This window comes from Pseudomonas sp. NPDC047961 (genome assembly GCF_050272435.1).
Taxonomy (GTDB): domain Bacteria; phylum Pseudomonadota; class Gammaproteobacteria; order Pseudomonadales; family Pseudomonadaceae; genus Stutzerimonas.
This window is the reverse complement of the sequence record NZ_JBNNMD010000001.1, coordinates 1,185,203-1,241,239: the sequence shown is the minus strand read 5'-3', so window position 1 is coordinate 1,241,239 and position 56,037 is coordinate 1,185,203. Positions and strand designations below refer to the sequence as shown.

The 56,037-nt window shown below is 60.5% G+C and carries 52 protein-coding genes and 1 pseudogene (2 of these 53 only partly in view); 29 read left to right on the top strand and 24 right to left on the bottom strand.

The genetic code is table 11. From position 1 onward, the window contains the following. Positions 1–449 carry the 5' portion of a thermostable hemolysin gene (locus ACQKIK_RS05920; protein ID WP_499135084.1) on the bottom strand. 241 nt of this gene lie to the left of the window's left edge, so 449 of the gene's 690 nt are visible here — the first part of the coding sequence; the start codon lies at positions 447–449; its stop codon lies beyond the left edge, outside the window. 137 nt (positions 450–586) lie between these two features. Next, positions 587–982 (bottom strand): YkvA family protein, encoded by a 396-nt coding sequence (locus tag ACQKIK_RS05915; RefSeq protein ID WP_064481415.1) that lies wholly within the window; start codon positions 980–982, stop codon positions 587–589. A 57-nt stretch (positions 983–1,039) separates the two neighbouring features. Here ACQKIK_RS05915 and ACQKIK_RS05910 point away from each other — a divergent pair, with 57 nt between their 5' ends. Then, entirely contained in the window at positions 1,040–1,993 is a 954-nt protein-coding gene (locus tag ACQKIK_RS05910) for an SdiA-regulated domain-containing protein (protein WP_499135081.1), read from the top strand. Between the two features lie 217 nt (positions 1,994–2,210). After that, a complete protein-coding gene (locus ACQKIK_RS05905; RefSeq protein ID WP_499135207.1) occupies positions 2,211–2,549 on the top strand; it encodes a hypothetical protein in 339 nt (112 codons plus the stop codon). Positions 2,550–2,616: 67 nt separating this feature from the next. Here ACQKIK_RS05905 and ACQKIK_RS05900 read toward each other — a convergent pair whose 3' ends face one another. Both ACQKIK_RS05900 and ACQKIK_RS05895 read right to left on the bottom strand, forming a co-directional pair. Further along, the gene (locus ACQKIK_RS05900) at positions 2,617–3,357 is read right to left on the bottom strand and encodes a phosphatase PAP2 family protein (protein ID WP_499135079.1); all 741 of its coding nucleotides are present in this window, start codon (positions 3,355–3,357) and stop codon (positions 2,617–2,619) included. A 37-nt stretch (positions 3,358–3,394) separates the two neighbouring features. Beyond that, complete coding sequence (locus ACQKIK_RS05895) at positions 3,395–5,353, bottom strand: LTA synthase family protein (protein WP_499135077.1); 1,959 nt, start codon at positions 5,351–5,353, stop codon at positions 3,395–3,397. 108 nt (positions 5,354–5,461) lie between these two features. On the opposite strand from ACQKIK_RS05895, the gene ACQKIK_RS05890 reads away from it, so the two are divergent. The 6 genes from ACQKIK_RS05890 to ACQKIK_RS05865 all read left to right on the top strand — a co-directional run bounded on the left by ACQKIK_RS05890 (position 5,462) and on the right by ACQKIK_RS05865 (position 11,485). After that, a complete protein-coding gene (locus ACQKIK_RS05890; RefSeq protein ID WP_127838405.1) occupies positions 5,462–6,145 on the top strand; it encodes a response regulator transcription factor in 684 nt (227 codons plus the stop codon). Then, positions 6,135–7,409 carry a sensor histidine kinase gene (locus ACQKIK_RS05885; protein WP_499135075.1) on the top strand — a complete coding sequence of 425 codons (1,275 nt, stop codon included), beginning with the start codon at positions 6,135–6,137 and terminating at the stop codon, positions 7,407–7,409. Before ACQKIK_RS05890 ends, ACQKIK_RS05885 begins: the two co-directional genes overlap by 11 nt. Positions 7,410–7,490: 81 nt before the next feature. Then, entirely contained in the window at positions 7,491–8,168 is a 678-nt protein-coding gene (locus tag ACQKIK_RS05880; protein WP_499135072.1) for a class I SAM-dependent methyltransferase, read from the top strand. A 2-nt stretch (positions 8,169–8,170) separates the two neighbouring features. Next, complete coding sequence (locus ACQKIK_RS05875) at positions 8,171–8,890, top strand: lipopolysaccharide kinase InaA family protein (RefSeq protein WP_499135070.1); 720 nt, start codon at positions 8,171–8,173, stop codon at positions 8,888–8,890. After that, positions 8,880–9,308: a diacylglycerol kinase gene (locus ACQKIK_RS05870; RefSeq protein WP_499135068.1), complete on the top strand. Its 429-nt coding sequence runs from the start codon at positions 8,880–8,882 to the stop codon at positions 9,306–9,308. The genes ACQKIK_RS05875 and ACQKIK_RS05870 overlap by 11 nt, the downstream gene beginning before the upstream one ends. Positions 9,309–9,319: 11 nt before the next feature. After that, positions 9,320–11,485 (top strand): LTA synthase family protein, encoded by a 2,166-nt coding sequence (locus ACQKIK_RS05865; RefSeq protein WP_499135067.1) that lies wholly within the window; start codon positions 9,320–9,322, stop codon positions 11,483–11,485. 62 nt (positions 11,486–11,547) lie between these two features. Here the strand turns inward: ACQKIK_RS05865 and ACQKIK_RS05860 are convergent, their stop codons facing one another. Genes ACQKIK_RS05860 through ACQKIK_RS05850 form a run of 3 tightly spaced genes read right to left on the bottom strand, consistent with a single transcriptional unit; the run spans position 11,548 to position 12,975 of the window. Beyond that, positions 11,548–12,012, bottom strand: a complete 465-nt coding sequence (locus ACQKIK_RS05860; RefSeq protein ID WP_499135065.1) for a periplasmic heavy metal sensor — start codon at positions 12,010–12,012, stop codon at positions 11,548–11,550. Positions 12,013–12,039: 27 nt separating this feature from the next. Further along, the gene (locus tag ACQKIK_RS05855) at positions 12,040–12,561 is read right to left on the bottom strand and encodes a hypothetical protein (RefSeq protein ID WP_499135064.1); all 522 of its coding nucleotides are present in this window, start codon (positions 12,559–12,561) and stop codon (positions 12,040–12,042) included. Positions 12,562–12,570: 9 nt separating this feature from the next. Further along, positions 12,571–12,975 carry a DUF1924 domain-containing protein gene (locus ACQKIK_RS05850; RefSeq protein WP_101152598.1) on the bottom strand — a complete coding sequence of 135 codons (405 nt, stop codon included), beginning with the start codon at positions 12,973–12,975 and terminating at the stop codon, positions 12,571–12,573. Between the two features lie 140 nt (positions 12,976–13,115). Here ACQKIK_RS05850 and ACQKIK_RS05845 point away from each other — a divergent pair, with 140 nt between their 5' ends. Continuing rightward, a complete protein-coding gene (locus ACQKIK_RS05845; protein ID WP_499135062.1) occupies positions 13,116–14,681 on the top strand; it encodes a 2Fe-2S iron-sulfur cluster-binding protein in 1,566 nt (521 codons plus the stop codon). Between the two features lie 164 nt (positions 14,682–14,845). On the opposite strand, the gene ACQKIK_RS05840 is transcribed toward ACQKIK_RS05845, so the two are convergent. The 3 genes from ACQKIK_RS05840 to ACQKIK_RS05830 form a co-directional block, all read right to left on the bottom strand. Then, on the bottom strand, positions 14,846–16,240 hold the full coding sequence (locus ACQKIK_RS05840; protein ID WP_499135060.1) for an MBL fold metallo-hydrolase: 1,395 nt from the start codon (positions 16,238–16,240) through the stop codon (positions 14,846–14,848). A gap of 69 nt (positions 16,241–16,309) precedes the next feature. Further along, positions 16,310–17,398 (bottom strand): tRNA (uridine(54)-C5)-methyltransferase TrmA, encoded by a 1,089-nt coding sequence (gene trmA / locus ACQKIK_RS05835; protein WP_499135058.1) that lies wholly within the window; start codon positions 17,396–17,398, stop codon positions 16,310–16,312. Positions 17,399–17,777: 379 nt separating this feature from the next. Further along, complete coding sequence (locus tag ACQKIK_RS05830) at positions 17,778–19,073, bottom strand: NCS2 family permease (protein ID WP_499135057.1); 1,296 nt, start codon at positions 19,071–19,073, stop codon at positions 17,778–17,780. 357 nt (positions 19,074–19,430) lie between these two features. Here ACQKIK_RS05830 and ACQKIK_RS05825 point away from each other — a divergent pair, with 357 nt between their 5' ends. The 4 genes from ACQKIK_RS05825 (at position 19,431) to ACQKIK_RS05810 (ending at position 23,950) form a co-directional block, all read left to right on the top strand. Next, positions 19,431–20,033, top strand: coding sequence for a nucleotidyltransferase family protein (locus tag ACQKIK_RS05825; RefSeq protein WP_499135056.1), 603 nt, complete (start codon positions 19,431–19,433; stop codon positions 20,031–20,033). Positions 20,034–20,232: 199 nt separating this feature from the next. Beyond that, positions 20,233–20,766, top strand: coding sequence for a (2Fe-2S)-binding protein (locus ACQKIK_RS05820; protein ID WP_046163912.1), 534 nt, complete (start codon positions 20,233–20,235; stop codon positions 20,764–20,766). Next, a complete protein-coding gene (locus tag ACQKIK_RS05815) occupies positions 20,763–21,749 on the top strand; it encodes an FAD binding domain-containing protein (RefSeq protein ID WP_499135054.1) in 987 nt (328 codons plus the stop codon). Before ACQKIK_RS05820 ends, ACQKIK_RS05815 begins: the two co-directional genes overlap by 4 nt. Next, positions 21,746–23,950: a xanthine dehydrogenase family protein molybdopterin-binding subunit gene (locus ACQKIK_RS05810; protein WP_499135053.1), complete on the top strand. Its 2,205-nt coding sequence runs from the start codon at positions 21,746–21,748 to the stop codon at positions 23,948–23,950. The genes ACQKIK_RS05815 and ACQKIK_RS05810 overlap by 4 nt, the downstream gene beginning before the upstream one ends. A gap of 109 nt (positions 23,951–24,059) precedes the next feature. On the opposite strand, the gene ACQKIK_RS05805 is transcribed toward ACQKIK_RS05810, so the two are convergent. The 4 genes from ACQKIK_RS05805 to ACQKIK_RS05790 form a co-directional block, all read right to left on the bottom strand. Then, positions 24,060–25,286, bottom strand: coding sequence for an MFS transporter (locus tag ACQKIK_RS05805; RefSeq protein WP_499135052.1), 1,227 nt, complete (start codon positions 25,284–25,286; stop codon positions 24,060–24,062). A 253-nt stretch (positions 25,287–25,539) separates the two neighbouring features. Further along, positions 25,540–25,944: a carboxymuconolactone decarboxylase family protein gene (locus ACQKIK_RS05800; protein ID WP_499135050.1), complete on the bottom strand. Its 405-nt coding sequence runs from the start codon at positions 25,942–25,944 to the stop codon at positions 25,540–25,542. Between the two features lie 56 nt (positions 25,945–26,000). Then, on the bottom strand, positions 26,001–26,378 hold the full coding sequence (locus tag ACQKIK_RS05795; protein ID WP_081262880.1) for a MerR family transcriptional regulator: 378 nt from the start codon (positions 26,376–26,378) through the stop codon (positions 26,001–26,003). Then, positions 26,375–27,502 (bottom strand): methyltransferase, encoded by a 1,128-nt coding sequence (locus ACQKIK_RS05790; RefSeq protein ID WP_045430394.1) that lies wholly within the window; start codon positions 27,500–27,502, stop codon positions 26,375–26,377. The genes ACQKIK_RS05795 and ACQKIK_RS05790 overlap by 4 nt, the downstream gene beginning before the upstream one ends. 223 nt (positions 27,503–27,725) lie before the next feature. Here ACQKIK_RS05790 and ACQKIK_RS05785 point away from each other — a divergent pair, with 223 nt between their 5' ends. Beyond that, positions 27,726–28,502 (top strand): ferredoxin--NADP reductase, encoded by a 777-nt coding sequence (locus ACQKIK_RS05785; protein WP_499135049.1) that lies wholly within the window; start codon positions 27,726–27,728, stop codon positions 28,500–28,502. Positions 28,503–28,620: 118 nt separating this feature from the next. Here ACQKIK_RS05785 and siaD read toward each other — a convergent pair whose 3' ends face one another. The 5 genes from siaD to ettA all read right to left on the bottom strand — a co-directional run bounded on the left by siaD (position 28,621) and on the right by ettA (position 34,226). Next, positions 28,621–29,406 (bottom strand): biofilm regulation diguanylate cyclase SiaD, encoded by a 786-nt coding sequence (gene siaD, locus ACQKIK_RS05780; RefSeq protein ID WP_499135047.1) that lies wholly within the window; start codon positions 29,404–29,406, stop codon positions 28,621–28,623. 9 nt (positions 29,407–29,415) lie between these two features. Beyond that, positions 29,416–29,793: a biofilm regulation phosphoprotein SiaC gene (gene siaC / locus ACQKIK_RS05775; protein ID WP_499135046.1), complete on the bottom strand. Its 378-nt coding sequence runs from the start codon at positions 29,791–29,793 to the stop codon at positions 29,416–29,418. A 20-nt stretch (positions 29,794–29,813) separates the two neighbouring features. Continuing rightward, positions 29,814–30,359 (bottom strand): biofilm regulation protein kinase SiaB, encoded by a 546-nt coding sequence (gene siaB, locus ACQKIK_RS05770; RefSeq protein ID WP_064481463.1) that lies wholly within the window; start codon positions 30,357–30,359, stop codon positions 29,814–29,816. A 28-nt stretch (positions 30,360–30,387) separates the two neighbouring features. After that, a complete protein-coding gene (siaA, locus tag ACQKIK_RS05765) occupies positions 30,388–32,379 on the bottom strand; it encodes a biofilm regulation protein phosphatase SiaA (RefSeq protein ID WP_499135206.1) in 1,992 nt (663 codons plus the stop codon). Positions 32,380–32,531: 152 nt separating this feature from the next. Further along, complete coding sequence (gene ettA, locus ACQKIK_RS05760) at positions 32,532–34,226, bottom strand: energy-dependent translational throttle protein EttA (RefSeq protein ID WP_499135045.1); 1,695 nt, start codon at positions 34,224–34,226, stop codon at positions 32,532–32,534. Between the two features lie 148 nt (positions 34,227–34,374). On the opposite strand from ettA, the gene ACQKIK_RS05755 reads away from it, so the two are divergent. The 5 genes from ACQKIK_RS05755 to ACQKIK_RS05735 all read left to right on the top strand — a co-directional run bounded on the left by ACQKIK_RS05755 (position 34,375) and on the right by ACQKIK_RS05735 (position 40,565). Further along, complete coding sequence (locus ACQKIK_RS05755) at positions 34,375–35,637, top strand: tyrosine-type recombinase/integrase (protein ID WP_499135044.1); 1,263 nt, start codon at positions 34,375–34,377, stop codon at positions 35,635–35,637. Beyond that, positions 35,634–37,223 carry a site-specific integrase gene (locus ACQKIK_RS05750; protein WP_499135042.1) on the top strand — a complete coding sequence of 530 codons (1,590 nt, stop codon included), beginning with the start codon at positions 35,634–35,636 and terminating at the stop codon, positions 37,221–37,223. The genes ACQKIK_RS05755 and ACQKIK_RS05750 overlap by 4 nt, the downstream gene beginning before the upstream one ends. Next, positions 37,220–39,427, top strand: coding sequence for a hypothetical protein (locus tag ACQKIK_RS05745; RefSeq protein WP_499135040.1), 2,208 nt, complete (start codon positions 37,220–37,222; stop codon positions 39,425–39,427). Before ACQKIK_RS05750 ends, ACQKIK_RS05745 begins: the two co-directional genes overlap by 4 nt. Before the next feature lie 2 nt (positions 39,428–39,429). Beyond that, positions 39,430–39,828, top strand: a complete 399-nt coding sequence (locus tag ACQKIK_RS05740) for a hypothetical protein (protein ID WP_499135038.1) — start codon at positions 39,430–39,432, stop codon at positions 39,826–39,828. A gap of 266 nt (positions 39,829–40,094) precedes the next feature. After that, the gene (locus ACQKIK_RS05735; protein ID WP_499135036.1) at positions 40,095–40,565 is read left to right on the top strand and encodes an Xre family toxin-antitoxin system antitoxin; all 471 of its coding nucleotides are present in this window, start codon (positions 40,095–40,097) and stop codon (positions 40,563–40,565) included. A 12-nt stretch (positions 40,566–40,577) separates the two neighbouring features. On the opposite strand, the gene ACQKIK_RS05730 is transcribed toward ACQKIK_RS05735, so the two are convergent. Next, complete coding sequence (locus ACQKIK_RS05730; RefSeq protein WP_499135034.1) at positions 40,578–41,531, bottom strand: endonuclease; 954 nt, start codon at positions 41,529–41,531, stop codon at positions 40,578–40,580. Positions 41,532–41,635: 104 nt separating this feature from the next. Continuing rightward, entirely contained in the window at positions 41,636–42,343 is a 708-nt protein-coding gene (locus ACQKIK_RS05725; RefSeq protein WP_499135033.1) for an SOS response-associated peptidase family protein, read from the bottom strand. An 89-nt stretch (positions 42,344–42,432) separates the two neighbouring features. On the opposite strand from ACQKIK_RS05725, the gene ACQKIK_RS05720 reads away from it, so the two are divergent. Together ACQKIK_RS05720 and umuC are read left to right on the top strand one after the other, a co-directional pair. Beyond that, positions 42,433–42,858, top strand: a complete 426-nt coding sequence (locus tag ACQKIK_RS05720; RefSeq protein ID WP_045633873.1) for a LexA family protein — start codon at positions 42,433–42,435, stop codon at positions 42,856–42,858. Further along, entirely contained in the window at positions 42,846–44,102 is a 1,257-nt protein-coding gene (umuC, locus tag ACQKIK_RS05715; protein ID WP_499135031.1) for a translesion error-prone DNA polymerase V subunit UmuC, read from the top strand. Before ACQKIK_RS05720 ends, umuC begins: the two co-directional genes overlap by 13 nt. A 351-nt stretch (positions 44,103–44,453) precedes the next feature. Here umuC and ACQKIK_RS05710 read toward each other — a convergent pair whose 3' ends face one another. Continuing rightward, positions 44,454–45,530: an SMEK domain-containing protein gene (locus tag ACQKIK_RS05710; protein WP_499135030.1), complete on the bottom strand. Its 1,077-nt coding sequence runs from the start codon at positions 45,528–45,530 to the stop codon at positions 44,454–44,456. A 482-nt stretch (positions 45,531–46,012) separates the two neighbouring features. On the opposite strand from ACQKIK_RS05710, the gene ACQKIK_RS05705 reads away from it, so the two are divergent. Further along, on the top strand, positions 46,013–47,443 hold the full coding sequence (locus ACQKIK_RS05705; RefSeq protein WP_499135028.1) for an IS1182 family transposase: 1,431 nt from the start codon (positions 46,013–46,015) through the stop codon (positions 47,441–47,443). Between the two features lie 698 nt (positions 47,444–48,141). Here ACQKIK_RS05705 and ACQKIK_RS05700 read toward each other — a convergent pair. Continuing rightward, on the bottom strand, positions 48,142–49,281 hold the full coding sequence (locus tag ACQKIK_RS05700) for a glutathione-independent formaldehyde dehydrogenase (protein WP_003291480.1): 1,140 nt from the start codon (positions 49,279–49,281) through the stop codon (positions 48,142–48,144). Positions 49,282–50,056: 775 nt separating this feature from the next. On the opposite strand from ACQKIK_RS05700, the gene ACQKIK_RS05695 reads away from it, so the two are divergent. Together ACQKIK_RS05695 and ACQKIK_RS05690 are read left to right on the top strand one after the other, a co-directional pair. Further along, positions 50,057–50,614, top strand: a complete 558-nt coding sequence (locus tag ACQKIK_RS05695) for a type 1 glutamine amidotransferase domain-containing protein (protein ID WP_044315387.1) — start codon at positions 50,057–50,059, stop codon at positions 50,612–50,614. A gap of 178 nt (positions 50,615–50,792) precedes the next feature. Next, positions 50,793–51,840, top strand: a pseudogene (locus ACQKIK_RS05690) (transposase). A 191-nt stretch (positions 51,841–52,031) separates the two neighbouring features. Here the strand turns inward: ACQKIK_RS05690 and ACQKIK_RS05685 are convergent. After that, positions 52,032–52,946 carry a LysR family transcriptional regulator gene (locus ACQKIK_RS05685; RefSeq protein ID WP_003291547.1) on the bottom strand — a complete coding sequence of 305 codons (915 nt, stop codon included), beginning with the start codon at positions 52,944–52,946 and terminating at the stop codon, positions 52,032–52,034. A gap of 144 nt (positions 52,947–53,090) precedes the next feature. Between ACQKIK_RS05685 and ACQKIK_RS05680 the strand changes: the two genes are divergently transcribed. The 5 genes from ACQKIK_RS05680 to ACQKIK_RS05660 all read left to right on the top strand — a co-directional run. After that, positions 53,091–53,834, top strand: coding sequence for an SDR family oxidoreductase (locus ACQKIK_RS05680; RefSeq protein ID WP_046618274.1), 744 nt, complete (start codon positions 53,091–53,093; stop codon positions 53,832–53,834). A gap of 120 nt (positions 53,835–53,954) precedes the next feature. Further along, a complete protein-coding gene (locus ACQKIK_RS05675; RefSeq protein ID WP_231098875.1) occupies positions 53,955–54,119 on the top strand; it encodes a metal-sensing transcriptional repressor in 165 nt (54 codons plus the stop codon). 59 nt (positions 54,120–54,178) lie between these two features. Further along, complete coding sequence (locus tag ACQKIK_RS05670) at positions 54,179–55,288, top strand: S-(hydroxymethyl)glutathione dehydrogenase/class III alcohol dehydrogenase (RefSeq protein ID WP_003291553.1); 1,110 nt, start codon at positions 54,179–54,181, stop codon at positions 55,286–55,288. A 193-nt stretch (positions 55,289–55,481) separates the two neighbouring features. Continuing rightward, entirely contained in the window at positions 55,482–55,664 is a 183-nt protein-coding gene (locus ACQKIK_RS05665; RefSeq protein WP_256059073.1) for a hypothetical protein, read from the top strand. Between the two features lie 12 nt (positions 55,665–55,676). Beyond that, a protein-coding gene (locus ACQKIK_RS05660; protein WP_499135024.1) for a DUF3422 family protein crosses the window boundary here: on the top strand, positions 55,677–56,037 show its 5' portion. It continues 779 nt past the right edge of the window; 361 of the gene's 1,140 nt are visible here — the first part of the coding sequence; its start codon is at positions 55,677–55,679; its stop codon lies beyond the right edge, outside the window.

The following is a 56,037-nucleotide window of genomic DNA, read 5'->3' as shown; positions in this document are numbered from 1 at the left end:
GGCGTGCCGGTGAACACCACCCAGCGAAAGCCCTGGGCGACCAGCAGATCGGTCAGCGCGACGATCAGCAGGCGCGCCGAGGCATTGCCGAAGGCGGCGAGGTTGCCGACCTCGACGATCTCCTCGCGCGGCACCGTACGCCCATGGCGCTGGCTCACGGCCTGCTCGATGGGCTCGTCCAGATAGCGTTCGAGAAACAGCGGCCGGCGCCGGGCGCTGCGCAGGCCGACCGCGCCATGCACCTCGCCATTGTCGCCATGCAGGCCGAGCAGGCAGGGCATGAAATGACGCACCTGCGCTTGATAGTGCTCGGCGAAACGCTGGCGGATGAAGTCTTCCAGCGCTGTGCGCCGCTCGCCTGCATCTGCCTGCGCCAGTTGCAGGGTCAGCGCCGGCTCACGGCCGATACACGCCAGTACGTCAGTTTGATCAACCCAGGGCAGTTCCATCGGGGAACCTCGGTTAGAAGCCTGGGGCGATTGTTGGGCGGCAAACTTAAGGCAGCCTTAAGTCAGTTGCCGTGGTGCAACGATCCGTGCTGACGACGATTTTTTCACATGTGCCTGGCTATGCTCGGCTGCGTCGATCACGCCGTGCTCAGCCAGTAGGCCAGGGCGCTGGCGGTCAACACCCAGATGAGCACGACTGCGGCAGCGCCCGCCCGGCTGATCGAGCGTGGCGTGTTTTCCCACGCAAGCGCCTGGGCGCGGCATTCGCTGAGAATGGCTGGAGGCATCAGGCGTATGGCCAGCCAGATGCCCAGGGGCAACAGCAGCAGATCGTCGAGGTAGCCGAGCACTGGAATGAAGTCCGGAATCAGGTCGATCGGGCTCAGTGCGTAGGCGACCACACAGACCAGTAACGCCCGCAACCACCAGGGCGTATCCGGGTGGCAAGCACAGCACCAGAGCGTCATGACGTCACGTTTGAGCTGGCGTGCCCAGCGCTGCAGGCGCGACGTGAGGCGAGACAGGCTGAACATTCGATTGCTCCTTTGTGCAGAACAGGCGGCAGCGCTAGCGATGAGGAAAGAACCGAGATGACGCAAGCAAGCTCTTACACCAGACAACGCCTTGGGGCGATGGTCCGCCGTCGCTACCGCTGGGTCGGCCTGACGGCTCTGTTGTTCGCATTCGTTGCGACGGCGATAGCGCTTCACTGGAACGAGCGCTGGTACTTCAACCTGACCCGGCAGATGAACGTCACTCAATATGATCTGGCGAACCGCTGGTTACCTGGCTATGCGGTATCCATCGACGGCAAGCCGGTAGAGGGAATCAGCCGGAACCTCTCGGCGGTCAGCTATGACGCGGATCTGGATTGCCTGCTGGCGGTGGTGAACGGCGGCCCAACCGAGCTGGTGGCGCTGAGCAAGAGCGGCGAGCTGCTCGAGCGCTATCCGCTGCAGGGTTTCGGCGACATCGAAGGCGTGACCTACATGGGGCATGGTCGCGTGGCCGTGTCCGATGAGCGAGCGCAACAGATCAGCATCTTCCGCTTGCCGACGCAGCCACGACCCGTTGATGCGTCCGAGGCGCAGTTCTTCTCGCTCGGGATCAACCTAAACGGCAACAAGGGCTTCGAAGGGCTGACGTACGATGCGGCGGGCGACCGGCTGTTTATTGTCAAGGAACGCGACCCTCGGCAGCTGTACGAGGTGGGTGGAGTCGCTGCCAGCCTCGAGGGGCCGCTGCAGCTGACCATCCGCGACCGCAGCGACTGGATTGCGGATCAGGTGTTCGCCACCGATCTGTCGGACATTCACTTCGATGCCGTTACCGGCCACCTGATCCTGCTCAGCGACGAGTCGCGCTTGCTCATGGAGCTCAGCGATAGCGGGCGCATGCTCAGCTATCGCAGCCTCAATCGGTGGTTCGGTGGTCTGCGGCATTCTGCGCCGCATCCCGAGGGCGTCACCCTTGACAGCGACGGCACGCTGTTCGTCGTCAGCGAGCCCAATCTGTTCTACAGCTTCCGCCGTACAGGGGGCTAACGCCGGTCAGCGCCTTCACACTTTGTTCACGCCCGTTTGACGAAACCCTGACAGCAAGCCGATCAGACTTCGAAGCGTGCCGTGGTGGCCCTTGGCGCTTGCCGCGGGCTTCATTTCCTAATGCCCGAGTGATCTCATGTCTTCTCGCCATTTGCGTCCACACCGCGCCAGTAAAGGGCGTAACAGTTCTTCACCTCATCGTCGGGCACTGCTAACCATGATGCTCGCCGGACTCTCCCTGACCGGTTGCCAGAGTTCATCGGAGCTGCTGGTCGCCGACGAATACCCGCCCGAATATGCCGATGGCTTCCGTGCCGGGTGCGGCAGCGGCCGCCAGGCTGCCGGCGCGCTGGCTCAGTTTCGCAAGGACGTCCCGCGCTACATGGGCCAGCCGTTGTACGCCGAGGGTTGGAATGACGGCTATCGCCAATGCCAGGCGATGCAAATTGATACCGGTGGGCTGACCGCCTGGCGCAGCAATGCGCTGGAACGTGATCGCGACCGGGCATGGCGCCACCATGTGGATCAGGCCAAGGCAGAAGCTTTTCACCGCTGAGCGCATTCGTGGTCCATGGGAGGCGCATGAAACCAAGCCGGTGCGCCTCAAGGCCAGACGCGGGTAGCTAGCCCGCGAGTTCGGTCGCGAGCAGCGGCTGCTCGACCGGTGTCGCTCGATACAGCACCAGCCGGTAACAGGCCAGGCAGATCGTCCAGTCGAACAGCAACGTCCATAGGTTGTGCGAGAAGAAATGCGCGCCCTGCATCACCCGACCGACCGACAGCACTGTCCCCAAGCCGAGTGCCACCGCGAGGGCGAGCCGAGCGGTACGCGGTCGTTGGTCACGAAGCACGAAGAACAACGCCAACAATGAAAAGCCCGCTGAGGCGTGGCCGCCGGGCCAGCAGCGCCCCGGCTTGAGCGTCGGCGCGCGCTCGCTTAGCAGCGGTGTAAAGGTTTCAGCACCACCGAATTCCACCAGGCTCCACGGGCAATGCACGCCAGTGAGCGCCTTGAGCGGCGTGACGATGCTGGTCGATAACCCCAGCGCAAGCACCAGATAGCCCAGCGAGCGGCGCCACTGAGCCAGCCGCGTCGGCAGCAGACTCAGCACGAAACCAGCGATGGCAAGCACGCCGAGCGCGATGACCCCTTGCTTGATCCGGTCATGCAGGACGTCTTCGAGCAGCCAGCTGTGGCGCCCGACGAAACCGACGCCGGGCTGATAGAACAGGTGTGACAGGGCAAAATCGAGATTGCTCGGCTCGCCCACCAGCAGCGCGACCATCAACAATGTTGGCACGCCGAAGCCGAGGGCGAAGTTGAACGGGCGGCTAGCGGCAGGCGTGTTCGGCGCGACGGACATCTTTACTCCAGAGGCGCCGCGAGCGGCGCCGGTAGGTTCAGCGCTGGCTGAGTTGGGTAGCGGTGGGTTGCGGGCGTTTCCAGCCGAGCAGGGCGTGGCCGTAGTCGTAACTGGCGCCCTGGTAGTAGGCGATGTCGCGGCGCACCAGCGGGTCGTCCGAATTGGCAGAAAGCTCGCGGCTCGCTTGCAGCGCATCGTCATGCCGGCGCATGCCACGCCGTGGGCTGAGAATCGCCAGGTCCTTGCCGTCGAACAGGCCGAGGTGCTGATAGTTGCCGATCAGTGCGCGTGCAGGCTGGCCGTCGTCGCGCAGCAGGTTGCGGCCGAAGAAGGTCGAGACATAGTCCAGATTGAGCAGGCCGAGCAGGGTCGGCGCGATATCGATCTGACTGGCGACCCGGTCCACCTCGCGCGGCTCGATCAGGCTTGGGGCATAGATGAACAGCGGGATGTGATAGTTGGCCACCGGCAGGTCCTGCGAGCCCGCGCTGCCGGCGGTGTGGTCGGCGACGATGACGAACAGGGTATTGGCGAACCAGGGCTTGCTCCGGGCGTTGCGCAGGAACTCGCCGATGGTCGCGTCGGTGTATTTGACAGCGCCTTCACGGCCCTCGCCGGACGGGATGTCGATGCGTCCGTCCGGGTAGGTGTAGGGGCGGTGGTTGGAGGTGGTCATCATCTGCAGGAGAAACGGCTTGCCGACAGCGTAGTCGGCGTCCGCCTCGCGAAGCGCCAGCTGATAGAGGTCTTCGTCAGCCATGCCCCAGGCGTTCTTGAAGTGAATGTCGGCTTCGTCCGCGCTGCTCTGGTCGACCACGCGGTAGCCGTTGCCGCTGAAGAATGCACCCATGTTGTCGAAGTAACCGCGCCCTCCATAGAGGAACACGCTGTCATAGCCCTGCGCGCGAAGCTGCTGACCGAGGCTGGCGAAGCCGCTTTCACGGCCGATGCGCTTGACGATGGAGCGGCCAGGGGTTGGCGGTACGGAGAGGGTAATGGCTTCCAGGCCGCGATCGGTGCGCGTGCCGGTCGCGTAGAAGTTATTGAGGTACAGACTCTGCTGGCGCAGCTGGTCGAGATTGGGCGTCAGGCCGCGGGTGTCGCCAACGCTGCCGAGGTATTTGGCACTGAGGCTTTCGACGGTGATCAGCACGACGTTGAGTTTGCGCGGCTGGCCGGGATTGTCGATGACGCGGCGGATATCCAGCGGGTCCTGGCCGATGAAGCGGGCATTGGGTTCGCCGACTTCGGCGCGCAGGCTGTCGGCGACGGCAACCTGGGGCAGGGTCGGGTAGAACTGCCGGTAGTCCAGCTCGTTGTTGCGAAAGGCGGCGAAGAACTGGAACGGGCCATTGCTCGCCAGTTCGCGCCGATAGACGTTGCCGCCGATCCCCCGCGGGAAGTCCTGGCCGATGATCAGCGCGCTCGCTGTCGCAGTGACCAGCAGTCCGGCGAGTGTCACAGCACGGGCCCTGAACGGCAGGCTTGGTGCTTCCAGTGCGCGCCGAATCTTTCGCTTCAGCACCGCCGTAGCGGAGAGTGTGACCAGCGCCATCAGGCCCAGCAGCGCATAAACCGGGTACGACTCAAGGATGTTGTGCAGCACTTCGTCCGAATAGACCAGATAGTCGACGGCAATGAAATTGAACCGCACGCCGAATTCGTCCCAGAACAGCCACTCGGCCAGCGCCGTGAACAGCATGGCGTAGAGACTTAGGGCCAGCAGCAGGGTGAGCCCGCGCTGGTGCCAGCGGCTCGCCCAGATCCGCTTTGGGCACATGAGCAGGTAGCACGCCAGCGGCAGCGCGGCGAAGCTCAGGAACGCCAGGTCATAGATCAACCCCAGCCCGTAGATCTGCAGCAGGCCATCCAGCCCGCTGGCAGCTTCCTGCCAGTGAGCGAACAGCAGCGCGCTGCGGGTGATCAGAAAAACGCCCAGCCAGAGGCCGGCCAGCAGCGACAGATAACGAAGTTGAGCATGGCGCAGGAATGTCATCGTATGATCCACGGGCAAGATTGAACGCGCCGAAGTCTGCGCACCCGCCTGTGAGCCCTTCGTAAAGAAGGCGTGAAAATTCCGTCATTTGCCTGCTAGCGAACCGATATGCGCATTCTGGTCATCGAAGACAACCGCGACATCCTGGCCAACGTCCTGGACTACCTGGAGCTCAAGGGCTACGTGGTCGATTGCGCTCAGGACGGTCTAAGCGGCCTGCACCTGGCCGCCACCGAGCATTACGACCTGATCGTGCTGGACATTATGCTGCCTGGCATCGATGGGCTGCAGGTCTGCAAGCGGCTGCGTGACGATGCCGGGCGGGATACCCCGATCATCATGCTCACGGCTCGTGATGCGCTCAATGATCGGCTGCAAGGGCTGGGTGCCGGCGCCGACGATTACCTGATCAAGCCGTTCGCGCTGTCGGAGCTGGTCGCCCGCATCGAGGCGATCCTGCGGCGCAGCCAGGGCTCGCGCAAACACAAACTGCAGGTCGGTGACCTGCACTATGACCTCGATACCCTGCAGGCAACCCGCGCCGGGCAGCCGCTGCGATTGAATCCCATCGGCCACAAACTGCTGGCGATCCTCATGCAGAAGAGCCCGGCGGTGGTGCGGCGCGAGCAGCTGGAGGAAGCGCTCTGGGGCAACGATGTTCCCGACAGCGACAGCTTGCGCAGCCATATTCACCAGCTACGCCAGGTGCTCGACAAGCCGTTCGCGGCACCACTGCTGCACACCGTGCATGGCGTCGGTTTCCGACTCGCGGAGCCTGACCATGCTTGCTAAGCAGCCCTTCGCGCGACGCATCGTCATCGCCTTCACGTTGATGACGCTGGTGGTCAGCGGGACTTTTTCGCTCGGAATCGTCGCGGTCGTGCATTTCATCGAGGAGCACCTAGTGACCCAGGAGCTGGGGCACGAATTAGATAGTGTGCTCAATGACGTCGTGGTTCACGGGGACGCGCCACGGCTCGACGCGGTCACCCGATTCTTCGCCTCGAACCTGCCTGGCTACGCCATTCCCGAGGCGTTCACGGGGCTCGCCGATGGGTTCACCGAGCTGGTCCGTAACGAGGATGCCTACTACGTCTATCAACGCGAAATCGACGGAGCCAAGTATTTGCTGGTTGAGGAACAGCATGAATTCGAGGCTCGCGAGAACGCATTGTTCATGGTGGTGCTAGCCGGATTCGTGCTGAGCATCCTTGGTGCCTGGGGGCTTGGCTGGCTGATGGCCAGAAAAGTCATGGCCCCGCTGTCACGCCTGGCGCAGCAGGTTCGTCATCGCGATCAGCTGCATCCGCTGGCGCCACCACTGGCGTTGCAATATCCGGACGACGAGGTCGGCCATGTGGCGGCGGCGTTTGACAGTACCCTCGGCCAACTGCGCCAGAGCCTGGAGCGCGAGCGGCTGTTCACCAGCGATGTCAGCCATGAGCTGCGCACCCCACTGATGGTCATCCTCGGCGCTTGCGAACTGCTCGACCAGACCGAACTACCGGAAAAGTCACGTACCCAGGCCCAGCGCATCGAGCGCGCCGCGCAGGAAATGCACGAGCTGGTGCAGACGTTCCTGATGCTGGCGCGGACCCGGCCGGAGCAGACCGCCTTTGCCGGCACCGCCAGCCTGAGCAGCGTGGCGCAGGAGCAGACCGAGCGCTGGACGCCGCTATTTCTTGAAAAGGGGCTGACGTTCAATGTGGTCAGCGAAGGCGAGGACAGCGGCGAATACAACCTCACACTGCTTGGCTCGGTGATGTCCAATCTGCTGCGCAACGCCCTGCATTACACCGACAGCGGCTCGGTGCGGCTGATTCTCGAGAACGCCGGCTTTCGTGTCGAGGACACAGGCATGGGCATTCCGCTGGAGCAGCAGGAACGCATGTTTCAGCCCTTCGTGCGCGGCTCCGACAGCCGGGGGGAGGGCCTGGGGCTAGGGCTGTCGCTGGTCAAGCGCATCTGCACACATCAGGGGTGGTCAGTGGGTGTAGCCCCTTGCGAGCCCAAGGGCAGCTGCTTCCAGGTGCGTCTGAAAAGCGATGGCGTTTGACGTTTTTTTCACATCCCGTTGACGGGCCCTTGATGTCTGTCTGGTTAGTTTGGCGTTCCGTTTCCAACCGGAATGCCCGCCATGACCACATCGAGCCCCATCGAACTGGAGTTCTCGCGCAAGTACGACCGCCAGCACGCCTACGAATACCTGCATAAGCATCAGGATGGCCTGGCCCGACGGCTGTCGCACTGGCGTGACGAGCAGATGGCGCGCCGCGCACTGAAGATCTCCGGCGAGCCCGATCTGGTGCTCGACCTGCCGTGCGGCGCCGGGCGCTTTTGGCCGTTGCTGGCCGAGCATCCGAGCCGGATGATCTTCGCCGCGGACAACTCCGCCGACATGCTGGCGATCGCCGAGTCGGCGCACCCGTTGGAAGTGCTCAAGCGGGTGGAGACCTTTCAGACGTCGGCGTTTGCCATCGACATGGGCGACAACGCAGTGGACAACATCTTCTGCATGCGCCTTCTGCACCACATCGCCGACCCGGCGCACCGGCTGGCGATGCTGCGTGAGTTCCACCGCGTCACCCGTGACACGCTGATCGTCTCGCTGTGGGTCGATGGCAACTACAAAGCCTGGAAGCGCAAGCGCCTGGAGCGCCGCCGTCCGGCGAAGGACAACCAGAACCGCTTCGTCGTCGCGCGCTCGCTGATCGAGGCGGAATTCGCCGAGGCCGGTTTCGACATTCTCGACCGTAATGACTTCCTCCCCGGCTACGCCATGTGGCGGGTCTACGTGCTGCGCAAGCGGGGTTGAACATGAGCCGACCAATCGTATTGCCGGCCCGCGAAGCGCGTACCAGCACCTTCCAGCGCTGGTGGAGCACGCAGGGCGAATGGGTCGAGGAACCCAACCAGCGCCGTGCCGGCGAAAGCGGCGTGCAACGGATACGCCTGCGCGATCCGCAGCAGCCGCTGCTGTACTGCAAACGGCAGATTGGCCACCTGTATCGCTCGCCGCTGCATCCTTTCGGCCGGCCCACGGTGCTGCGCGAACTGCAGGCGCTGCAAGCATTCGGCCGACTCGGCGTGCAGGTGCCGGAACTGGTCTACTGCGGGACCCGGCAGCAAGCCGGCCAGTGGCAGGCGCTGCTGGTGACGGCGGAGCTGGAGGGGTTTGTCAGCCTGGAGGACTGGTATCAACAGGGCCTGAGCGAGCGCTTCGGTCCGGCGGTACAGGAACGCATGCTGGCAGCGGTCGGGATCACCCTGGCGCGCATTCATCAGGCACGCTGGCAGCATGGCTGCTGCTATCCCAAGCACATCTTCATCAGGGTTCAGGGTGAAGGTGACGCGACCCGGGTCGAGGTCGCACTGCTCGATCTGGAAAAGAGCCGTCGCCGGTTACGTCGCAGTGCCGCTGCACGGCATGACCTGCGCCAGCTCAAGCGTCATCGCCAGACCATGCCGGAGCAGGACTGGCAACGATTGCTGGCCGCCCACCGCACCTTCAGCGAGTTGCGCTGCGATGTCATCTGAGCCGACCTGCGCGGCTACCGATGCCGTGGCCAGCGTTGACGTGCCGGCCGACGGTGCGGCGCTGAAGGGGCGCAGCGGACTGGCGCGCATCTGGTACGCGTCCGGCTATTCGGCTGCAGGTCTCAAGGCCGCTTATAGAGGCGAAGCGGCGTTTCGCCAGTTGGTGCTGCTGAACCTGCTGCTGATTCCGCTGGCCTTCCTGCTCGACGTCAGCCGCGTCGAGCGCGCCGTGCTGATTGCCGTGGTGTTTCTCGGCCTGATCGTCGAACTGCTCAACTCGGCCATCGAGGCGACGGTCGACCGCATCTCTTTCGAACTGCATCCGCTCGCCAAACAGGCCAAGGACATGGGAAGCGCCGCGCAATTGCTGGCGCTGTGCCTGATCGGTCTGGTTTGGTCGGTGATTCTGATCCCCTGAAGGACGTATCCATGCTTTCCTCTTTGCGACGCCCTGCTCGAGAGCACCCGGTGTCCGGCTTCAATGGCCTGGCCGCGCACCTGCGCTTCACGTTCGCCAGTGCGCTGGCCCTGCTGGCGATGTTTGCGCTGCTGCGGCTGGGCTTGCTGCTGTTCAACCGCGAACTGCTCGGCAGCACGCCGCTGGCCAGTATCGTCGAGGCATTCGGCAACGGCCTGCGCTTCGACCTGCGGGTGGCGGTGTACGTCCTGCTGCCGCTGCTGCTCGGCGTGCTGAGCATACGAGTGATGGCCGCCCGCGGCCTGCTGCGGCTGTGGTTGAGTGTGTGTGCCAGCCTGACGATCCTGCTCGGACTGATCGAGCTGAACTTCTATCGCGAGTTCCATCAGCGCCTCAACAGTCTGGTGTTCCAGTACCTGCAGGAAGATCCGGCCACCGTGCTGAGCATGCTCTGGCATGGCTTCCCGGTGCTGCAGCTGCTGGCGGCCTGGGGCGCTGCGAGCGTGGCAATGTACGCCCTGTTCGGCTGGCTGGAGCGGCTGACCCGTGGTGCGCCGGTCGCTCGGCCAGGCGCTGCAAGTCGCAATGGCGCCGCCTGGTATGCCCGCGCCGCCGTGTTCACGCTGCTGGTGCTGGTCTGCGTGGTGGCCGCGCGCGGCACGCTGCGCCAGGGACCGCCGCTGCGCTGGGGCGATGCCTTCACTACCGAATCGATGTTCGCCAATCACCTCGGCCTGAACGCGACACTGTCGCTGTATGACGCGGCGAAAAACCGCTTTTCCAGCCACCGCGACAACAGCTGGAAGGCGACGCTGCCGGCCGAGCAGGCGCAGGCGATCACCCGTGAACTGCTGCTGACCGGTAACGACCAGCTGGTGGATGCCGAGCTGGCGCCGGTACGCCGTGATTTCCGGCCGCCGGCGGATGGGCAGCTGCCGGTGCGCAACGTGGTGGTCATCCTGATGGAGAGCTTCGCCGGGCGTTTTGTCGGCGCGCTGGGCAGTCAGGAAGGCATCACGCCGAACTTCGACCGCCTGGCCGGCGAGGGGCTGCTGTTCGAGCGCTTCTTCGCCAACGGCACCCACACCCACCAGGGCATGTTCGCCAGCATGGCCTGCTTCCCCAACTTGCCGGGCTTCGAGTACCTGATGCAGACGCCGGAAGGCGGCAACCGCTTCTCCGGGTTGCCACAGTTGCTCAGCGCACGGGCGTTCAACGACCTCTACGTCTACAACGGCGACTTTGCCTGGGACAACCAGTCCGGATTTTTCAGCAATCAGGGCATGACCCGCTTCATCGGCCGCGGCGACTACGTCGACCCGGTGGTGGCCGATCCGACCTGGGGCGTTTCCGATCAGGACATGTTCACCCGCGCTGCCGAGGAGCTAGCGCAGCTTGACCGCAGCAAACCGTTCTATGCGCTGTTGCAGACACTGTCCAATCATACGCCCTATGCGCTGCCGGAGCAGTTGCCGATTGCCGCCGTCGAGGGGCATGGCGCGCTGGATCAGCACCTGACCGCGATGCGCTATTCGGATTGGGCGCTCGGCCAGTTCTTCGACAAGGTGCGTGACCAGCCCTGGTTCGAGCAGACGCTGTTCGTGGTGGTTGGCGATCACGGCTTCGGGGTGCCGGAGGAGGTGACCGAGATGGACCTGTTCCGCTTCAACGTACCGCTGCTGCTGATCGCGCCGGGTATCAGCGAGCGCTTCGGCCGCCGCCGTGATGTAGTGGGTACCCAGGTCGACGTGGTGCCGACGATCATGGGCCGCCTCGGCGGTGAGGTTCGACACCAGTGCTGGGGTCGCGATCTGCTCAGCCTGGCGGCGGATGATCCGGGCTTCGGCATCATCAAACCGTCGGGCAGCGACCAGACGGTGGCGATGATTCGCGGTGACCGCGTGCTGGTACAGCCCAAGGAGCAAGCGGCGCGCCTGTATCGCTATCGCCTGGGGGCCAACCCGCAGGGCGACCGCCTCGCGCCGGATGCCGAGGCAGCGCAGTTGCAGCGCCAGCTCGAAGCCTACCTGCAGACCGCGACTGCCAGCCTGCTGGCCAACCGCAGCGGTGATCGCGAGCGTGAGGCTGCGCCGGGCGGCGTGCCGCTGGCCAGTGCGGTCATACCCGCAGAGCCGTCCAAGACGCCGAGCCAGGTGCGTAAGGCGCGCGAAGGCTGAGATTCAGCGCGTCGGTGGCGAACGCCGCGGCCGAGAGTTCGCGGCGTTCGGCTGTATGACGGCTACTGATCGTGCAGCGAGGCCAATTCGGCCGACGCGTTCTGGCGGGCGAGGAAACTCACCAGTTTCTGTCGCTGACGGGCGTCGAGCAGCTCGCGTTCGTTCAGCAGCTGCTCGATCTGCAGCTGTTGGCGAGCGTCGCGCAGTTCACCGAGCTTTGCCTGCTCGCTGGCGATCTGCGCGGGGTCGACCCGCTCGCCGAGCAGCGCCTGTAGCAACTTGCTGCGCTGGGCATCGAGGTCACTGTCGAGGGCACGCAGCCGGGCCAGATAGGGCGCCTGGCCGTCGTGCCAGCGCCCGAGTTGGTTGGCGCTCAGCTCCAGCTGGCGCGACAGTTCGGTTGGTGCGCCGGACGGCATGGGCAGCCCGTCGGTTTGCAGTTTCTGCCAGGCGAGCGCGCCCAGCACGCCACAGTTGACCAGTAGCGACAGCGCCAGGGCTCCGCGCAGAGTGGAAGTCGTCATCATGGATTACCTCAGTGGGGAAACAGCCGCTTAGCGCGGAATCTTTACGCGGTCGTCATCGAAGTCACCGCGTTCGGCGTCGCGGTGGCAGGCCACGCAGTTGGCGCGACCGCCGACCGACTCGCGGGCAAACTTGGCCTCGCTGACCTCGTCGTGCTTGCGCTCGAACCAGCGCGTCTGGCTGATGCGCGGCGGCTCGCCGACGGTCGGCGAGGGCTCGACCGGCAAGCGGTTGGCCGCCGAGGCGCGCAGCAGGAAGTCGAGGATCTCGCGCTCCTGTTCGGGGTCGAGCGTGGCATTGCTGCCGTAGTGCTCATCGAGGGTTTGCATCTGCCGGCGCCAGGCCTCGGCCGGCAGCAGGCCCGGTGCGTAGAGCATGTGGCAGGCGGCGCATTCCTCCTTCCAAACCAGTGGTGCGTCGCTCGGAACCGACAGACGCTTGGGGCGCTTGTAGCCCTGGCGGTCGTGGTCGTCGTTGTCAGCGAAGCTGAGGCTGGCCAACGCCAGGGCAGAGGTCAGCCCGGCGACGGCGACGATGGATGCGATCTTCATGGCGCACTCCTATTGGATGCTGTCGATCCAGCTGATGAAGTCGCCTTTTTCCTGCGCCGTGCATTCGCGGGCGAAGACGTCGTCGCAGTTGCGGCGGAACCACTTCTCGACCTTCTTCAGGTTGGTGAAACGCTCGGGATTGGTCGCTGGCGCCAGCGGCTCGACCTTGCGGTGAGCGGGCGTCTTGCCCGGCTGGCGTGGGTCGGCGGTGTGACAGGTGGTACAGCTCATGGTCTTGCCGTCGCGCTGCTCTTCGGCGAAGTACAGCGCCTTGCCGCGCTCGGCGGAGAAACCGGCGAAGTTCGGATTCTCCTGGCGCGCCTGGGTGGCGTAGCCGGCCAGCAGCGGGTGTTCGGTTTCGGCCAGGGCCGGCAGGCTCAGGCAGCAGGCGAGGGCGATCCAGTGGGCTTTCATGGTGCGGTCTCCAGGAGGGATGAGCACAGCCTAGGCGCGCTGCCTTACGCCAAACTGAACATGGCCGCATGATGGCATTCAGCTTGGATTCAGCTGAAGGGCATACAAGGAAGGCATTCCGTCCATCGAGGATTGCCATCGTGGCTGCCTTCAACCGCTTTCGCTTGTTCCACTGGCTACTGGCCGGTTTCTTCCTCGCGGTGTACCTGACTGGTGACGACGCCGAGTCGTTGCACCTCTGGCTGGGTTACGGCCTGGTGGTGCTGCTGGTGTGGCGTCTGCTGATCGTGCCGCTGCGCCTGCGGGGCTTTCCAATGTTGCTGCCGCCGAAGGGACAGCGGCGCAAGCCGGGCCTGTCGGCAATCGGCAAGTGGCTGACGGTAGGTGCGCTGGGCAGTTTCGCCATCGCCAGCCTGGTCGGCCTGGGCATGGTCGACAACGGCGACGTGCTGGCTGCGCTGCCCGGTGTGGGGCCAGAGGTGTTCGGTGCTGCCAGCGACATCGATTTCGTCGGCTGGATGGGGGATGCCGAAGAGGTGCACGAGTTCTTTGCCAACCTGGGGCTGGGGCTGATTGGCCTGCACGTCGGCTACGTGCTGCTGTTCCGTCGCAAGACGGTGTGGCCAATGCTGCGCGGCGTGTCCGCGTCGGGGCCGACAGCGACACCGACTTCTGGCATGACCTCCCTGTCTGCTTCCCCGGCTCCGGCCACCGGCGAGTTCACTCGCCTGCGAATCGCCTCGCGTCAGGCCGAAACCGCCGATAGCTGCTCGTTCACCCTGCAGGTACCGGCCGCCCAGCGCGCACGGTTTGCCGCGCGGCCGGGGCAGTTCCTCACCTTGAAGGTGCGCTGTGGCGAGGAGCCGTTGCTGCGCTGCTACTCGCTGTCGCAACGGCCGGAGGGCAACGCTGCCCTACGCATCACCATCAAGCGGGTGCCCGGCGGCCGGGCGTCGAACTGGCTGCTGGACAACCTGCAGGTGGGCGACTGCATCGAGGCGCTGCCGCCGGCTGGCGTTTTCGTGCCGCGCAGCCTGGACTGCGACCTGCTGCTGCTCGGTGCCGGCAGCGGCATCACGCCGCTGATGGCGATCCTGCAGGCCGCGCTGGTCGAGGGTAATGGACGGGTGTGCCTGTTTTACGCCAGCCGCGACGCCGCGTCGCTGATCTTTGCCGAGGAGCTGACCGAATTGTCCGCCCGCCATCCCGAACGTCTGCAGCTGCGCATCTGGCTGGATGCGGAACAGGGTGCGCCGAATGGCCCGGCCATCGCCGCGAAGATCGCAGGTTGGCCCGCCGCAGAGGCTTACATCTGCGGGCCGCAGCCGTTCATGGATGCTGCCAGTTCTGCGCTGAGCGAGCTGGGCGTAGAGGCTGCGCGCATCCATCTGGAGCGCTTCGGCGCGGCTGCGCCAGTGGCCACCTCGGGCGGCAAGCGCAGCCGCCTGCGGGTCGCTCTCGACGGCCGTCGCCACGAGCTGGATGTGCTGCGTGGCGAGGTACTGCTGGAGGCGATGGAGCAGGCTGGCCTGCAGCCACCGAGCGCCTGTCGCTCGGGTGTCTGCGCCGCGTGCAAGTGTCGCGTGGTCGAGGGCAGCGTAAGCATGCGCAGCAATCAGGTGCTGAGCGAAAGCGAGGTGCGTCAAGGCTGGGTCCTGGCTTGCCAGGCGGAACCGCGCAGCGCCGAACTGCAGGTGGAGTACTGAGGTGGAACAGGCCGTTGCTGTTTTCCCCTACGAATCGCGTAAGTGGACGGGGCGTAGGGTGAATAACGGCGCAGCCTTAACCACCGACACGGTAGTGCCTTTGCACTTGGGTCGGGTGGAAAATCCGTTGGTTCTCAACCTTATGCAGATCGTGCCCAGCTGGCTCAGCGCTCCGCCACTGGCAGGTCGTCCTTGCGCCAAGCGATCCATGAACCCGGCACGTTGACTACCCGGCTGAACCCGTGGCGCTTGAGAATACTGGCGGCAATCGAGGCGCGATAACCGCTGCCGCAGTAGGTCGCCACGGTTCTGTCCTTATCCAGTTGATCCAGTCCTTCGGGCAGATGTGCGACGAAGGCATGCCTGGCGCCGGGCACGCGCCCTTGCTCGACCTCCTCGGGTGCGCGCACGTCGAGTACCTGAACCTGCGGATCCTCGCGGCGACGGTTCAGCTCGTGCACCGTCCATTGACCGACGCTGGCCAGGGGCAGGCCGGAGTTCTGCCAGTCGGTCATGCCGTTGCGCAGATAGCCTGCCACCCGATCGAGACCGATGCGGTACAGCTGCAGTGTCGCCTGGTGGACCTCGTGGCTGTCTTCGCCGATCAGGTAGATCGGCCACTTGTCGTCGAGCATCCAGCCGGCCCAGCTGACGAACTCGTTGCGCAGCGCGATGTTCAGCGCGCCCGGCACATGGCCACCGCCGAAGGCCAGGATCGAGCGCACATCTACCAGTTGCACGACACTGTGGTCGGCGGTGCGCTGGCGGAACTCCTCCGGTGCCAGCGGCGGCGGCAGCGCTGGTCCGCCGGTATTCATTGCTGGACGGGTGTTGAGCTTCTTTAGCCGCGCATAGTGGCGCGGCGGCTCGGGCATGGCGCTGAGCAGCCAGTCGATGAACTCGCCTTCGTTACGCCGCTGGTTGAGTGCCGGATTGAACAACAACTCGTTGCCCAGTGTGGAGCGCCGGCGATCACCGATGGACTTGCCGCAGGCCGAGCCGGCGCCATGACACGGGTAGATCTCGATGCGTTCACCGAGTGGCAAGTAACGGGTGAACAGCGTGGCATAGAGCTGCGCGGCCAGTTGCCGGGTGCTGTCTTCGCCGAGCAGGTCGGGACGGCCGACGTCGAGGTTGAACAGGGTGTCGCCGGTAAACAGCGCGAACGGCTCATCGCCCTGCTGGCCGTCGCGCAGCAGCAGCGAGATGTGTTCTGGCGTGTGGCCTGGCGAGTAGATGATTTCCAGGCTGACCTGGCCGAGCTCCAGCACCTCGCCATCGGCAGCCTGGCGCAGCTCGAAACCGTAGTTCGGCGAGCAGCCACCGATGATCTCTGCGCCGCTGCGTTCGGCCAGCGCCTGGGCACCTGAGACGAAGTCGGCATGGATGTGGGTCTCGATGACGTAGCCGATGCGCAGGCCTTTTTCGCGGGCCAGGTCGAGGTAGATATCGATGTCGCGCCGAGGATCGATCACCGCGGCAACTGCGGCCTTGCTGTCGCCCACCAGGTAAGAAATCTGCGCCAGGCCGTCGGTATAGATCGGCTCGAATATCAGCATGCTCGCTCCTCCGTAACGATTGATCGTCACGGTTGGGACGCCGACAGCCGGTTCGGGTTCAGTACCCGCTCATTTGCGGACCAGCAGCACCCCGGATTCCATGTGATGGGTGTAGGGGAATTGGTCGAACAGGGCGCAGCGCTCGATGCGATGGGTGTCGTGCAGCTGGGCGATGTTCGCCGCGAGGGTTTCCGGGTTGCATGAAATGTAGAGGATGCGCTCGAAACGGCGGGTCAGTTCGCAGGTGTCCGGGTCCATGCCGGCGCGTGGCGGGTCGACGAAGACGCTGCCGAAGTTGTAGCGCTTCAAGTCGATGCCGGCCAGGCGGCGGAAAGGGCGTACTTCGTTCAGCGCCTGGGTCAGCTCTTCAGCCGAGAGGCGTACCAGGGTGACGTTATCGATGCCGTTGTCGTCGAGGTTGGCCAGCGCCGCGTTCACCGAGGATTTACTGATCTCGGTGGCCAGCACCTTGGGCACACGGGTTGCCAGCGGTAGGGTGAAGTTACCGTTGCCGCAATAGAGTTCGAGTAGGTCGTCGTTTCGCTCGCCAAGGACGTCGTAGGCCCAGTTCAGCATCTTCTGGCATACGTCGCCGTTGGGCTGGGTAAAGGCGCCTTCGGGTTGCCGGTAGCTGAAGGTGCGGCCGGCAACGGTCAGCCGCTCAGTCACGTAATCGCGTCCGATGACGATGCGCTTGCCCTTGGAACGGCCGACGATGCTGGCGCCCAGCGCCTCGGCTAGCTTTTCTGCCTCTTGCTGCCAGGCATCGTCCAGCGGCCGGTGATACGCGAGGGTGATCAGCGCATCGCCGGAGAGCGTGGTCAGGAACTCGACCTGGAACAGCTTGAAACTCAGGGTCTCGCTGGCTTGCCAGGCGGCCTTGAGCTGCGGCATCAGGTCGTTGATGCAACGGCTGGCGATGGGGAATTCGTCGATCAGAATGGGCGTGTGCTTGTCGCCCTGCTCGAACATCGCGTAGTGGCGTTGGCCGTCCTCGCGCCACAGGCGGAACTCGGTGCGAAGCCGGTAGTGCTCACGTGGCGAGTCGAAGACTTCTGGCGCGGGTGCGTCGAAGGGCGCCAGTAGTTCCACCAGCCGCGCGGCTTTCTCGGCGAGTTGGGCGTCGTAAGTGGCGGGGTCGAATTGCGGAGCGCTCATGAAGACTCTTGGAATGGTAGGTAAATCGTAGGGTGGATCGGGGCGCGCAGCTGACGCCTCACCCATCCACCGTAGCCGTACGAAAGGTGGATGAAAAAAGCGTCATCCACCCTACGCAACCGGAGGGCGCGGATTGTACGGTCGTCAGCTCGGGTTGTCAGGAGCGGGCTGGTGCCGCTCTGGGCTGCTTTGGTGGGCTGAAGCCCACCCTACAAAACTGAAGCCCACCCTACGATGGTCCTGAACTCGGCGGAAGGGCCGGCAACGCTCCGTTTCGGTGGTTGTAGGGTGGGCTTCAGCCCACCGATAAATCGTGCAGCTCAGAGCTGCAGGGTGGGCCGGCAGCGTTCCGCTTCAGCCCACCAAAATCACCGGTATCTCAGCCGGCGAACCAGCCCAGCTTGACCACGAACAGGATCGAGAGGATCCACATCGCCGGGCTCAGCTCGCGCCAGCGGCCGGCGAGCAGCTTGATCGCGGTCCAGGCAATGAAGCCGAAGGCGATGCCGTTGGCGATGGAGAAGGTCAGCGGCATGGCCAGCGCGGCGATGGCCACCGGTGCGGCGACGGTGAGGTCTTCCCAGTCGATGTTGGCGAGGCTGCTCATCATCAGCACGGCGACGAACAACAGCGCCGGTGCGGTCGCGTAGGCGGGCACGGCACCGGCCAGCGGGGCGAAGAACAGGCTGAGCAGAAACAGCAGTGCCACCACACAGGCGGTCAGGCCGGTGCGGCCCCCAGCGCTGATGCCGGCTGCCGATTCGATGTAGCTGGTGGTGGTCGAGGTGCCGAGGGCGGCGCCAGCCATGGTCGCGGTGCTGTCAGCCAGCAGCGCGCGGCCGAGGCGAGGCATGCGACCGTCCTTGTCCAACAGGTTGGCTTTCTGGGCGACACCGATGAGGGTGCCGGAGGTGTCAAACAGGTCGACGAAGAGGAAAGCGAAGATGACGCTGAGTAGACCAATGTCCAGCGCGCCCATGATGTCCAGCTGCATGAAGGTCGGCACCAGCGAAGGCGGCATCGACACCACGCCGTTGAGCTCGGAAAGGCCCAGCAGGATCGACAACCCGGTCACCACCAGAATGCCGATCATCACGGCCCCCGTGACCTTGCGATAAGCCAGCGCGGCGATCAGGAAGAAGCCGAGGCAGGCGAGCAGCGGGCCGCCGGCGGTGAGATCACCCAGGCCCACCAGCGTGGCCGGGTTGTCGACGACGATACCGGCATTCTTCAGCGCGATGATCGCCAGGAACAGGCCGATACCCGCCGCGATGCCCGAGCGCAGCGCCAGCGGAATGCTGTGGATGATCCACTCGCGGATCTTGAAAATCGACAGCAAGAAGAAAATTGCGCCCGAGAGGAACACCGCACCCAGCGCGGTCTGCCAGGTGTAACCCATGGTCAGCACTACGGTGTAGGTGAAGAAGGCGTTCAGGCCCATGCCCGGTGCCAAGGCGATCGGGTAGTTGGCAACCAGGCCCATGATCGCCGAGCCGATGGCGGCGGCCAGGCACGTGGCGACGAAGACCGCACCGTGATCCATGCCGGTTTCAGCGAGGATGCTCGGGTTGACGAAGAGGATGTAGGCCATCGTCAGGAAGGTGGTGAGACCGGCCAGGATCTCGGTGCGCAGCGTGGTGTTGTGCGCCTTGAGTTGGAACAGCTTCTCCAGCATGGTGATTCCTCTTCTTGCCGGTCTTTCGTGCGGTTGGGGTACAGCAAAGCTTATCCGGGCGAAGCCCGCAAAAAGCGGGGCATCTTACACCGTCGCTCGAGCGGGTTGAATTTCCATTCGGTGACTTGTGAGTTCTGCTTTTCACGGTGGGATCGCGCCGCTCTGTACCCAACAGCGAGTGAGGTTATGGAGCCGGCGCGCAACGGCTGTACTCGCGACGGGTCTGTGTAACTGACGGCCCGATTGGCCCCGTTCTGCGAGGAGGGAACATGACCGAACACCAGACCGACCGACGGCTGGGTGGAAGCCACAGGCGCTTAGGCAAGCCCGGCTCGCGGCGCATGAGAGAACACCCGCATGGTTGAACCCGTACGCGGTGTATGCGCGCTGGTGCTGGCGGCTGGGCAGGGCAGCCGTTACCGCGAGCATGCCGATCAGGACAAATTGCTCGCCACCTGCAATCGCACGCCTGATGCCCCGCCCGTGCTGGCGGCAACGCTTGGTGCGCTGTGCGGGGTCGCCGAGCGGCTGGTCGTCGTGACCCGTGACGACAACAGCGAGCTGCTTGCCTGGCTTGGGCAGCAGGCTGACCGGTACGGTGCCGAGGTGCTCGCCGTGCACACCCAGGGGTTGGGCCACAGCCTGGCGCAGGCGGTCAGGCAGTACCCGAGCGACAAAGGCTGGCTGGTCGCGCTGGGCGACATGCCTTATGTGCGGCCCGCCACCTTCCGTCGCATCGCTGAGCAGATCGAGCCACCGCGCCTGGTGGTTGCAAGCCATCAGGGGCAGCGCGGCCATCCGCGGGGGATCGGTCGCGACCACGCGTTGCAGGTGATGTCGCTGGACGGCGAGCGCGGTGCTCAGGCGCTGTTTTCGAGTGGTGACGCCCGGGAAGTCGAGGTCGATGACTCCGGCGTGTTGCAGGACATTGATCGCCCCGACGATCGACGCAACAGCTGACCGGCTGTAGCTGCCTGCCGGTGGGGCGCCCCGGCGGCTCTATAGCGCACCTTGCATGCCATGTGCGCGCTCGGCTGAACGATTTTTCCGCGTGGGCAGTCGTACTTCCTAGGCGCACGGAAAGCGCATCGAATGCCTGAGGTCTTCGGCGATCCTGCATAGAACAGGCACCCGAAGCCCCCCAAACCGTGAGGCTGCTATGAGCGAAACGTCTTCCGCCCCAGGTGGGATTACCGCCTGTTCTATTTCCCTCCAACTGAACGGCCAGCGCCGTGAAGTCGAGGTCTATCCCTGGACCACCCTGCTTGATCTGCTACGTGAGCAACTGCACCTGACCGGCACCAAGAAAGGCTGTGACCATGGCCAGTGTGGCGCCTGTACCGTGTTGCTCAATGGCAAGCGGATCAATAGCTGCCTGACCCTCGCCGTGATGCACGACGGCGCAGAGCTGACCACCATCGAAGGGCTGGCGCAGGGCGAGGAGCTGCACCCAATGCAGGCCGCCTTCGTCAAACATGACGCCTTCCAGTGCGGCTATTGCACGCCCGGGCAGATCTGCTCGGCGGTGGGCATGATCGCCGAAGGACGGGCAGAAACCCGTGATGATCTGCGCGAACAGATGAGTGGCAATGTCTGCCGTTGCGGCGCCTACCCGAACATTGTCGCCGCCATCGAGGACGCTACGGCGGACACTCGCGAGCGCCTGGCCGGTGCGAAGGAGGTGACGCCATGAATCCCTTCGGCTATGCACGCCCAAGCAGCGTCGAGGAAGCCATCGGTCAATTCCGCCCGGACAGCCGCTACATTGCCGGTGGCACCAATCTGCTGGACCTGATGAAGGAAAACGTCACGCGTCCTTCCCAGCTGATCGACATCACCCAACTACCACTGGCTGACATCGAAGAGACGGCGGATGGTGGCCTGCGCATTGGTGCGTTGGTGAGCAACGCGGATCTGGCCTGGCATCCGCTGGTGGAAGCACGCTATCCGCTGCTGTCACAAGCGATCCTGGCCGGCGCCTCGCCGCAGCTGCGCAACATGGCCACCACAGGCGGCAACCTACTGCAGCGCACCCGCTGCTACTACTTCTACGACAGCACCACACCGTGCAACAAGCGTGAGCCCGGCACTGGCTGCTCGGCGCGCGATGGGCTCAATCGCATCCACGCGATTCTTGGCCACAGCGACGCCTGCATCGCCGTCCATCCCTCCGACATGTGCGTGGCGATGGCGGCACTAGAGGCAGTGGTGCATGTGCAAGGGCAACGGGGCGAGCGGCGCATTCCCATGGCCGACTTTCACCGTTTGCCGGGCCATACACCCGAGCAGGACAACACCCTGGTCGATGGCGAGCTGATCACCGCGGTCGAGTTGCCGCCCCAAGACTTCTCCGCCCACAGCAGCTACCTCAAGCTGCGTGATCGTGCCTCCTATGCGTTCGCCCTGGTTTCGGTCGCCGCTGCACTGGAGATGGACGGCGACAGCATTAGCAGTGCTCGTATCGCCATGGGCGGGGTAGCACACAAGCCCTGGCGCAAGGCCGAAGCCGAGGCGGTGCTGGTCGGCAAAACGGCTGACGAGGCCGCGTTCACGACCGCTGCGGACATCCTGCTCGAGGGAGCCAGTGGCTTCGAACACAACGCCTTCAAGATCGAACTGGGCCGTCGCGCCATCGTTCGCGCCCTGACCGACGCCGCCAGAGGAGCCGCCCAATGAAACCAGCCAACTCCCCGTTCGGGCAGCCGCTTAACCGAGTCGATGGCCCGCTGAAAGTCACGGGACAGGCCCAGTACGCCGGTGAGTTCGATGTGCCCGGCCTGCTCTACGGCAGCGTGGTCAACAGCAGCATCGCGCGTGGTCGAATCATCAGCATCGATGCCAGCGCGGCTGAAGCGGTGCCCGGCGTGGCGCTGGTGCTGACCCACCAGAACCGTCCGCCTATTGCCAGCTACGACGAGCCCTACGAGGACGACGATGCTGCCGATGGCTCGCCGTTCCGGCCGCTGTTCAATGACCGCATCCTCTACAGCGGCCAGCCGATCGCGCTGGTGGTGGCGGAAAACCTCGAGCTGGCCCGCTACGCCGGCAGCCTGGTGCGCGTCGAATACGAGCGCGAGCCCCATCACACCGACCTGCTCAGCGAGCTGGAAACCATGCACAAGGCACCGGCCGACCTGCCGGAGCCGCGCGGTGATGTGGACAGCGCCCTGGCCAGCGCACAATTCAAGGTGGATGTGCAGTACACCACGCCGGTCGAGCACCACAATCCGATGGAGCCGCATGCCTCGACCGTTCACTACTTTCCCGAAGGCAACCTGGAGATCTACGACAAGACCCAGGGTGTGCAGAATTGCATGCGCTATCTGGAAGGCGTGTTCGACATGGAGGGCAAGATCCGCATCCTCTCGCCGTTTGTCGGCGGTGCCTTCGGTTCCGGCTTGCGTCCTCAGTATCAGCTGACGCTGGCGGTGATGGCGGCGCTCAAGCTCAAGCGCTCGGTGCGCGTCACTCTCAAGCGCCAGCAGATGTTCACCTTTGGCTATCGTCCGCGCACCGTGCAGCGGCTGTCGATCGGCGCAAACGCCAGCGGCGAATTGCAGGCCATCACCCATCAGGCGATCGGTCAGACCTCCAGCTTCGAGGATTTCACCGAGCATGAGGTCGAGTGGTCCGGGATGCTTTACAAGTGCCCGAACGCAAGGCTCGACTACCAGCTGGTGCCGCTGGACGTATACACGCCGCTGGATATGCGAGCACCGGGCGCCACCATTGGCGTCTACGCCCTGGAAAGCGCGATGGACGAACTGGCCTACGCGGCGAACGTCGATCCGCTGCAGTTACGCTTGACCAACTATTCCGAGCGCAACGCCAACGAGGACAAGCCCTATTCGAGCAAGGAGCTGCGCCAGTGCTACGAGCAGGGCGCCGAGCGCTTCGGCTGGTCACGCCGTTCGATGGCGCCACGCTCCATGCGCGACGGCAACCAGCTGATCGGCTGGGGCATGGCTACCGGAGTGTGGGAGGCGATGCAGATGCCGGCTGCGGCCAAGGCGTGCCTCGAACCCGACGGACGGCTGGTGGTCAGCAGCGCCACCGCCGACATCGGCACTGGCACCTACACGGTGATGACCCAAATCGCGGCGGCGGCCATGGGCCTGCCGATGGAGCAGGTCGAGTTTCGCCTGGGTGATTCGAACCTCTCGCAGGCGCCGCTGGAAGGCGGTTCCTTCACGGTGTCGTCCGTCGGGACAGCCGTGCAGCAGGCGTGTGAGGGGCTGCAGGCCAAATTACTCGACGCCGCTCAGCAGTCGCCGGTATCGCCGTTCACCGGGGCCAAGCTGGAGGATGTGGAGTTCGTCGACGGCCAGATGCGCTTGAAGACCTCGCCCGAGCAGCGGGTCGAGCTGGCGAAGATCGTCTCCGCCAGCGGCGTGCTCGAAGCGGAAGTCAGCGCCAAGCCGGGCGAGAAACGCAACGAGTATTCAATCTCCACGCACTCGGCGATATTCGTCGAGGTGCGGGTGGACGAATCGCTGGGCACGGTAAAGGTGAGTCGCGTGGTCAGTGCTGTGGCCGCTGGGCGCGTGGTTAATCCGAAGACCGCGGGTAACCAGATCGCGGGTGGTGTGGTCTGGGGCATCGGGCAGGCGCTGCATGAGGAAACCATGATCGATCACAACCTCGGTCGTTACATGAACCACAATCTGTCCGAGTACCACGTCCCGATCAATGCCGATATCAACGATATCGACGTGTTCTTCGTCGAGGAGAAGGACGAAATCGTCAACGCGCTGGGCTCCAAGGGCGTGGGTGAGATCGGCATCGTTGGTGTGGCGGCGGCGGTGGGTAACGCCATCTTCCATGCGACCGGCAAGCGCGTCAGGGATTTGCCGATTACCTTGGACAAGGTGTTGTAACTGGCCAGCCGCGTGGAAAAGGCGTTGCCGTTTTCCACCCTACGGGTGCGCGACTGTCGAGTGTGCGTGAGTAGGGTGGAAGACCGCGACGCGTCTTCCACCGAGCCCGCTAATCCAGATCCCGATGCAACTGGTCGCGATTGGCCAGCGTCGGGAACAGCTTCATCCAGGTACCGGTGATGATCAGCGTTCCGACGCCACCGATCACCACCGCCGGTACGGTGCCGAACCAGTGAGCCGTCAGCCCTGACTCGAATTCGCCGAGCTGGTTGGACGCGCCGATAAACAGACCATTGACCGCACTCACCCGGCCGCGCATGGCGTCCGGCGTTTCCAGCTGCACGAACGCGCCGCGGATCACCATGCTGATCATATCCGCCGCGCCCAGCACCACCAGCACACCCATCGAAAGCCAGAATGAAGTCGACAGGCCGAAGGCGATGGTTGCCAGGCCGAACACCCCGACGGCGGCGAACATGACCCGGCCGACCCTTTTGTTGATGGAATAGCGCGCAAGCCACAGCGACATCAGCAGCGCACCCACCGCCGGTGCCGAACGCAACAGTCCTAGGCCCCAGGGGCCGGTGAGCAGGATGTCCTTGGCGAACACCGGCAGCAGTGCCGTGGCGCCGCCGAGAAGAACGGCAAACATGTCCAGGGAAATAGCGCCGAATATGTCCGGTCGGCTGCGAATGAAGCGCATGCCCGCGAGCAGGTTGTCCATCGCCGGGCCGGTCTGCTTCGGCGGCGCCGGGCGTTTCGGCAGGCTCAGCATCAAACTGCAGGCCAGAGCGAAGAGCAGCGCGACCGGTCCATAAACCCATAAGGGGCCGATGGCGAACAACAGCCCACCGAGCGCGGGCGCGACGATGGTGGCTGTCTGCATCGCCGACGATGAAGCTGCGACCGCCGCGGGAAACAATTGGGCAGGCACCAGGCTCGGCAACAGCGCCTGGGTCGCCGGGCCCTCAAAGGCACGTGCTGTGCCGAGCAGAAACGCCAGCACGAAGATCATCTCCCGTGTCACGCCGAGCCCACCGACGCCGATCACCAGCGCCAGGGCGATCAGCCCTTGCAAGCCCTGACACAGCGCAGCGACCCGTCTTCTGTCGAAGCGATCGGCGACGTGTCCGGTCCAGAGGATGAACAGCAGCCGGGGGAAGAATTCGGCCAGGCCCACCAGCCCGAGGTCGAGCACGCTGCCGGTCAGTTCGTACATGTGCCAGCCGATGGCAACCGCCAGCATCTGAAAGCCGCTGGCGGTGAACACGCGGGCGAACCAAAACTTGATGAAAGGGCGCTGGTGGCGGAGCAGGAGTTTGGCGTGTGTGGACATCAGGTCAGTGCATACGGTGGGCAGCAGGCGAGAGTAGCATCCGGCCGGGGTCGCGCTGTGACGCCGTCCGCCTTCAGAAAGATGATGCGCCGGGACGCGTTGTGCTTGGTGCAGAAAAAAGGGTGTCTCTGGTGGGCTGAAGCCCACCCTACGTATCAGACCCCTGCGGTGGCGTGCCCTGTAGGGCGGGCTTTAGCCCACCGTGGACGCGTGTTGGTATCTGCCGTGGGCTGGATTCACCATGCGTACGCAATCACGTGCCGGGCGCCATTCCCTGCAATAACCCGCGCTCGGCAAACACCGTCTTGGCCGTGCTCATGCCGTTGAGTGCGGCGGGAAAGCCGGCATAGACGGCCATTTGAATGATCACTTCGACGATCTGCTCACGCGTGCAGCCGACGTTCAGCGCGCCGTGGATATGCACCGCCAGTTGCGGTTGGCAATGCCCGAGCGCGGTCAGTGCTGCAACGGTCGCCAGCTCACGCTGCGGCAGATCCAGCTCGGGGCGCTGGTAGATATCGCCAAACGGAAATTCGATGACGTAACGGGCCAGATCCGGCGCAATGGCTTCCAGGCTGTCGATGACCTTTCGCCCAGCCTCACCGTCGATTTGCTCGAGTTTGGCCAGGCCTTCGGTATAGCGGGTGGATGCGGACATGGAGCGTTCCTCTTGATTGGGAAGAGGAAAGCCTGAGGGTTGGAGTGGACTCCAGGTCAAGGGGTTGTTTGTTGGCGGTACAGCTCGATCTTTGCCTGCAGCGCGGTCAGATGTTCGCGGTCGCGCTCCAGACGGTCCTGCAGTTTGGCTGCATGGACTTCGAGCAGCGCCTGCCGCGCCGCCAGAGTCGATTCGCCGCGTTCACGCAGATCGGCGTAGCGAATGATGTCGTCCAGCGCCATGCCGGTGTCTTTGAGACGGAGGATGAAGCCGACCCATTCCAGATCGCGCGGGCCGTAGACGCGAAAGCCGCTGGCGTCCCGGGCGACATGGCGCAGCAGGCCGATCTTTTCGTAATAGCGCAGGGTGTCGGCTGAAAGGCCGGTTCGCGTGGCGAACTGCTGAATACTCAGCCGAACCGGCGCTTCGCTCACGGCTTGATGGCTCGCAGGATGACGAACTTGGGCGTCGCCGCGACCTGCTCCACCTTGCCGAACAGGCGCTTGAGCTTGAGGTGATAGCCGAGGTGGCGGTTGCCGACGATCCACAGCTCGCCGCCCTTGGCCAGTGCCGTCTTGGCCTGGGTGAACATCCGCCAGGCGAGGAAGTCACCGACCACCTGCTGCTGATGAAAGGGCGGGTTGCACAGCACCAGATCCAGCGAATCCATGGGCTGCTCGGCAAGCCCGTCGCCGGCACGGATATCGGCAGGGCGCTCGCCAAGGATGGCCAGCCAGTTCTCTCGTGCCGATTGCACTGCCATGTAGCTCTCGTCCACGAGCGTCATCTGCGCTTGTGGATTGCTCAGGGCGTAAACGATACCGAGCACGCCGTTGCCGCAACCCAGATCCGCGACACGCAGGTTGCCGAGCGCCTTCGGCAGGTGCGGCAGGAAGGCTCGGGTGCCGATGTCGAGGTCTTCCCGGCAGAACAGGTTGGCGTGGTTGATCAGTTCGATGGCCGGCTTATCGAGGTGATAGCGGGTCGGGTAGGGCGAGCGCGGTGCCGGCTTGTCGCTCGGAGTCGCGGTCAGCAGACGCGCTTTCTTCACCGCCAGCGAGGCTTGCATTGGGCCGATGTACTTCTCCAGCAGATCGCCCGCTGCACGCGGCAGGTGCTTGATCATCGAGCCTGCGATCACCTGGGCACCTGGCGCGAGTTGGCCATGCAGGCGGATCAGCTGTTCCTCCAGCAACGCGAGCGTCTTGGGCACGCGAATCAGCACCCGGTCGAACGGGCCTTGAGGCACCTCACTGGCGGGCACGAAGCTCACCGCGTCAGCCGGCATGGCGTTGCGCTGCAGATTTTTTTCCAGCGCCAGGTGCGCGAGGTGAGAGTCGCCATTGCTGGTGACCTGCGCCTGCTTCGCCAATGAACAGGCCAAGGCGCCAAAACTGTCGTTGAGGATCAGCACCCGCGTTGTCGCAGCCAAGCCTTGCTCGTGCAGCTGCGCCAATAGGTACTCGTCAGCCGCATCGAACGCCTGCAAGGGTTCGTTGGGCTGTTCCGGCTGGCGGATCAGATCGAGGCGTGCATAGGCGGATTCTAGAATAGGCATAAGAACTGGCGGTGTTTGTAGGCGTCGGAAAGGAGTATCAAGGGTCCAGGCCGCGGAAAACTACCTGCGTTGGCAATACTGCGTTAGAAACAGCCTCAGAATGCTCATTTAGAACGCCTAAACTCCGCTTCTTCGGCTGTTTCTGCCTTGTCTTGCCTGCCTCGCCTACGTTTTCCGCGGCCCGGACACGCTGGTGTCCCCCGATGTCCGGAAGGAGCGAAGTATGACCGTCAGCGAAGAGAAGTTCACCCGCCAGCGTCTGCTTGAGGTGCAGACGTTGACGCCCACTCTGTTCACCCTACGTACCACCCGCGACACAGGCTTCCGCTTTACTGCCGGGCAGTTCGCCCGCCTCGGCGTTCGTAAGCCCAGCGGCAGTATCGTCTGGCGGGCGTACTCGATGGTATCGGCGCCCCATGATGAGTTTCTCGACTTCTTCTCCATCGTGGTGCCGGATGGTGAATTCACCAGCGAACTGAGTCGCCTCAAGCCCGGCGACGAGCTGCTGGTGGACAAACAGGCGTTCGGCTTTCTCACTCTTGATCGTTTTATCGATGGTCGGGATCTCTGGCTGCTGGGCACCGGGACGGGCATCGCGCCCTTTCTCTCGATCCTGCAGGACTTTGAGGTCTGGCAGCGCTTCGAGCGGATCATCCTGGTGTATAGCGCGCGCACCGCATCCGAGCTGGCCTATCAGGACCTGATCCGCGAGCTGCCGCAGCGCGATTATCTGGAAGGCCTCGGCTCGAGGCTGACCTATCTGCCGGTAGTGACCCGCGAGCAGATGCCCGGCGCGCTGCACGGTCGTGTCACGACGCTGATCGAGAACGGCGAACTGGAGCGAGCGGCCGATCTGCAGCTCGAGCCCGAACACTCGCGGATTATGCTCTGCGGCAATCCGCAGATGATCGAGGACACCCGCAGCATGCTCAAGACACGGGATCTCAACCTGAGCCTGACCCGGCGGCCGGGTCAGGTGGCGGTGGAGAATTACTGGTAATGCGGCGTTGGAGACGACTTGATACGGCCCTAGCCATCAGGCCGGCCCCCGCGCGGATCGTCGAGTCGATCTTGGAACGCTTGCCTGGCGGCGGGCCGCGAACTGACCCGCCGCAGGCTCAATCGGCTAATTCGTAGCGATCACGGCCGTTGCGCTTGGCCCGCAGCAGCGCCACGTCGGCGCGGTTGATGGCGCTCGAATAGTTTTCATCGGCTCTTAGCTGCGCCATGCCCAGGCTCACCGTGACCGACAACGAGTCGTCATTGACGCGCACCCGCAGCTTGGCGACGGCTTCACGCAGACGCTCGATCACCCGGACCGCGCTTTCGGTGGAGGTTTCCGGCATCAACAGAAGGAATTCTTCGCCGCCCCAGCGGCCGCAGAGGTCATGTTCGCGGATCTCCGCCTCCATCACCCGCACCACTTCCATCAGCACGTTGTCGCCGACTTCGTGCCCGTAATCATCATTGATGGCCTTGAAGCGGTCGATATCGACCATGACCACACACAGCGGCCGCGAGTAGCGCTTGGCCCGTTCGGCTTCTTCACGCAAGCGCTCGGTGAGCAAGCGCCGGTTGGCGATGCCGGTAAGGGCATCATGGGTAGAGGCTTCTTTCAGAGCGATATTCAGATCACGCAACATCGTCTGATAGCGATCGGAAATGCGTGCGACTTTCTCCAGCTGTCGGAGCTGCTTGTCGAAGCGTGCCGAGAGGGTCATTTCGCGGTCACGCACGATGCTCTGGTACCCGTCAGAAACGCGGGCGATCCGTTCGATGCGGTTGAGTAGGCTGTGGTGTGCTTCCCACAACTGGCTCAGCGTTTCATGCAGTGGATGGCCTTGGTTCTGTGGATCGGACAGCGATTCCACAACCTGGCTTTCCAGCGGATTCTGCCCGCGCATAAGGACCTTCTAATCGTGGCTGAGGATCATGAATGGAAAGGTGCAGTCTTCCTTGAACTCTTCGGCCAGTTCTACCACACGCTCGTTGCGGCGGTCATAGTGCCAGTTGACGGCCACCGCCTTTCCCTCTTGATGGGCGGCTTCGAGCATATCGAAGATGTCCATCACGGCCTTGATGCTGCTGGTATTGAGGTACAGCAGATGCAGTTCCATGCGCAGCGGACGGCCGGCTTCGGCCAGGTAGCGTTCGATCCACTCGATGACCTGGTGGAACAGCTCGTAGGAATTTTCCGGGTAGGAGTCGCCTTGCATGGCGAGCACGCCGTTTTCCCAGTCGGACTGAATGGCTGGCGATGACTGGCTGCCGGCGATGGAGAAATCATTCATGTGCAGTTGGCTCTTGTAAGTCAGATGACCGCGCTCAGGCTGATGAACGAGCGGCCGTTGGCGACGGTTTGCAGCGACGCTTTCAGTGGTTCGCTGGATTTGCGGGCGATGTCGATCAGGCCGAGTCCTGCGCCGCTGACACTGTTGTCTTCGCGTGGCTTGCGCAATTGTTCTTTGTAACGAGCCTTAAGTTGCGCCTTGTCCAGGCGGGCCAGCTCTTCGATGCTGGCGATCAGGGCTTCGCCATCGGCTGTTTCGATCAGATTGCCGGCGGAGACTACATAGCGGCCGTCGGCATCGTTGCGTGCGACCACGACCGTGGCGCCCGCTTCCTGGTCGGCCCAGTTACGGACCTTGGCGTAGTGGCGGATGTTCTGGGTCATCTCGATGTACACCGCAAAAACATCCATTGCCGACGACGGGTTGGCATGATCAGCGGCGAGGTAGTTACGCAGCGCATTGCCGATTTCCTCGATCAGGCTGCGCGAGATCGGGCCGTTGAAGCACAGCATGATCTGCTGCCGGTTGTAGCTTTCGCGCATAGCGAACAGGTCAAGGGTTTCCATGGGGCAACTCAACTCCGGTGGATGGCGCTCAATCGAAACGGAAACACAACATCGTAATGTCGTCACGCTGGGGGTAATCGCCCTGATACTCGTCCAGGGTCGCTTTGAACGCCGCACCCTGTTCGCCCATAGGGAGGCGGGCATGCCGCAGGATCATCTCGGCGAAGCGGCTGTTGCCGAATCCATAGCCCAGCTCACCACCCGCCTGATCGAGGAAGCCATCGGTGGCCAGGTAGAAGGTTCGCCCAGGCTGCAACTCTACCTCAGCATTCTGATATTCGCCGATGCGTCGGTCGCCGATGGCGCGGCGCCCGGCTGGTAATTCGTCGAGGCGTTCGCCATCGCTGTAGTAGAGCGCGATCTTGGCGCCAGCATAAACCACCAGACGACGCTGGAAGTCGACGTAGGCGAGGCCCACATCCATGTTGGTGGCGAGGGCGTGTTGGGTTGAGTCGTCGCGCAGCATCTTGCGCACGATGCCATCGGTGCGCGCGAGAACGGCGGCTGGGTCGGCGTGCCCGGCGTCGGCAATTGCCTGTTCGATTGCAGCGTGAGCGAGCATGGTCATCAGCGCGCCGGGCACACCATGGCCAGCGCAGTCGACCACGCCGAGCAGGCAACCTTGTTCGGTGGCGCGATAGACATAGAAATCGCCGCCAACTACGTCGCGGGGGTGCCAGAGCACGGCGTGGCGTTCGTCGAGGTCGGCCACCAGCTGGCGCTTGGGCAGGATGGCGTGCTGGATCAGGCTGGCGTAGTCGATCGAGTCGTCGATCTTTTTATGTGCGGCGGCCATGTCGCGGTTGGCCTGCTGCAGTTCCCGCGTGCGCTCGTTGACGCGACTTTCCAGCTCGCTGGTGTGGCTATGGATTTTCAGCGCCATGCTGCGAAACGCAGCGCTGAGTTCGCCGATCTCGTCATCCCGATCGGTCGGCAGCGGCGCGTTGTATTGTCCAGCGGCTATAGCCTGGGCGCTCTTGCGCAGTTGCCGCAACGGGCTCAGCACACGACGATCGACCAGCCAGGCGCCGGCTGCAATCAGCAGCAGCAACAGCAGCAACACGGCACCGAGGGCAGGCAGCAGGGGCTTCAGCTCGATGACTTGGGCGGTTCGCAGATCCACGGCGCTGGTGACGAACCATTGCAGTTCCGGAATCCAGGTCAGGGCCAGCAGGCGAGGCTCGCCATCGAGGCTCGCCTTTAACGTGGCCGTCTCGCCAGGATGTTCGCGGCCGTAGCTCATGGCCTGGCGCAGCGCCTTGGCCTGGTCGATATCGTCGAGCAGGCCAAGCAGGCTGGTGGACAGCGAGCGGCCCTGCGAGGTGTCGGCGTTCAGGGTGACGAGATTATGGTTGGGGTGGACCAGGATCGAGCCGTAGCTGTCGAGCACCATCGACTCGACGCCGGTCTTGTCTTCTTCGATGAACTGGGTGACGAACGCGTTCAGGCTGATCCCGGAGCCGACGATGCCGAGCGGGCGACCGCCATCACGGACCACAATGTTGAACCAGATCTTCAGGTCGCCGCTGATGGCCGAGCGGTCGACATTGAGATGATAGGGCGCGTCCGAACGCAGGGTGGCATAGAACCACTCGTCTTCCGGCGCATCGGGCTTCATCTCATAGCGGGGCGCCTCGCTGGGAGGTTGCTGGTCGCCGTTGGAGTAGTAGCGATTGGAGGCTGCCGATGCGGCGAAGTAGGAGTGGTCACTGAGAGCCCGCTGATAGCCAGCCGCCTCGCGGAAAAATAATTCCCGCTTGGCCGGATCATTCTCATCGAGCAGCCAGGCGCGGGTAATCTCCGATTCCGCCAGCCGCTGCGCCAGCGCCAGTTCCCGGGTGACCGGGGCGAACAGTCGTTCACGGTTGAGCTGAACCACGTTGCGCGCATAGGCTTCGCCAAAGCGGCTTTGCACGCCCTGCAATGCTTCGCGGCCAACCAGTACAGTCACTCCGATTGCCAGCAGGAAGGTCAATAGCAACGCCAGCAGTGATTTGCCGCGTAATCCCAGTGCTGCCATGGTGACCGTGACCTTCCCTTGCGATTGCTGCCGGCCTGACATCCAAGTGTCGTGCCAAGCGTCGAAAAAGCGCGATTATCCGGTATTGGGCCAGTTGCCACCAGAGGCGCTTCGCCACACAAAAACGGAGCCTTTCGGCTCCGCGGTTGATGCTACTGGGCAAGCTTCTTGTATTTCACCCGATGCGGCTGGGAGGCTGCATCGCCGAGGCGCTTCTTGCGATCGGCCTCGTACTCGGTGTAGTTGCCCTCGAAGAATACGATGCTGCCGTCATCCTCATAGGAAAGGATGTGTGTGGCGACGCGGTCGAGGAACCAACGATCGTGGGAGATCACGATGGCAGCGCCGGGGAAATCCAGCAGCGCTTCTTCGAGTGAGCGCAAGGTTTCCACGTCGAGGTCGTTGGAGGGTTCGTCGAGTAGCAGTACGTTGGCGCCTTCTTTCAGCGTCAGCGCCAGGTGCAAGCGACCGCGCTCACCGCCGGAGAGATCCTTGACGAACTTCTGCTGGTCACCGCCCTTGAAGTTGAAACGCCCCACGTAGGTGCGCGAGGGGACTTCGTAGTTGCCGATGCGAATCATGTCGGCGCCGTCCGACACTGCTTCCCATACGGATTTGCTGCCGTCCAGGTCATCGCGGCTCTGATCGACACAGGCGACCTGCACTGTATCGCCGATCTCGATGCTGCCCGAATCCGGCTGCTCCTTGCCCATGATCATGCGGAACAGCGTCGACTTGCCCGCACCGTTGCCGCCAATCACGCCAACAATGGCGCCCTTGGGCATGCTGAACGACAGGTTCTCGATCAGCACACGGTCGCCGTAACCCTTGGTCACATTGTGGAAGTCGATGACCTTGTCACCCAGGCGCGCGCCGGCCGGAATGTAGATTTCGTTGGTTTCGCTGCGCTTCTGGAATTCCTGCGACTGCATTTCCTCGAAGCGCTGCAAGCGTGCCTTGGACTTGGATTGGCGGGCCTTGGCGCCTTTGCGCACCCACTCCAGTTCTTCCTTCATGGCCTTTTCATGGGCCGACTGCTGCTTGGATTCCTGCGCCAGGCGGTTGGATTTGGCTTCCAGCCAGCCGGAGTAGTTGCCCTCGTAGGGAATGCCCTGGCCGCGGTCGAGTTCCAGAATCCAGCCGGCGACGTTGTCCAGGAAGTAGCGATCGTGGGTGATCGCGACGACGGTGCCGGTGAAGTCGTGGAGGAAGTGTTCCAGCCAGGCCACCGAGTCGGCGTCCAGGTGGTTGGTTGGTTCGTCAAGCAGCAGCATGTCGGGGGCCGAGAGCAGCAGACGGCACAGCGCCACGCGGCGCTTTTCACCGCCGGACAGGTGCTCGACCTTGGCGTCCCATGGCGGCAGGCGCAGGGCGTCGGCGGCGACTTCCAGTTGGCGCCCGAGGTTATGCCCGTCGCTGGCCTGCAGGATGGCTTCCAGTTTGGCCTGCTCGGCTGCGAGCTTGTCGAAATCGGCATCCGGCTCAGCGTAGGCGGCGTAGACTTCGTCCAGGCGCGCCTGGGCATCCTTGATGCTGCTGACGGCTTCTTCCACGACTTCGCGAACCGTCTTGTTCGGGTCGAGCTCCGGCTCCTGCGGCAGGTAGCCGACATTCAGTTCGGGCATCGCCCGCGCTTCGCCGTCGAACTCTTTATCGACCCCAGCCATGATCTTCAGCAGGGTGGACTTGCCCGAACCGTTGAGACCCAGCACACCGATCTTGGCGCCGGGAAAGAAGGACAGGGAAATGTTCTTGAGGATTTCACGCTTCGGTGGAACGACTTTGCCAAGCCGATGCATGGTGTAGACGTAAGAGCCTGTTTTGCCTGCTTTGTCACTTTTGGACATGGTTTGATTCGCCTTTAATCCGGTATTTTCAGTGTGTTGAGGGTGGAGGCAGGCGCTTAAATTCTGGAAATTAAAACGTTAAGTTTTGCGCTGACTGTCCGATACCCCTGACTCTACTCAGAAAAGTTAAGTTTTATGAGGGAGCAACATGGGTTTCCAGGTCATAGAGCAGGTGGTGAATGCTGCTCGAAGAAAGCTGTTGGTGCAAGACTACATCCCTGTGTACTACCCCAACCTATACATCACCATGGAGCACTCGGGCAGAGCCCTCGAAACTACCAAGAAGTACCTTGAGCATCTGGCTGTGTTTGAGGAATTTCTGGCGTTTTCCTCCATTGATCTGATTTCTCACCTCGAACAGCGCCCTCATAGCCGGTACCTGACAGACAGTGAGCTTTCTAGGTTTGTGTCGGATGCGGGGTTTAGCAAGGAAACCCTGGCCATGAAGTATGCGGGGATGCGTTTGCATCCGACTGCATACAAATCCGTTGGCAAAGTCCATGCGCGACAGCGAATCGAGGCGGTACGCGACTATCTGGCCTTCCTCTATGACAAGTTGGGTGATCACTCAACACGACATGAGGCGATTGACGATCTGAAGAAGCGCATCAACCGCAAGATCAAAGCAGCCAGCCCTGCGTGGAAAAAAACGCGAACGGACGAAATGAAAGGGCTTACCAGCCAGGAGCGAACTCGATTGCTGGAAATCATGCATCCGGATAGCGCTGAAACCCCCTTTTCAGATGAAGCCATCAAGCTGCGTAACTACATCATCTTGCTGCTGTGTCTCGATATGGGGCTGCGGCGCTCCGAGATGCTGCTGATCAAGATCAGCGATATTCACTGGCACAGTCGTCAACTAGCGGTGGTTAACCTGGAGGATGAGAGCCTCGATCCCCGAACGATGGCCCCGCAATTCAAAACCAACGAGCGCATGCTGGTGATGACCGATGACCTGTATGACGCAATAACAGAGTATGAATCGAAATATCGTCACAGGAAGCCCCGTAGCGGCACATCGCAAGCGAGAAAGCATCCGTTTTTGCTGGTGGCGCACAAGCGAAATGAGGGCGGACCTTTGACCATCAAGGCAGTGGATGGCGTTCTGTCCAGGGTCCGAGAAATAGCGCCGGAACTGGCCCATGTGCACACGCATACTCTAAGGCATGACGCGGTCTACACGATGCTGGAAAGCATGCGCGAGGAACTGGCAGTGCTCACGCCGGAAGATCGCACCACCCAAGTACAAAAGACCCTTACATGGATGTTCGGTTGGAGTCCCGACTCGATCATGCCGGGTCTCTACGGCGCCAAATTCTGGAAGGAAGAGGCAGACAAAGCGATACAGAAACGGGCCGAGCGGTTTAAGGCCATCCGTCAGAAGGCCGAAACACAAGGCGGCTCAGAGTGAACATCTCCGTCGAAGCACTTCAGGCACCCAAGAAGGACAGCTTCGATGCGTGGCTGAACACACCTCGCCTGGCGAAATGTGGAGAGGTGTTCACACCCACCGAACCGTTGTGGAAACCGGATAAAGCGGCTGGTAGTTCAGTCAACTGGGAAGCAGCTATTGCCTGCGTCTCGCCGGATTGGCAGCCCTGGTTGCACGCCGCCCTGGCGTACCGAATGGCCGAGCAGGCAGCGGACACGGTTGCTCGCTGCGCCAGTGTGTTGTCGCGGGCCGCTCAGGCCGGGCTTGCCCCACTCAACGAGGATCACCTGATCGATCTGCGGGAGCGCTTTAGCGATAATGAGTTTAGTGCCATTGCCGCTTTCATCGCGTTTTGGCACGACTGCGAATCCCTTGAACAGCGCCCGTCGCAAACCCTGGTCGATGCCTACAAAAAACTGCCCAGGAAAAAGAAATCCAGCAATGATGTGATACTCAGCCTGGACCCCGAAAAAGGCCCGTTAACTCGGTTTGAGCAGGACTCGCTGCATCAATGGATACATGAGCATTTTTGTCACGGTCAGTTAGACCCCGAGCAGTACCTTTACCTGCGCATCTTGATGATTTACGGCCAGCGAGGCACTCAGATACGCATGATGGTTTTTCGTGATTTCACGAAGTCCGACCAAGGCTGCAAGATCAGGATTCACTATGCAAAGCTAAAAGACGACGAGGCGGGTTGGCGAAAAAAGTCCGAAATATTCAGTCTGGATGAGGACCTGTACAACACCGTACAGGCCTACAAGTCAATGGTTCTGGCGCAACTATGGCAAACGTATCCAGACGGTGTCGACTGGGATGCAGCGATTGAGAATGTGCCCCTCTTTCGTCAGAAGCTGGATGATAACAAAGCAGGACCTCGGGAGCGGCTGAATCCCCCTGTTTTGCTCGATAGCCCCCGTCAACAAGGCCTCGAAGACACGCCGGATTCGACCTTTCATGTCTCATCAGGCACGATCAGCGTCTGGCTTGCGCGCATCGAGCGGATGGAGGGCTTTCCGATTTCGCCTCGCACCCATCAGCCGCTGAAAGTGACGCGGGGGCACCGGTTCAGGCACACCCTCGGCACGGACCTTTCCAATGCGGGGCTTGATGAGTGGGCGATGGCCCGCGCATTGATGCACAACGATACTCGGGCAGTGCGAAAGTACCGCGCCGTGTCACCGGAGTTGCTGGCGTTGATCGACGCGAAGATGAGCGACCATATGGCCCTAGTTGTGAATGCGTTCACCGGAGTTATCGTCACGGAACGCACCTCAGCGATAAACGGGGATCGAGCGGATCGACTAATTGAGGATGTGGCAGTGTGCGGTGCCACTGCCACCTGCCATCTCGATGCGCCTTACACCTGTTATGCATGCGGAAAATTCCAGCCCCTTCTGGATGCCAATCACAGCGCGATCCTTGAGCGATTGGAGCGTCGTCGGGCGCAAACTATTGACACCGATAAAACGACCGGTGTGCTCTGGGATCGGGCCATTCTGGCTTGCCGCAAGGTGATTCTGGATTGTGAGGCCATGCGCCGCTCAGGGAGGAAAGGCGAATGACCGATAACATTGTCGATTTTAAGCCCAAGAGCGAGCTGACTGCAGAGGCTCAGCTCGCGGCGTTTATCGAATGGGCCAAACTGACCCTACCCAAAGGCGTACCCAATCGAGTGCATGCGAGCATCCGCTGGGAAGACGGCAGTTGGCACCTACATGGCTTCTATGGCTGTAATTTTACGGCACTCGGATCGACCAATGCTGCCCCAAAGCCGATGCAGGCACCCTTCACAGATTTTGCCAAAGCCATACTCGTCTACCGAAAGGTGTATTTGCAGAAAAAGTCGACAAAAGACAGGCTGAGCGCCCTGATGGCGCTTGAAGTAGCTCTGTTCGAGTTGACCGGCACGCGGGATGTGACGCGGGTGTCCGCCGCTGTCTGCAATCGAGCGTGCGACCACATGGACCGTCACTATACAAACCGTGACAACGCATACCGTTTGAGTAAGTCACTTGAGGCGATTATCGACCTGATGCGGGAAAAAAAACTGCTCAAGTCGGATTTCCGGTGGAAATCTTATCTGACTCTAAGGCCGCGTGGCACGCTCAAGCAGCAAAGAGCGGATCGGGAACAGAAGCTGCCCGACCCTGAAGCGATCAAAGCCCTCGGTGAAGTGTTCGCTAACGAATTGACCAACCCCCTCGATATCGTTGTGACATCCGCCTCTGCGCTATTGCTGAGTGTAGCCAGTCGCGTGGGTGAATTAGCGGATGTTGAGTTGAATTGTAAGGTATTCAAAGAGGATGCCCAGGGCAATCAGCGCATGTTCCTGCGCTGGTACGCGGAAAAGATGAACAAGGTTGTGCTGAAGCCCCTCGTTAAGCCTGAGATGGAGCCTGTCGTCGAGCGGGTCTTCACGTTACTAAAACCGATCACCGATGAAGCGCGAACTTACGCCGGCTGGCTGGAAGACAATCCCGATGAGTTTCCGCCCCATGGTGGGCTGCCACCCAAGGGGCCTGATGAACCGCTGACATACGCCGAAGCCTGTGCCGCACTGAAACTCAAATTTGATGAGAGCGCCCCGCGAAGCATATTCAATAGGTTCCTGAAAAGCATGGAGAAGCGGGAGGCGCTCAGCCCCGCCACCCGAGATATCTTGGCCGAGATCCGTAACGGGTGGGATTCCAGCGCAAGGAAGCGCATATATTTTAAGGACAAGCATGGAGCACATGGTTATGAGTTTAACGACCGGTTTGTGATCACGCTGCGCAAGCTCAATGTGCTGTTGCGGGAGAAGTATCTTCCAAAGGACTTCCCATACACCACGCCGTACACGGAGAGCAAATCTCGGGTGAAGTACCGTGATGCGTTGTTCACCGTGCGCACAGGAGCAATGGCTGGAGACTCAGGTGCAGCTGTTAGGACACCCGGGTTTGGCGTGGAGATCGCGGCGAACTCTGCCCGAATGAATGTGCAATTAGGCGGTTCGAAAGACCAGGCCAGGAAAAGCCTGTTTGAGCGCTGGGGCTACAAAGGTATCAAGGTCAGCACGCATGCGTTTCGGCACGAATTAAACACGCGGATGCACCAGGCCGGTCTGTCGCAGCTCCTGATTGACGCCTTCTCCGGGCGCACGACGATGGGATCGGTTTACAACCACGAGACCATCGAGGAGCGCACCCAAGGGGTTGCGGCTTACCACCCCAAAACAAAGAACAGCACCGCTGCTCAGCGTCTGGACAAGGTAAAAACCAATCAGCCCCTGAATCTTGCTGATGTAAGGGAACTGCGCGAGGGTGAGCAGGACCGCATTATCCATCAAACCCATCTCGGCGTTTGTGTGCACAATCTTGCGTCCGAGCCCTGCCCGAAAATGGGTGCCTGTTTGGACTGCGGTCGGCTGGGCTGCGTCAAGGGGGATGACGTGAAGCTGGGCAACCTCAGGGAAGAAAGCAACGACCTTAAACGCCGCCTCGATAAAGCCCTGGATGCGCAGTCTCGGGGCGTGTTTGGGGCGTCGGAGTCGGCCAAAAAACTCGGTGAGAAGCTCTTCAAGTGCGAGGCGCTCATCCAAATGCTGGAAAACCCGGAACTCGAAAACGGTGCCATTGTGTGGAACGCCGATAACGGTTGGACGCTGACCAAGAACGCCGCCGCAATGTCGGAACTGATCGAAGTCAAGGTCATTGAAGAGAACCAGGCGCAAGAGGCGTTGCCATCGTTGGATGACGTCTTGGCCTTGCTGGATGAGATCGAGGGTTAACGATGGGGCATTTAACGCCAAAGGATGAGAAACGCATCATTAAACTAATTGAGGAATGGTCAGAGCCGAAGCTGACCTGGCCTTTGCTCGTTGAGGCCTGCAAAGAAAAATTGGGTATCAGTCGTGCTCGCCAATCCCTGATGAAGCTACCTGCCGTGGATTTAGCGATGAAGAATTGCAAGGCGGCATTGAAGGCTCAGAAGCTTAAGCCGGGCTGGATTGCCGATATTCAAGCAGCCAACGAGCGCATTGAGGAACTGACAGCGACCAAACAAAAGCTGTTAGCTGCTGTTCGAGATATGCATAGCCGGTTTTTGATCTGGCAAGCCAACGCGGATATGTATGGGCTAACGCAATCTATGTTGGAGCGGCCTGTTTCACAGCTTCAAAAGAAGATCTGATCCGGTGTTCGGAAACTTATACTTGGAAAAGACTCATGGCAGCGCGCCCTGAAGTCCGAGCACTCGGACCATGCTCCGCGCTAGGTACTGGAGGGGTACGAGTCGATGACCCGGCCATCTTGCAAGCTATAAGTATTCGTCCGGCCAAAATACGCGCAAGTCATCGAGACGATGGGCAGAGCGATACCATCCAAGCACCTACCTGCCATATGGTGCGCCAAATGGCTCTAAAATCCATGTCATATGTAGCATCCGGAGGTCATGTCATGGATTCCTCACACGCTTGCGCTCGCTGGGCAGCGCCCGCCCCTCGTAAGCCAACGGAATACCTTCTGCGAAAAAGTACTGACCAGCTCAGCCCGGCCATGGTCTACAAGCTCACGGTCAAAGGCTTTCATCTGGAAGACGTGAGAGACATGCTTGCGCTATCTGATCTGTATTCAACTAAGAAGATCATGAGTCGCATTGTTGGTAAGTCCATCAGAACCATTCGGCGCCAGGGCAATAAGCAACCAGCACACCTAAATTCGTGGCAGAGCGCCATTGCTTTTCAGTACGCGAAAGTGCTGGAACACGCGACCCACGTGTTCGGCACTCAGAAGCTGGCTGAAGAATGGCTAGGGCGGCCCTGCAGGTATTTGGACGGCGAAGTGCCGCTGGACGTTATTGATAACCCCGTAGGGTTTCTGGTACTCGAGGATTATCTTGAGCGCATCGAGTTCGGGGTCTACCAGTGAATCCAAAAAGAACTAGCGACAGTTCCCGGCCTTCCTGTAGCCCGCGGCGATGGCTGCGGACTCGTTGGAGAAGATCTCCTGGTTCTTAGGCGCCACTTTGGCGTAGCTCGGGCAGTCCTGCGGCAGGTGATACACCCGGCTGTTCCGGTTTCCAATGATCACGTCACGGGCCACGGCTTTAGCGGAAGGGGGCGCTGCGATCCTGGTAGGAAGCAGGCTCACAAGCCCTTCTCGCAATGGCTTGTGCCCCAATGTCCAAGCGCGCTCGCCAGTAATGAAGGGGTTGTGGTGCCCCATGACTTTTGCCGTGCGGCCGTCCCACTCCCGTTCCCACGTCGAAACCGGATGCTGGCGATCCCAGGCCATCAGCAGCTGTTGTTGTTGACGCGACATCGTTAAACCATAGCGGTCGTACATGTAGAATGTTGATCTGGCAACCAGGCCCTTCACCTCATCACGCGGCTCGGCGGAGCGTGCCTTGAAGTCCACTCTGGTGGTGCATGCGCCGTAGAGGGCAGCGCCGCCAGCCACCAACCCATACTGGTAATTGCTGCGGTCGCCGTTCACTTCACCCACGGACGGGTAAAGATTAAAAAGGTCGGCCTCCATCGCCCTGAAGACTGGGTCGTCCGCCACGCAGTGCTTCCTCCCACCGTTCTGCCAGCACTGCCGTTGGTGGCCGAAGATCCAGGCTGGCACGATGTGTTCCCATTCAATCCGCTCCGCGCGCGTCTGCTGAGCACGCGTATCGTAACCGCACGAGGCGGCGTCGATTCGCCCGCCTGATTTGCCTACCCACTTCCATGCGCAGCCGCAGTAAAGGTCTCCGAGCCCGGTAGACGCCTGGTCATAGAACACCTTGTTCTTGGCGATCGCTTTTGCGGCGGTGAAGGTCGACGGTGGTTCGGCGAGGGCGAGGGAGGTGATGGCCAGCGTGGCAAGGCTCGCCACTATCAAGCGCTTCATGGGGGCTACTCGGGTAAAACGAAACGGCATTGTACGGATTAGGCTGGCGGTGCCCAGCGCCTCAAGGCCTAGGTAGTAAAAGGGCCTATGAACCCCCGCTATGCCTATAAAGAAGGGTTGTCGATTTGCTCGATCAAGTGCGCACCTTCGTTCCTCACGTTCCCGACCGCCCGGTCCACTGCGTACCATTCGAATGCTCGCACCGGCAGCGCCAAATTACTCACGAGTTCCTCGGCGCGCTCGGGCGATATGCCGGGCTCTATCCATTCCCGCGCTAAATCCGGAGGCAGCACGACTGGCCGCCGGTCGTGGATGTCGAGCATCCCTTGGTCGCTGTCCGCCGTGATGATCACGAACCCGTCGCCTTCCTGCTCTTCCATCCTGTCTTCTCGCCTGAACTGCCCCAGCGCCGCGAACCACATCGGCTCGCCTGATCTCAATCGGATGTAGTAAGCCTGCTTCTTTTTTGGATCGACCGGGTCTTTCACCCACTCGTACCAGCCGTCAGCGCTGACCAACATGCGGCCGGTGCGCCAGACATCCCGAAAAAACTTGCTGGTGGAGGCCGTCTCCACGCGAGCGTTAATTGCCGGCGGGCGTTTGCCCTTGGCCCACCAGGGCTGGTAACCCCACGGGAGCTTGGCCATGCGCAGGCCGGAAGCGGTCTCGAAGAACACTAATACTCTGGAGCGGGGCGGTACGTTGTAACGGCCGATGGGCTCTGGGTCGATGCCGCTATCGATGGGCTTGTCGTAGCGCAGCGCCTCGAGGTACTCAATCGCTGTTCGGTATTGGCTGAATCGTCCGCACATGAACCCTCCGGTCATCGCAGTTAAATTGACCTGCGTGGCGCTCCTCTGGTATCTGTATATATATACAGTTATCGCAGAGCAGTACGACTATGCGGGTCACTATTCTGGGGCGCCTCAGCCCCGCAAAAATATTCTCTCAGTACGTGGACAGCCGGGTGCCGGCGGGTTTCCCATCACCTGCCGCCGACTATGAGGAGCTCACCCTATCGATCGACGACTTGGTCGATTTGCGGGCGCCCAATGTCTACCTAGTGCGAGTGAGCGGGCCAAGTATGATCGGCGCTGGGATCTATGACGGGGATGTGCTAGTGGTCAACCGCGCCCTCGAGGCGCGGTCGGGCAACGTAGTTGTCGCGTACGTGGATGGCGGGATGACGGTCAAGCGCCTGCAGATCTCCGCTGCGGGCGTGTGGCTGCAACCCGAGAACACCGATTACAGGGCGTTAGCTGTCACCGAATCGCTGCACGTGTGGGGCGTGGCCACGCACAACCTGCACAGCCTATGTTCGCGCTAATCGACTGCAACAGCTTCTACGCCAGCTGTGAGCGCGTCTACCGACCCTGGCTCGGCGACGTGCCAGTCGTGGTGCTGAGCAACAATGACGGCTGCGTCATTGCTCGCACCCGCGAGGCTAAGCGCTTAGGGATCCCTATGGGCGCACCATACTTCCAGTGGCGAGACCAGATGCGGGAGTGGGGCGTAGTCTGCTTCTCTAGTAACTACGAGCTCTACGGTCAGATGAGCGCGCGCGTGATGACCACGCTTGAGGAGATGTTCCCGCGACTGGAGGTGTACAGCATCGACGAGGCATTCGCCGATCTGACTGGTCTGGAGAGTGACCTGGTCGAGATGGGACGCGAGGCAAGGGCTCGGGTACTGCTGTGGACTGGCATCCCAGTGGGCGTTGGCATCGGGCCCACTAAGACGCTAGCCAAGCTGGCTAACTGGGCGGCCAAAACCTGGCGCAAATCGGAAGGGGTAATTGACCTGCGCGATCCATCTAGACGCGATCGCCTGCTGCAGATGACTGACGTGAGCGAAGTGTGGGGCGTCGGCCGCCGGCTAACCGCCCGGCTTCAGCCGCTGGGCATCAAGACGGCCTGGGACCTGGCCCAGTATGACCCGGCGTCACTTCGCCGACAGTTCAGTGTAGTGCTGGAAAAAACAGCCCGCGAACTTCGCGGGATCTCGTGCCTGCAGCTTGAGGAAGCCGTGCCGCCGCGGCAGATAATCTGCAGTAGCAAGATGTTTGGTGCTCGGGTGCGCGAGTTACCGCCGATCCGCGAGGCGGTTGCCGCCTACGTGTCCAAGGCGGCAGAAAAGATGCGCGCGCAGGGTAGCCTTGCCGGTGCCCTGCAGGTGGCCATCCGCACCGGCATGCATAACCCCGACCAGCCGCGCTACGCCAACGCTATCAAATGCCCTCTGCCGTACCCCACCGACGATACTCGCGTGCTCGCCGCAGCGGCAATTCGCGGCTTGGATGCCATCTACCGCCCCGGCTACGCCTACAGCAAAGCTGAGTTGATGCTGATGGACCTGCGCCAGCGCGGAGAATTCACAGGCGACCTATTCAAGGCCGCACCTCGCCCTGGCGCTGATCGGCTGATGGCCGTAATCGACCGCATCAACGCCAGCGAGGGCAGCGGGACATTGCGACTCGGTCGCATCCCCGCCGCCCCTGAGTGGGCGATGCGGCGCGAGATGATGTCGCAGCGGTACACGACGAGGTGGGATGAGTTAATGGTCGTGAGATGAGCGTTGCTTGGGATTGCTGAGTGACAGCGATCGGCCAAAAGCGGTCATTGGCTCACTACCCATACGCGACGACATCCCCAGAGAATCATCTCGGCAGAGTTCGCCAAATTCGGCTACATCGCTAGGTAATCACACCCAATGTCCGAGGCCGTTACCCCTCAATTACATTTTTATGCCATGCACATAGCTGAACTAGCTAAATGCCATCTGACATCAATGCTCACAGGTTTAGCTGTGGGATAGGCATATGTCGACGATTGAACAAGAGCCAGTAGTTACGGATGATTTTGAATCATGGCTAAGACGCTTAAAGCTTACGCCTGAGCAGAGTAGAAACACCCAAGAGATGAATCAAAATTCCGAAAAATCAATCTCACCTATCACTTTCTTAAATGACAATTGGTTGTCGATGACAAATTGATAGAATCCTAATCTTAGGCTTTCACAACTCAGGCCGATTCTAAGCCCAATTTCAGCTGGCAATTTTTCGTTAAGATAATACTCATCCGCGCTTACTTGAAGCAGATTTTCCGCCTCAAGTAAAGATAATTCGACATGAACCTCGCCCGGTGGATATGTTTTTGTTATCGAGGGAAGAAATAAACTCACATTATCCGAAAAGCGATAATTCATTGGCTCTGCGCGCTCATGGAGCTCTGCAAAAAACTCCCGAGTAATACGTGGAAGCTTGCGCAGTCGGCTACAAAAATCCTTTAGTGAATTACAAACTTCGTCGACTTCTTCCTGTGTAGGCAATCTATTTATATTCGCAAGTTTTAAATCCCACTCGGCAAACTTCTGACCAGTTCCAATTCTAGGAACCCCCCGGGCTTCCCACAACGCATAGCCGCTCACAGGGTAATTGCCGAGCTCATCAGGCACCTGTAGTTCGATTTTTACCTTAGCCATTTGCTCTTGGATCAATCTGTGCAGAGACTGCAGCTTCGAAAACTCCAATCCCATAGCATCTCGCGCCAAGTCTACCAGGTCCCAAATGTCGGCGCTCGTGTCAAATGACAGTTCAGCGGGAATACCACTTGCTGAACGGTCTTTTAATGCTTCAGCTACAGCTTGATAGCTCCCTTGCTTCTCTCCTACAACCAGAACTACGAAGCGCTCAAAATTCTGAATTTGATCGGGCGTAATATTTTTTAAAGTCTTTTTAACCTTCTCGCTCGTTTTGGATGTTGTAACTTGTATCGCAATTCTCGCGATACCGTCACAGAGGTCAACACCTGGCTCATTGGAGCGATCTTCATTTGTATTTTTTAACGAATATCCTTTTGTAATGTTTATCACTTCCCGGAAGAAATTTTCACTGAATACTGATAGGTCGGTAAGGCCCAGCTGATTCCGTAGCTTAGCTTGCTCACTGACAGCCGAGAATTCGTCTATTATTTGACCGATGAGATAGCCTCTAGAGATCATGCAAACTCCTTTTATTTCAATAATATGTTCTGGCCAAGTTTAGCGAGATGCCGGTGGTTGTAAGATGGAGGTGATTTACTGCTCTGGGCTGTAGCTTTCCCTCATAACCTATCGCTTCCGAGCAGAGGCCGCCATAGGGATAAACGGGCACCCGCCTGCCACTGCAAGACTGAAGCAATCGCGATCGCTCCATGCACCCTATCGCAGTAACGCGTGGGTCAGCGATGATGAAAAGCATCCCCCAAAAGGGGGGCCATCAGAAGTGACCCGGCTGATAGAATCTAATGGACAACCGCCTAGGGTATTGCACTGCCCCAGTCTTTGCACTCCACGATGTTTCTGATTTGTGTCCCCGCTGACTGTTTCAATCACATGGCAGCATCACACTTGCGCCTGAAGGTCCGCTTTTGGCCCAGAGTGTGTAAAAACGCCCGTACAAACCCTTGCTATGATTTCTGAGAGCTTCATCGCAAGGGAAGTCCATGAAACGGTTTATCCAGGGTGAACACCGAGGTCAAAGCACCTTGCTTCCTGAAAGCCTCGACGACTACGTCAGCGATACCAATCCGGTGCGCGTGGTAGATGTCTTCGTCGATGAACTCGACCTTGCCACGTTGGGTTTTGAAGGTGTCATTCCAGCCGAAACCGGCCGACCTGCGTACCACCCAGCGATCCTGCTGAAGATCTATATCTACGGTTATCTGAACCGCATTCAATCCAGCCGACGTCTTGAGAAAGAAGCCCAACGCAACGTTGAGCTGATGTGGTTAACCGGGCGCTTGATGCCCGACTTCAAGACCATCGCCAACTTCAGGAAGGACAACAGCAAAGCCATTCGTGGGGTCTGCCGCCAGTTCGTTGTGCTGTGCCAGCAGCTTGGGCTTTTTGGAGAAAACCTGGTCGCCATCGACGGCAGTAAATTCAAGGCAGTGAACAATCGTGACCGCAACTTCACCAGCGCCAAACTCAAGCGGCGAATGGAAGAGATTGAGTCGAGCATCAGCCGTTACCTGGCTGCACTTGATGCGGCGGATCGGCAAGTGCCAACTGCCTTCGAACCAGACACTACGCGCCTCGCAGAGAAAATCGAAAAGCTTAAAACTCAAATGAAAGAGCTTCAGCTGATTGAATCTCAGCTTAACGATTCGCCTGACAAGCAGGTCTCGCTGACCGATCCAGATGCCCGTTCGATGATGACGCGTGGCAACGGAATCGTCGGCTACAACGTGCAAACAGCGGTCGACACCCAGCACCATTTGATCGTCGCTCACGAAGTCACCAACGTCGGCTCTGACCGCGACCAGCTCAGCTCGATGGCGAAACAGGCTCGGGAGGCCATGGCTTCAGAAACGCTGGCGGTAGTGGCTGATCGAGGTTACTTCAAGGGCGAAGAAATCCTGGCCTGCCACGACGCAAACATCACCGCCTACGTGCCAAAGCCGATGACTTCAAGTGCCAAGGCAGATGGGCGTTTCAGCAAAGACGCCTTCGTTTATGACGCGACGAAAAACGAATACATCTGCCCGGCGGGAGAGGCGTTGCCCTGGCGCTTCTCCAGTGTTGAGAAAGGCATGAATATGCACTGTTACTGGAGTTCAAGTTGCCAGAGTTGCGCGCTAAAAACTCAGTGCACGCCGAGCAAAAATCGGCGAGTAAGGCGCTGGGAGCATGAAGCTGTGCTGGAGAAAATGCAGCGCCGTCTGAACCAAGCGCCAGAGATGATGCGGGTTCGTAAACGGACTGTTGAGCACCCCTTCGGGACGCTCAAACAATGGATGGGCTCGACGCATTTCTTGACTCGTAGGCTCGCAGGAGTCAGCGCGGAGATGAGCCTGAATGTGCTCGCTTACAACATGAAGCGGGTTATGAAAATCATCGGCACCGAAGGCTTGCTGAGGGCGATGGCGGCGTAAAAACCCCCGTATTTCGCGGCTCCGGTAGGCGCTTAAGCGCTTTATATACGCTCTGGACGTTACCGGTGCTAATAGTGGTAAATGCTTAGGCAATCGCTTCGTCCAGCAGCGCTGGGCTGCGGCACCCAAGCTACGAAAGTGTTTTTACACGCTCTGGGCCGATAGCTGCCGCCGGCGAAGGTCTGCTTCCGGCCCGAGACTGTGTAAAAACGTTTTCAAGTGCGGCAGGTACTCAAACACAAGCTAGAAATCGTGCATCTGGGAGAAATCCACATTTGCTGACGTGCCGATAAACTCCAGATTTCACGTAGACGCGAGTACTTCAATTTTGACGAAGCGTTTTTACACACTCTGGGCCAATAGCGGTCAGTCGCGATACCATAGAGATGATTCACCATAAGGCAGCGACTGGAGCTCACGCAGCAATAATCCTTAGATCCATTGCTAACTGACTAATACAAGATGCTGCTGGTTGGCAGATTCGATTCGTTCTCTCATCAGGATCACAAGCCGTCGGTACTCAAGCTTAGGAACAGCATGGCGATTGGCAGATTTCCAAAGTCGCCATGAGTCGCTCAGAACGACGTTTCATGACCGGCGAAACTTGGATCCTGCCTGAGCATCATTGATGCTCGCATGGATTCGAACGATACAGCATCCGAGTAGCCGCCCCGAGCAGGAGACGGCTACTCAAAACACTAAGCCGCAGGCTTCATCACAACCTTCGTCCACCCCTTGTCTCGTGCATCGAAGTGCTTATAAGCACTTGGGCCATCATCCAGCTTCAATCGATGGGAAACGATCTGCGAGGGTGCGGCACGCCCGTGATGAATTAGCTCAGCCAACTGGCGGTTGTACGCCTTGACGTTGGCTTGCCCGGTGCCGATTTTCTGCCCTTTGAACCAGAAGGAACCGAAGTCGAAAGCCATCTTCCCTTCTTTGGCTAACTCGTTCTTGGCACCCGGATCTTGGGGAACGAATACCCCGACTACTCCGATACCACCGGTTGCCTTGGTCGAGGCGACGAGGTTGTTCATGGTCAGGTGATTCACCTCGTGGCCATGTTTGTCGCAGCACTGGTAGCCCACGCATTCGCACCCACGATCCGTGCCTTTACCGTCGGTGTAATTCAGGATTTCATCGACAGCCTTCTGCTCGACGGAATTGATTGGCGTGGCCCCCATCTGGGCAGCCAGTTTCAAGCGGTCTGGTTGATCGTCTATTACGAAGACCTGCGAAGCGCCTTGGATAAGCGCGGAGTGCGCCGCCATCAAGCCGACCGGGCCTGCGCCGTAGATGGCAATGGACTCGCCTGGTTGCAGCCCCGCCAGCCTTGTTGCGTGCCATCCCGTGGGGAAAATGTCGGAGAGCATGACGTAGTCGTCCTCGCGCTCCTTCGCATCCTCAGGCAGCACGAGACAGTTGAAGTCCGCGAAGGGAACTCGCAGCAGCTCGGCCTGGCCACCGTCATAAGTGCCCATCTCTGCAAAGCCGTAGGCGGCACCAGCGCTGCCTGGATTGGCGGTCAAGCAATAGCCGGTAAGTCCTTTCTCGCAGTTTTCACAAAAACCACAGCCGATGTTGAAGGGCAAGCAGACCATGTCTCCAACCTTAACGCGCTCAACTCCTGCACCTACCTCGACCACCTCACCGAGGTTCTCGTGACCGAAGACTCGACCCGTCTCGAAGGTGGTTCTGCCTTCGTACATGTGCAGATCGGAACCACAAAGATTCGTGGATGTGACTCGAACGAGAGCATCCGTTGGTCTCTCGATCTTCGCATCTGGGACGTTCTGGACGCTGACGTCACGCGGGCCGTTGTAGACGATTGCTTTCATCTGGGTTCTCCAAGTCAGTTCAAAGGAGCGCCGATTGCGCTTTCGCTCCTACCTTGGTTCGTCTCCCATGCAACGCTCGTTGTTCAGGAAAACTGGTCAAAGCTTGACGGGCGGTACCGCGTTCGAGGCTGATGCAACAGCTCTAAAACGACCATTTTCCTCTATTGAAGCGCACGTCGCCGTTGCTCGGCACTGGACTAAACTTTCCGTTTTTGCAGACAAATCGAGATGCCCAATGGCGACCGCTAAGATTCAAGCATTCGCAAACTGCGAGATCCGGATGGCAACAAGATGGCGTTGTTCTGTACCAGTGAATCCGAACCCATTAGCCCTGAGTAAGATGCCCGCGACAGAGTGGCCGATGCGGTCAGTGAAGGTATTCAGGCATCCCGTTGCAAAGGGCGGCAAAAGCCAGAACTAGCCATAGTTCAATTGCCCCGTCTCACACCGGATACTCGACTGCCAAGTCACTCATTTGCGCTCCTGCTCGCGCACTTTCAGCAATCCGAGAACCGTGTGCCGTCCCAGGGTCAGGGCGAAGAAAACCCTACTACTCGTGGCCCAGAGTCACGCAAATGATGTTTATAACCTGCTCAATTTTTGCAGGCTCGAATGTGAAATCCCCCGACGTTCCTGGCTTCATCCATTGCATTCTGCTCAAGACGAATGCGGATGAACTTTCAAAACCGCTCTGACCTCCCATCTTCAACGCGTCGGATGAAGTGTCACCCGCACGCCTCCTTTTTTACCTTGATGAGAGGACTGAGTGACCACCATGAGTAATCAACTGGCAGGCAAAAAAGTACTATTCATCACCTCGAATACGGGTATCGAGCGCGATGAGCTGGTGAAACCGCTTGAAACGCTTAAGGCGCATGGCGCCCTGGTCGCCCATGGCTCAAGTGACGGCGGCACTACCCAGACGTTCGTTCAGGACACTGAGAAAGATCGCACTGTCGAGTCTCAGGTTGCGCTGGCTGGGCTCGACGCTTCGGACTTTGATGCGCTTGTGATTCCAGGCGGAACGGTCAACGCCGACACGCTTCGACTGGATGAAAATGCCCAGCGCCTGGCCAAGGAGTTCGCCGAATCAGGCAAAGTAATCGCTGCGATTTGCCATGGGCCGTGGTTGCTAATCAACGCTGGGGTCATAGCTGGCAAGACCCTCACGTCTTACCCCAGCGTCAGGCTCGATCTGGAAAATGCCGGTGCTGCTGGTTGGATAGATGTTGAAGTAAAGCAATGCCAAGCCAATGGATGGACTTTGATCACTTCGCGTAACCCCAACGACATCCCCGTGTTCAACGACGCTATCGTAGCGGCGTTGAAGTAGGGAGGCGCTGATAAGCCATACTCCAGCCGCGAGTCACAGGCCGGGTTCTGCCCGAAGCCTGGGCTCAAGGCATTTGGCACATGCTGTCAGTCGTCAGAGGCTTTTTTCGGCCCAGAGTGTTTAAAAACGCACCGGCAAAGCCTTGCTATGTCCGAGAATCTCAGCGCAAGGGACGCCCATGAAACGGTTTATCCAGGGTGAACACCGAGGTCAAAGCACCTTACTTCCCGAAAGCCTCGACGACTACGTCAGTGATACCATCCGGTACGTGTGGTCGATGTCTTCGTCGACGAGCTCGACCTAGGCACGCTAGGTTTTGATGGCGTCATTCCAGCTGAAACCGGAAGACCGGCTTACCACCCTGCGATCCTGCTGAAGATCTATATCTACGGCTATCTAAACCGCATTCAATCGAGCCGGCGTCTTGAGCGAGAAGCTCAGCGCAACGTCGAACTCATGTCGTTAACCGGGCGATTGATGCCCGACTTCAAGACCATCGCCAACTTCCGAAAAGACAACAGCAAAGCCATTCGCGGCGCCTGCCGCCAGTTCGTTTTGCTCTGCCAGCAGCTGGGACTTTTTAGCGAAAACCTAGTTGCCATCGACGGCAGTAAATTCAAGGCGGTGAACAACCGCGACCGGAATTTCACCAGCGCCGAACTGAAGCGGCGCATGGAAGAAATAGAGACGAGCATCAGCCGTTACTTGGCATCGCTCGATGCGGCTGATCGACAGAATCCTAGCGCCTCCGCGCCAGACACTGCCAGCCTGGAAGACAAAATCGCCAAGCTCAAAGCGCAGATGAAAGAGCTTCAGGGGATCGAAACTCAGCTCAACGATTCCCCTGACAAACAGGTTTCGCTGACCGACCCAGATGCCCGTTCGATGATGACGCGCGGCAGCGGAGTTCAAAGTGCCAGAGTTGCGCGCTGAAAACCCAGTGCACGCTAAGCACAAATCGTCGCGTAAGGCGCTGGGAAAATGAGGCTGTGCTGGAGGAAATGCAGCGCCGGTTAAACCAAGCACCAGAGATGATGAAGGTTCGAAAACGGACTGTTGAGCATCCCTTCGGGACGCTCAAGCAGTGGATGGGCGCAACGCACTTCCTGACCCGAAAGCTGAACGGGGTGAGTGCAGAAATGAGCTTGAATGTGCTTGCCTATAATTTGAAGCGGGTGATGAAAATCATGGGTACCGAAGGCTTATTGAAGGCGATGACGGCGTAAAAGCCCCGGTTTTTACTGTCCCAAGAGGTACCACAGTGCTTTATAAGCGCTCTGACGCGCCACCGGCGCTGATCGTGGCAAATGCTCGGGAAATCACTACGCCCAGGCGCAGTGGGCTGGGGCATACAAGATGTGAAAGTGTTTTTACACACTCTGGGCCAAAAGCGGACGATTGCTGGCAGGTATTCAAGCTATGTCCCCAGGCCCTGGGGAAATAGCTTGGGGTTTGAGAAAGCCTGCTTAAGGTGGTCGTACACCAATCGCACCCGCTTCGATACAGGACCCTGCTGCGGGCGATATATGAACAGATCCCATGGCGCTGGAGCGAGATCAGCCAAAACAGCAACCAGCTTTCCTGACCGCAGATGAGGCTCAGCCAGATAGGCAGGAATTTGGCCAAAACACATGCCTGCCAGGGTGGCTTCCAATTCCGTATCTGGATCATCACAGATAAGAGCTGGCTGCCTGGGCGTGAACGTTTGCCCGTCGGCAAATAGCCAAGGCCAAGGGCGGCCATTTTTCCGGTCGATCAGGACTGAAAGTGGCAGCTTAGCTAAGGCATCCAAAGATTTAGGTGGTGTCTTTTGGCCTATGAGAGACGGGCACGCGACAACGTAAAACGGCACGGGAGCTAAGGCACGTGCAACGTAGCGCCGGTCGCGAATAACCCCCACCCTGATACCAATATCGATATGCGCCTCAACAGCATCAGTCATCTGATCTTCCAAGCGGAGATCGAATTGCAGGTCAGGATGTGCAGCGGCCAGGGGCTGAAGAAACGGTATCAGGAAGCGCCTGCCAATAGCATGTGGAGCCGTAATCCCCACCCTACCTGACAGCTCAGGCTCCGTCCTGTGCGACCGGAATAGCGTATCGAAATGATCCAGAGCTGACCTGGCATCTTTGGCGTAATCCTGACCGAAAGCAGTGATGCTCACCTGGCGGGTATTGCGGTGGAACAGTGATTCGCCAAGCTCAGTTTCCAGGGCTTGAATGGCTCGAGTCACCCCTTGTGGGGAGATGCCTAATCGAGTTGCCGCTTGGCGGAAGCTACCTGCCTCTGCTGCTGTGCAAAAAATCCTAACCATCTCCATGCGGTTAAGCATGTTGCCCCTCTCATTTATTCCATTTTCAGGAATAGCATAATCTAATCATTTCCATTTATTGAGATCAATCATGGGTCTAAAGTTTGCGCACTGCCAGGTTAACCAGCCATGGCGAAGTACAAACCCGCCGATGAGGTTCTCAGCATGAGCAATAACATTTCTGGAAAAGTTGTCGTTATCACCGGTGCCAGTAGCGGCCTGGGTGAGGTTACTGCGCGCCACCTTGCTGCGCTTGGCGCTCGCGTAGTGCTGGCTGCACGTCGCAAAGATAAACTCGACGCATTGGTGGCTGAGCTGATCAATGCAGGTGGTCAGGCAATCGCGTATCAGACCGATGTTACCTCTCAGGAAGAGGTCAAAACGCTCATTCAAGGTGCCGTGGACACCTACGGTCGCATTGATGTACTGGTCAACAATGCCGGACTGATGGCGATTGCACCGCTCAGCGATGCTCGCACTGACGAGTGGGATCGCATGATCGATATCAACATCAAGGGTCTGCTGTACGGAGTCGCGGCTGCATTGCCAGTCTTCCAGAAACAAAACAGTGGTCACTTCATCAACATCGCATCGGTTGCAGGCCTGAAGGTGTTCAGCCCAGGTGGCACCGTGTACAGCGGCACCAAATTTGCTGTGCGGGCTATCTCCGAAGGACTGCGTCACGAAGTCGGTGGCAGCATCCGCACCACGACTATCGAACCGGGCGCCGTGGACTCCGAACTGAAATTCGGCAGCACCCACCAACAGAGCCGCGATTTCGTGGTGGACTTCTACAAGCATGCAATTCCCGCCGAATCGGTCGCTCGAGCTATCGCCTTCGCAATTGAGCAGCCTGCTGACGTGGATATTAACGAGATCGTTCTGCGCCCAACCGTGCAGGAATTCTAATGAGTTGAGGGCCTGTCTCTTCGGCGTCAGGCCCCGCTTATCTGGAGTGAAAAGCGGTGAGTGCCACATGGCCCGGAAGAAAAGAAGCAAGCGCTCGATGCAGGTGCTGAATGCCCTGCAATTCTTCAGCAGCTTGCAGCTGTTCGTGGGGCTGACAACGGATTGATGGCAACGGTTATGGAGAGCTATCTACGGGAAGAGTTTCCCAGTAGCGAAATCAGGAGCGATTCGCAGAACAAGTCCATTGACGAGACCATCTCCATCGTCCGCTCCTACCTGCGGTAGAGGCACCAGGGTGCCCTCGGTGAGGGAAAATTTAGTTAGCTAGTAAAGGAAGCGACATCATGAAATCACGTGCAGCAGTTGCCTTCGGGCCTGGAAAGCCACTGGAAATCGTCGAGATCGACGTCGAGCCGCCGCGCAAGGGCGAGGTGCTTGTCAGGATCACGAATACCGGCGTTTGCCATACCGACGCCTTCACCCTGTCGGGCGAGGACCCGGAAGGCGTGTTCCCGGCGGTGCTGGGCCATGAGGGCGCCGGCATCGTGGTCGAGGTCGGCGAGGGCGTGACCTCGGTCAAGCCGGGTGACCACGTGATCCCGCTGTACACCGCCGAGTGCGGTGAGTGCCTGTTCTGCAAGAGCGGCAAGACCAACCTGTGCGTGGCGGTGCGCGCCACCCAGGGCAAGGGCGTGATGCCCGATGGCACCACCCGCTTCAGCTACAACGGCCAGCCGATCTACCACTACATGGGCTGCTCGACCTTCAGCGAATACACGGTGGTGGCCGAAGTCTCGCTGGCCAAGATCAACCCGGACGCCAATCCCGAGCATGTCTGCCTGCTGGGTTGCGGTGTGACCACCGGCATCGGCGCTGTTCACAACACGGCCAAGGTTCAGCCGGGTGACTCTGTGGCCATCTTCGGCCTCGGCGGCATCGGGCTCGCTGCGATTCAGGGGGCACGCCAGGCCAAGGCAGGTCGCATCATCGCCATCGACACCAATCCAGCGAAGTTCGAGCTGGCTCGTACCTTCGGCGCGACCGAATGCCTCAACCCGAAGGACTTCGACAAGCCGATTCACGAGGTTCTCATCGAGATGACCGGTTGGGGTGTCGATCACACCTTCGAGTGCATCGGCAACGTCAACGTGATGCGCTCGGCACTGGAAGCAGCACATCGTGGCTGGGGCCAGTCGATCGTCATCGGCGTGGCTGGTGCAGGCAAGGAAATTTCGACGCGCCCGTTCCAGTTGATCACCGGTCGCACCTGGAAGGGCTCGGCTTTCGGCGGGGTCAAGGGCCGCACTCAACTTCCCGGCATGGTGGAGGACGCAATGAAAGGCGAGATCGATCTCGCCCCGTTCGTCACCCACACCATGGGCCTCGACGACATCAACAAGGCCTTCGACCTGATGCATGAAGGCAAGTCGATTCGCACGGTGATCCACTACTGACCGCCCACTACCCATTCAACACCAACCACTCTGACAGGGTCAGCACAAGCCTCTATTATACGGCGAGCCTGTTAGACGGACTGTGTAACGCGGTGCCTGCTCATGAAGATCGGCCCGCAGCCATGTGTGAAACGCATGGCTGCGGGCATTTGTTTTGAAGCGTGCTTTTCAACCAATGAGAAATGAGGTCGTTATGAAAGAGCCGGCCAATATCAATACGACGACCGTACAACCCACCCCGACCGCCACCGTGTACGGCATGCCGGCCTATGCCGATCGTGCTGCAGCCGTGGGTGAAGTGCATGCGCGCCCGCATCTGTTGCTTCAGGCCCCCCGCGGTATATTGCAGCTCTCTTTCATGACCGAAGGCGACTAGGCCAGGGATCAGATGGCGATGAGCGAGTTATCTCATCGCTTCGGCGTTGCCGAGCCCGACCACGCTACGCCGCTACACGGCGTGACATGGGATGAGGGAGACCTTCACTGTGAAAAGCACACCGAGTTCTCTACGTATCTCTGGTGCGCTTCGCTGGATTCCAAGACGGGAGAGCCTTGCGGAGAAAATCCCTTCAAACATGGATTTGTTCCTCCGGGCCCGGTCGTATCCGGCATCCGCTTGAGACTTCTTCCGTGGATGCCAGAAACGGAGAAGGAGGCTGATCGCTTCGATCCTGCCAGCCTGTGCTACTCGCTGGTAGAGAACGGCTCTGCCGCCATCTTGAACGACTTCCGACAGGATGAGGATGGCC

What these genes read in the sequence shown, in the direction of transcription:
- ACQKIK_RS05915 (WP_064481415.1), bottom strand. Translation starts at nt 982, where the DNA reads ATGTTCAGCCTGTCTCGCCTCACGTCGCGCCTGCAGCGCTGGGCACGC.
- ACQKIK_RS05910 (WP_499135081.1), top strand. Translation starts at nt 1,040, where the DNA reads ATGACGCAAGCAAGCTCTTACACCAGACAACGCCTTGGGGCGATGGTC.
- ACQKIK_RS05905 (WP_499135207.1), top strand. Translation starts at nt 2,211, where the DNA reads ATGATGCTCGCCGGACTCTCCCTGACCGGTTGCCAGAGTTCATCGGAG.
- ACQKIK_RS05900 (WP_499135079.1), bottom strand. Translation starts at nt 3,357, where the DNA reads ATGTCCGTCGCGCCGAACACGCCTGCCGCTAGCCGCCCGTTCAACTTC.
- ACQKIK_RS05895 (WP_499135077.1), bottom strand. Translation starts at nt 5,353, where the DNA reads ATGACATTCCTGCGCCATGCTCAACTTCGTTATCTGTCGCTGCTGGCC.
- ACQKIK_RS05890 (WP_127838405.1), top strand. Translation starts at nt 5,462, where the DNA reads ATGCGCATTCTGGTCATCGAAGACAACCGCGACATCCTGGCCAACGTC.
- ACQKIK_RS05885 (WP_499135075.1), top strand. Translation starts at nt 6,135, where the DNA reads ATGCTTGCTAAGCAGCCCTTCGCGCGACGCATCGTCATCGCCTTCACG.
- ACQKIK_RS05880 (WP_499135072.1), top strand. Translation starts at nt 7,491, where the DNA reads ATGACCACATCGAGCCCCATCGAACTGGAGTTCTCGCGCAAGTACGAC.
- ACQKIK_RS05875 (WP_499135070.1), top strand. Translation starts at nt 8,171, where the DNA reads ATGAGCCGACCAATCGTATTGCCGGCCCGCGAAGCGCGTACCAGCACC.
- ACQKIK_RS05870 (WP_499135068.1), top strand. Translation starts at nt 8,880, where the DNA reads ATGTCATCTGAGCCGACCTGCGCGGCTACCGATGCCGTGGCCAGCGTT.
- ACQKIK_RS05865 (WP_499135067.1), top strand. Translation starts at nt 9,320, where the DNA reads ATGCTTTCCTCTTTGCGACGCCCTGCTCGAGAGCACCCGGTGTCCGGC.
- ACQKIK_RS05860 (WP_499135065.1), bottom strand. Translation starts at nt 12,012, where the DNA reads ATGATGACGACTTCCACTCTGCGCGGAGCCCTGGCGCTGTCGCTACTG.
- ACQKIK_RS05855 (WP_499135064.1), bottom strand. Translation starts at nt 12,561, where the DNA reads ATGAAGATCGCATCCATCGTCGCCGTCGCCGGGCTGACCTCTGCCCTG.
- ACQKIK_RS05850 (WP_101152598.1), bottom strand. Translation starts at nt 12,975, where the DNA reads ATGAAAGCCCACTGGATCGCCCTCGCCTGCTGCCTGAGCCTGCCGGCC.
- ACQKIK_RS05840 (WP_499135060.1), bottom strand. Translation starts at nt 16,240, where the DNA reads ATGCTGATATTCGAGCCGATCTATACCGACGGCCTGGCGCAGATTTCT.
- trmA (WP_499135058.1), bottom strand. Translation starts at nt 17,398, where the DNA reads ATGAGCGCTCCGCAATTCGACCCCGCCACTTACGACGCCCAACTCGCC.
- ACQKIK_RS05830 (WP_499135057.1), bottom strand. Translation starts at nt 19,073, where the DNA reads ATGCTGGAGAAGCTGTTCCAACTCAAGGCGCACAACACCACGCTGCGC.
- ACQKIK_RS05825 (WP_499135056.1), top strand. Translation starts at nt 19,431, where the DNA reads ATGGTTGAACCCGTACGCGGTGTATGCGCGCTGGTGCTGGCGGCTGGG.
- ACQKIK_RS05820 (WP_046163912.1), top strand. Translation starts at nt 20,233, where the DNA reads ATGAGCGAAACGTCTTCCGCCCCAGGTGGGATTACCGCCTGTTCTATT.
- ACQKIK_RS05815 (WP_499135054.1), top strand. Translation starts at nt 20,763, where the DNA reads ATGAATCCCTTCGGCTATGCACGCCCAAGCAGCGTCGAGGAAGCCATC.
- ACQKIK_RS05810 (WP_499135053.1), top strand. Translation starts at nt 21,746, where the DNA reads ATGAAACCAGCCAACTCCCCGTTCGGGCAGCCGCTTAACCGAGTCGAT.
- ACQKIK_RS05805 (WP_499135052.1), bottom strand. Translation starts at nt 25,286, where the DNA reads ATGTCCACACACGCCAAACTCCTGCTCCGCCACCAGCGCCCTTTCATC.
- ACQKIK_RS05800 (WP_499135050.1), bottom strand. Translation starts at nt 25,944, where the DNA reads ATGTCCGCATCCACCCGCTATACCGAAGGCCTGGCCAAACTCGAGCAA.
- ACQKIK_RS05790 (WP_045430394.1), bottom strand. Translation starts at nt 27,502, where the DNA reads ATGCCTATTCTAGAATCCGCCTATGCACGCCTCGATCTGATCCGCCAG.
- ACQKIK_RS05785 (WP_499135049.1), top strand. Translation starts at nt 27,726, where the DNA reads ATGACCGTCAGCGAAGAGAAGTTCACCCGCCAGCGTCTGCTTGAGGTG.
- siaD (WP_499135047.1), bottom strand. Translation starts at nt 29,406, where the DNA reads ATGCGCGGGCAGAATCCGCTGGAAAGCCAGGTTGTGGAATCGCTGTCC.
- siaC (WP_499135046.1), bottom strand. Translation starts at nt 29,793, where the DNA reads ATGAATGATTTCTCCATCGCCGGCAGCCAGTCATCGCCAGCCATTCAG.
- siaB (WP_064481463.1), bottom strand. Translation starts at nt 30,359, where the DNA reads ATGGAAACCCTTGACCTGTTCGCTATGCGCGAAAGCTACAACCGGCAG.
- siaA (WP_499135206.1), bottom strand. Translation starts at nt 32,379, where the DNA reads ATGGCAGCACTGGGATTACGCGGCAAATCACTGCTGGCGTTGCTATTG.
- ettA (WP_499135045.1), bottom strand. Translation starts at nt 34,226, where the DNA reads ATGTCCAAAAGTGACAAAGCAGGCAAAACAGGCTCTTACGTCTACACC.
- ACQKIK_RS05755 (WP_499135044.1), top strand. Translation starts at nt 34,375, where the DNA reads ATGGGTTTCCAGGTCATAGAGCAGGTGGTGAATGCTGCTCGAAGAAAG.
- ACQKIK_RS05745 (WP_499135040.1), top strand. Translation starts at nt 37,220, where the DNA reads ATGACCGATAACATTGTCGATTTTAAGCCCAAGAGCGAGCTGACTGCA.
- ACQKIK_RS05740 (WP_499135038.1), top strand. Translation starts at nt 39,430, where the DNA reads ATGGGGCATTTAACGCCAAAGGATGAGAAACGCATCATTAAACTAATT.
- ACQKIK_RS05735 (WP_499135036.1), top strand. Translation starts at nt 40,095, where the DNA reads ATGGATTCCTCACACGCTTGCGCTCGCTGGGCAGCGCCCGCCCCTCGT.
- ACQKIK_RS05730 (WP_499135034.1), bottom strand. Translation starts at nt 41,531, where the DNA reads ATGAAGCGCTTGATAGTGGCGAGCCTTGCCACGCTGGCCATCACCTCC.
- ACQKIK_RS05725 (WP_499135033.1), bottom strand. Translation starts at nt 42,343, where the DNA reads ATGTGCGGACGATTCAGCCAATACCGAACAGCGATTGAGTACCTCGAG.
- ACQKIK_RS05720 (WP_045633873.1), top strand. Translation starts at nt 42,433, where the DNA reads ATGCGGGTCACTATTCTGGGGCGCCTCAGCCCCGCAAAAATATTCTCT.
- umuC (WP_499135031.1), top strand. Translation starts at nt 42,846, where the DNA reads ATGTTCGCGCTAATCGACTGCAACAGCTTCTACGCCAGCTGTGAGCGC.
- ACQKIK_RS05710 (WP_499135030.1), bottom strand. Translation starts at nt 45,530, where the DNA reads ATGATCTCTAGAGGCTATCTCATCGGTCAAATAATAGACGAATTCTCG.
- ACQKIK_RS05705 (WP_499135028.1), top strand. Translation starts at nt 46,013, where the DNA reads ATGAAACGGTTTATCCAGGGTGAACACCGAGGTCAAAGCACCTTGCTT.
- ACQKIK_RS05700 (WP_003291480.1), bottom strand. Translation starts at nt 49,281, where the DNA reads ATGAAAGCAATCGTCTACAACGGCCCGCGTGACGTCAGCGTCCAGAAC.
- ACQKIK_RS05695 (WP_044315387.1), top strand. Translation starts at nt 50,057, where the DNA reads ATGAGTAATCAACTGGCAGGCAAAAAAGTACTATTCATCACCTCGAAT.
- ACQKIK_RS05685 (WP_003291547.1), bottom strand. Translation starts at nt 52,946, where the DNA reads ATGCTTAACCGCATGGAGATGGTTAGGATTTTTTGCACAGCAGCAGAG.
- ACQKIK_RS05680 (WP_046618274.1), top strand. Translation starts at nt 53,091, where the DNA reads ATGAGCAATAACATTTCTGGAAAAGTTGTCGTTATCACCGGTGCCAGT.
- ACQKIK_RS05670 (WP_003291553.1), top strand. Translation starts at nt 54,179, where the DNA reads ATGAAATCACGTGCAGCAGTTGCCTTCGGGCCTGGAAAGCCACTGGAA.
- ACQKIK_RS05665 (WP_256059073.1), top strand. Translation starts at nt 55,482, where the DNA reads ATGAAAGAGCCGGCCAATATCAATACGACGACCGTACAACCCACCCCG.